We start from the raw sequence: 57,671 nt of genomic DNA on the forward strand, positions 1-57,671 counted from the left end.
CAGCAGCGCCGGCCGTTGTTTGTCGTCGAGCAGCGCGGCGGCCACCGGCACCGAGCGGGACGCGTCCTTGACCCAGACCACCGGACCGCTGCGACGCGGCGAGATCTTCACCGCCGTATGGGCGCGCGAGGTGGTCGCGCCGCCGATCAACAGCGGGATCTCCATGCCTTCGCGTTCCATCTCGACGGCGAAGTTGACCATCTCGTCCAGCGACGGGGTGATCAGGCCGGACAGCCCGATGATGTCGGCGTCGTACTCCTTGGCCGCGGTCAGGATCTTCTCGGCCGGCACCATCACACCGAGGTCGACGACGGTGTAGTTGTTGCACTGCAGCACGACCCCGACGATGTTCTTGCCGATGTCGTGGACATCGCCCTTCACCGTCGCCATCACGATCGTGCCGTTGGTGTTGTCCGCTTCACCGGGCTGCTTCTCGGCCTCGATGTACGGCAACAGGTAGGCCACCGCCTTTTTCATCACCCGGGCCGACTTCACCACCTGGGGCAGGAACATCTTGCCCGCGCCGAAGAGGTCGCCGACGACGTTCATGCCGTCCATCAGCGGGCCCTCGATCACCTCGATCGGCCGACCGCCCGCGGCGGAGATCTCGGCCCGCAGCTCCTCGGTGTCGGCGTCGACGTGGGCGTCGATGCCCTTGACCAGGGCGTGCGTGATCCGCTCGCGGACCGGGAGAGATCGCCACTCGGCTGCTTTCGGGTCCTCGGCCTTCTCCGAGGTGTTGAACCGTTCGGCGATCTCCAGCAACCGCTCGGCGGCATCGGGACGACGGTTCAGCACCACGTCCTCGATGCGGTCCCGCAGTTCGAGATCGATCGAGTCGTAGGGCACCAGCGCTCCGGCGTTGACGATGCCCATGTCCAGGCCGGCCTTGATCGCGTGGAACAGGAACACCGCGTGAATCGCCTCGCGGACCGGGTTGTTGCCCCGGAACGAGAACGACACGTTCGAGATGCCGCCGGAGATGTGCACCCCGGGCAGGTTCTCCTTGATCCAGGCGCAGGCCTCGATGAAGTCGATCCCGTAGGTGGCGTGCTCCTCGATGCCGGTCGCCAAGGCGAAGCAGTTCGGGTCGAAGATGATGTCCTCGGCCGGGAAGCCGACCTCTTCGGTCAGGATTCGGTAGGCGCGCCCGCAGATCTCCTTGCGGCGCTCCAGGTTGTCGGCCTGCCCCTGTTCGTCGAAGGCCATCACTACGACGGCGGCGCCGTATTTGCGGCACAGCCGGGCCTCGCGGACGAACTTCTCCTCGCCCTCCTTCATGGAGATGGAGTTGACGATCGGCTTGCCCTGCACGTTCTTCAGGCCCGCCTCGATGACCTCCCACTTGGACGAGTCGATCATCACCGGGACGCGGCTGATGTCCGGTTCGGTCGCGATCAGTTTGGTGAACCGGTCCATCGCGGCGACGCCGTCGATCATGCCTTCGTCCATGTTGATGTCGATGACCTGCGCACCGACCTCGACCTGCTGCAGCGCGACCGACAGCGCGGTGTCGTAGTCCTCGGCTTTGATCAGGTTGCGGAACCGGGCCGAACCGGTGATGTTGGTGCGCTCACCGATGTTCACGAACAGCGAGTCGTCGGTGATATTGAGCGGTTCCAGGCCGGAGAGCCGGGTGGCGACCTCGATGGTGGGCAGCTCGCGCGGCGGCTTGCCCTCGACGACCCTGGCGATCTCGGCGATGTGCGGCGGCGCCGTCCCGCAGCACCCCCCGACGATGTTGACCAGGCCGGCGTCGGCGAAGTCGGCGATGTAACCGGCCTGACGCTCCGGGGACTCGTCGTACTCGCCAAAGGCGTTGGGCAGTCCCGCGTTCGGGTAGCAGGAGACGTAGGTGTCCGCGATCCGCGCCATCTCGGCGATGTAGGGCCGCATCTCCGGCGCGCCCAGGGCGCAGTTGAGACCCACCGCGATCGGTTTGGCGTGCCGGATGGAATTCCAGAACGCCTCGGTGACCTGACCCGACAAGGTGCGCCCGGACGCATCGGTGATGGTGCCGGAGATGATGACCGGCCAGCGGCGTCCACGCTGCTCGAACAGCGTCTCGACGGCGAACACCGCCGCCTTGGAGTTCAGCGAGTCGAAAATGGTCTCGATCAGCAGGATGTCGGAACCACCGTCGACCAGGCCGCTGGCGGCCTCGAGGTAGGCGGCGACCAGCTGGTCATAGGAGACGTTGCGGGCGCCGGGGTCGTTGACGTCCGGCGAGATCGATGCGGTTCGGGTGGTCGGACCGAGCGCACCGGCCACATAGCGCGGCTTGTCCGGGGTGGCGAACTCATCGGCCGCTTTGCGGGCCAGAGCCGCGCCGGCGTAGTTCAGTTCATAGCTCAGGTCGACCATGTCGTAGTCGGCGAGCGAGACCGCGTTCGCGTTGAACGTATTGGTCTCCAGAATGTCGGCGCCCGCCTCGAGGTACTCGCGGTGGATCCCCTCGATGATCTGCGGTTGCGTCAGGGTGAGCAAGTCGTTGTTGCCCTGCAGCGCGGTCGGCCACTCGGTGAACCGGTCGCCGCGGTAGCCGGCCTCGTCCGGGCGGTCCCGCTGAATCGCCGTGCCCATCGCGCCGTCGATCACCATGATTCGCTGGCTCAGAGCAGCCGTCAGCTCGTCGGTGCAGTCAGGCCGGATATTGGGCACGAAGATTTCGGCCTCGGGGGCGGTCATGCGGGCTCCTTCCGTGACGGAAGGCGTCCTTAACTCTGCCGAGCGTGGCGGTTACCGGCGGGACCGGCGAACCGTTGCAACGCCTCTCGACCGTGAAAAGTCTACGTGGTCGCCCGGCATCGGGACGAATGCCCCAACGAACAAGCCGACTCAGCCGGTCGGAGTGGGGCCGTGATCATTGCGCAGGCCTTACCCTGGCCTTGTGACCCGACCGGAGGACCGCGCTGCCCTTCCCGAACTGCACGACACCATCGTCGTGGCTGCGTTCGAGGGCTGGAATGACGCCGGCGACGCCGCCAGCGACGCGGTGCAGCATCTGAACAACATCTGGGAAGCCAAGTCGATCGTCGAAATCGACGACGAGGCCTACTACGACTACCAGGTGAATCGGCCGGTGATCCGCCAGGTCGACGGCGTCACCCGTGAGCTGGTCTGGCCGTCGATGCGCATTTCGCACTGCCGGCCGCCGGGCAGCGACCGCGACATCGTGCTGATGCACGGAGTCGAGCCGAACATGCGCTGGCGGTCGTTCTGCGCCCAGCTGCTGGCGATCATCGAACAACTCGACGTCGACACCGTGGTGATCCTGGGCGCGCTGCTGGCCGACACCCCGCACACCCGCCCGGTACCGGTGTCGGGGGCGGCCTACTCGGCGGAGTCGGCCACCCGCTTCGGGCTGACCGAGACCCGCTACGAGGGCCCGACCGGGATCACCGGGGTGTTCCAGGACGCCTGTGTGGCGGCTGGAATTCCCGCGGTCACCTTCTGGGCGGCGGTGCCGCACTACGTCTCACAGCCGCCCAACCCCAAGGCCACGGTCGCCCTGCTGCGGCGCGTCGAGGACGCCCTGGACATCGAGGTTCCGCTGGGCGACCTACCGGCCCAAGCCGAGGAGTGGGAGCTGGCGGTCAGCGAGATGGCCAGCGAGGACGACGAGATCGCCGACTACGTGGCCTCCTTGGAGGAACGCGGCGACGCCGAGGTCGACATGACTGAGGCGCTGAACAAGATCGACGGCGACGCGCTGGCCGCCGAGTTCGAGCGGTACCTGCGGCGCCGGCGGCGCTGAACTACTTCTCCTTCTCCCTGGCCTCGTTGTACGCACTGGTCGAGCGGCCCAGCGCGGCGACTTCGGCGTCCATCCGCGGCACGATGGTGGCGGCCCCCTTGATGAACGGACCTTCCACCGGCCGCAACGTCAGCACCGGCTTGAGCCAGCGGAACACCCCCACCCAGCGCGGGCAGTAGACGCGGCGGCGACGGCCCTCGATGCCCGCGACGAACGCGTCGACACATTTGTCGACCGAGGTGGTCTTGTTCAGCGGCCACGGCAGCTTGGCCAGCATCTCGCCGAACGCGCCCAGGTCGGCCTTGGTATCGCGAACCAAGGGGGTGTCGATCCAGGCCATGTGCGCCGATCCGACCTCCACGCCCTGGTAGGCGACCTCCTGGCGCAGCGCGCTGGCGAAGTGCTCGACCCCGGCCTTGGCCACGTCGTAGGAGGCCATCCCGGCCAGCGGACTGAACGCCGCCAGCGAGGACACCACCAGCACATAGCCGCGACGCTCGATGACCGACGGCAGCGCGGCGCGGACGGTGTTGAACACCCCCATCACGTCGACGTCGATCACCCGCTTGAACGTCTCGGGGTCCACGTTCAGCACCGACCCGTAGCTGGCGATGCCGGCGTTGGCGACGACGGTGTCGATGCCGCCGAAACGCTGTGCGGCCTGGGTGACCACCGACTGCATTGCGGCCAGGTCCCGTACGTCGGCGACGGCGGTCAGCACCCGGTCACCCAGATCCTCGGCCAGCGTGTTGAGGGCGGCCTGATCCAGGTCGGTCACCACCAGCGAGGCGCCCTGGGAGTGCAGCCGGCGGGCCAGCTGCTCGCCGATACCGTGCGCGCCACCGGTGATGAACACGACTTGGGAATGAATCGAAGACATGCGCTCAAACTACCCCCGCCGCGGATGGCCTACAGCGCCACTCCCAGCAGCGCATCGACCGCCGTGGCCACCAACTGCGGTGCGGCGGTGTCGTGTCCGCCGTACTCCAGCGCATCGGTTGCCCAGCCATCTACTGCGGCCAGTGCTTTGACGGTGTCCAGATCGTCGGCCAGGTAGCGACGCATCCGGGCGATGACGTCATCGGCAGCCGGTCCCGCCGGCAGCGTCGTGGCGGCCCGCCAGCGCTCCAGCCGCGCCTCGGCCGCCGCCAGGATCGCGTCGTCCCAGAACCGATCGCTGCGGTAGTGCCCGGCCAGCAGACCCAGCCGGATCGCGGCCGGCTCGGTGCCCTGGGCGCGCAGCTTGGAGACCAGCACCAGGTTGCCGCGGCTCTTGGACATCTTGTGCCCGTCCCAGCCGATCATCCCGGCGTGCACGTAGTGCCGGGCGAAACGGCGCTCCCCCGTGAGGGATTCGGCATGCGCGGCGGAGAACTCGTGGTGCGGGAAGACCAGATCGGAGCCGCCGCCCTGGATGTCGATTCCCGAGCCGATACGACTCAACGCGATCGCGGCGCACTCGACATGCCAACCCGGCCGGCCGGCCCCGAACGGCGCGGGCCAACTGGGCTCGCCGGGGCGGGCGGCACGCCACAGCAGGGCGTCGAGCGGATCGGCCTTGCCGGCCCGATCCGGATCGCCGCCGCGTTCGGCGAACAGATCCAGCATGGTGGCGCGGTCGAACCCGGATTCGTAGCCGAACTGCTCGGTGGCGTCGGCGCGGAAGTAGATGTCCGGAAATTCGCCGTCGACGATGTAGGCCGATCCGGCGGCCAACATCTTTTCGACGACCTCGACCACTTCAGCTATGGCCTCGGTGGCCGCCACGTAGTCCCGGGGCGGCAGCACCCGCAACGCGGTCATGTCGGTGCCGAACAACTCGACCTGGCTGGCCGCCAGCTCCTGCCACGGCACGCCGTCACGTTCGGCGCGCTCGAGCAGCGGGTCGTCGACGTCGGTGACGTTCTGCACGTAGTCCACCCGATGGCCGGCGTCGAGCCAGAGCCGGTGAATCAGGTCGAACACCAGATAGGTGGCGGCGTGGCCGAGGTGCGTGGCGTCATAGGGCGTGATGCCGCAGACGTACATGCTGGCCGTCGGGCCCGGTGACACCGGACGCACCTGCCGGTCGGCGGTGTCATAGAGGCGCAGCGCCGGGCCGCGCCCGGGCAGGACCGGAACGGCCGGCGCGGACCACGATTGCATGCCCTCGACTGTAAGGCCCGCCCTCTAAAGGACTGTCCGCCGCATCGCGTCCAACAGGATCGGCGCCACATCGGGCCGGCACATCAGCAGGTCGGGCAGGTAGGGGTCGGGGCGGTTGTAGCGCAACGGCGACCCGTCGATTCGGGAGGCGTGCAGGCCCGCCGCCAGCACGACACCGGCCGGGGCGGCCGAATCCCACTCCCACTGCCCGCCGGCATGCAGATAGGCGTCCACGTCGCCGCGCACCACGGCCATCGCCTTGGCGCCCGCCGAGCCCATCAGCACCGGCTCCACCGGCAGCACCTCGCGGATGAGCCGGACCACCGCGGGCATCCGGGAGGCGCTGACCGCGACCCGAATGGGGTTCGGTGTCGTAATCGGCGTGGCGGGCCGGGCGACCGTGTCGGTGCGGAAGACCACGTTGCTGCGGTTGCCGTAGGCCGGCAGCGACACCGCGGCGTCGGTGATGGCACCAAAACCGTCGGCGCCGCCGCGCTGCCACAGCGCGATATGCACCGCCCAGTCGTCGCGTCCCGGTGTGGTGAATTCGCGGGTGCCGTCGAGCGGGTCGACGATCCAGACCCGGTCGGCCCGCAGCCTGGCCAGGTTGTCCGGCGATTCCTCACTGAGCACCGCGTCTGAGGGGCGCGCGTCACGCAGCATGCGGATGATCAGCTGGTTCGCCCGGCCGTCGCCGGTGTCGCCGAGATGCCACGGTTGGGCGAAGCCGACCTCGTCACGCACCGCCAGCAAGAGCTTTCCGGCCTCGACCGCCAGTTCGGCGGCCAGCGCCGCGTCGGTCAGCGTCACGTTTGGCAGTATCCCCGACGCGGACTAGAACGCCGGCCACGGGATCGGGCGATGCCGGTTCGGACCGGGCATCACTGGGTGCTCCAGCAGGTCCGCGACGCGGCAGCGCAGTGCGGTGATCTCGTCGGCGGTCAGATGCGGTTGCAGGGATACCGCCAGCGGACCGTCCAGCGCCACCAGCAGCCGCGACAGGGCCGGCAACGCCTCATCGTCCAGGTCGGTCACCGACCTGCCCGCCCACCCCCACAGCACGGTGCGCAATTTGTCGTGGGTGTGCAGGCTAACGCCGTGGTCAACGCCGTAGACACAGCCGTCTGTGCCGTACAGAATGTGTCCGCCTTTGCGGTCGGCGTTGTTGATCACCACGTCGAAGATGGCCAGGCGGCGCAACCGGATGTCGTCGGCGTGCACCAGCGTGACCGGGTCACCGTCGTGGCCGTAGGCCTGCAAGACCGGCAGGTAGCCCGCCGGGACCTGGTCGCTCGGAACCACGTCCACCAGGCCGGGCGCCGACGACGCGTCCTGCGCTTCGTCGTCGTCTTCGGGTTGGTCTATCCAGCGCTGCACCATGCCCGGACCCGCCGGGCCGTCCCGAATAATGGTGTAGGGAACCAGATTCCAGCCCAGTTCGGCTGAGATCAGGTGGGCGCCGAGTTCGCGGCCGGCCAGCGTGCCATCCGGGAAATCCCACAGCGGCTGTTCACCGGCGACCGGCTTGTACACGCAGTGGACACGGTGCTCCCCCAGCGTCGCCTGGCACAGGAAGGTGGCGTTGCTCGCCGAACGGATGCGGCCCAGGATCTCCAGTTCCCCGGAGTGCAACGCCTCCCGGTCGTCAGATGTCTGTGTCATCGGGCTCATCGTCGGGCCCGAAAGCGCCCCGCCGATAGCCGTTGGTGCGCACGCACATGTGGCCGGCGGGGTCCAGCGGCTCGTCGCACAGCGGACACGGCGGGCGGCCGGCCGAGATGACCCGGTTGGAGCGGGTGGCGAACTGGCGTGCGGACTCCGGGGTGAGGAACACCCGCACCGCGTCCGGCCCTTCGTCGGTGTCGTCGAGCACCACCGACGCGTCGAATTCGGCGTCACTGACCGCGAGCAGCTCCACCACCACGGTCTGCGCCTCGGAATCCCAGCCCAACCCCATGGTGCCGACCCGGAATTCCGCGTCCACCGGTGTGACCAGCGGGTCCAGGTCGTCGATCTCGGTGGGTTCGGGGGGCACCGGGGTGCCGAATCGGCGGTTGACCTCCAGCAGCAGCGCACCGATCCGTTCGGATAGCACCGCGACCTGCTGCTTTTCCAGCACCACCGAGACCACCCGCTCGTCGTGGACTGCCTGCAGATAGAAGGTGCGGTTGCCGGGCTGGCCGACGGTCCCGGCCACGAATCGGTCGGGGGTGCGGAAGACGTGAATTGCTCGGGACATGGCATCTCCAAAATACCGGCACTGAAGGTGGCCGACGGTATCTGGCTTCGGTGAGGTGGACCTAGGTGGTGGACCCGCCGACTACGGCGTCGCTTTCGGGCGCCGCGCCGGCCGGCGAACTCTGCACCGCGGCGGCCAACGATGCTCCGGTGTGGTTGAGGTGGATCACGAAGGGGCGCAACGGCGTGTAGCGGATCACGCTCGCCGATGCCGGGTCGGCGGTGATCCGCTGAAAGCCGTCCAGATGTACGCCGAGCGCGTCGGCGATGACGGCCTTGATGACGTCGCCGTGGGTACATGCCACCCACAGCACGTCGGCGCCGTGCTGGGAGGCCAGCTGTCGGTCGTGATCGCGGACCGCGGTGACGGCCCGGGCCTGCACCTGCGCCAGGCCTTCGCCCTCGGGGAAGATCGCCGCGCTGGGCTGCGCCTGCACCACTCGCCACAGCGGTTCGGCGGTCAGCTCGCTGATCTTGCGCCCGGGCCAGGTGCCGTAGTCGACCTCGGCCAGCCGCTCGTCGACGAGTGGCTCCAGCCCCAGGGCTGCGGCCAGCGGTTCGACGGTGCGTCGGCAGCGCAGCAGCGGTGAGCGCACCACCGCCTTGATCGGCAGGCCGTCGAGCCGGTCGACGAGCTGTGCGGCCTGCGCACGGCCCAGGTCGTCGAGTTCGACGCCTTCGGTGCGCCCGGCCAGCACCCCGGAGGTGTTCGAGGTGGACCGGCCGTGGCGAAGCAGGATGACGGTCATGGCGAGGCCGCCAACATCCCGGAGGCCAGCAAGACCAGGATCGTCGTCCCGGCGATGAGCCGGTATCCGACGAACCAGTACATGGTGTGGCTGCTGACGAACCGCAACAGCCAGCTGATCGCCGCATAGCCGACGACGAAGGTGATCACCACCGAGACCAGCAGCTGCAGCCCCGTGGCACTCATTCCCTCGGTGACCGGATTGAAGGCGTTGGGCAGTTCGTGCAACCCCGAGGCGAATACCGCCGGGATGCCCAGCAGGAAGCCGAACCGGGCGGCCAGCGCCCGGTCCATTCCCAGGAACAGGCCGGCGCTGATGGTCGCCCCGGAGCGCGAGACACCGGGGATCAGCGCCAGACACTGCGCGGCGCCGACCAGGAAGCCGTCCTTGACGGTTAGCTGTTCGGCATGCCGGTACTGGCGGCCGACGTACTCGGCGGCAGCGATCACCAACGAAAAGCCGACCATCGCGGAGGCGATCACCCAGAGGTTGCGTACGTCGCCGCGGATGAAGTGCTGAAACAGTACCCCGACGATCACGATCGGGACACTGCCGATGATGACGTACCAGCCCATCCGGTAGTCGGTCTCGCGTTCGGCGGGCAACGGTGTCTTGGCCAGTGCCGACGCCACCCCGGACAGCCAGGCCGTGGCGATGCGCGCGATGTCCTTGGCGAAATAGACCAGTACGGCAACCTCGGTGCCCAGTTGGGTCACCGCGGTGAACGAGGCGCCGGCGTCACCGGCGAAGAACAGCCGGGAGGCCAAGGCCAGGTGTCCTGAGGAGGAGACCGGCAGAAACTCGGTGAGGCCCTGGACAATCGCCAGGACGACTACTTGCGGCCAGGACATCACCGTCTCGACTACCGACACGACGATGACCGTACCGGGCTGGTGTCAGCGGGTCAGACCGGATACCACGTCGCGCACCGCGGCGGACAGGCTGCGCTCGTCGGTGACATCGATCTCAAACAGGTGCCGGCTCGCGGTGGCCACCACGTCCTCGTCGTGCGGGACCGGGCCGGCCAGCCGGGGCCGGTAGATGTCCACCACGAGCTTCTGCTGCTCGGTGTGGAACGAGAAACTGCGGCCGTCGCCGACCTCGCCGAAACCGCTGGCGAAGGCCCCGGTCCAGATCTCCTCGATGCGGAACTCCGAACATGCCAGCTGCCAGTCATCGACCACAGTCATGGCCGCGAGGTTACACCTAAGCGAACTTATTGTTCGGCCGGACATACGAGCTTCACCTCGATGCCTTCCTTAGAATCGGTATTTGCACCAACCCGCACCCTGACGAGCTGGAAGAGCTGCCCTGTGCCCAAGCGCTCCACCCGCCGGCCCCGCCGGTCCCTTCACGGCCTGTTGCTGCCGCTACTGCTGCTCACAGCGTGCTCATCCAATCCCATCACCGCGCCACCGCCCACGATCGCGCCGGCCGAGCCGGCCGTTTCGCCGGTCGCCGCGGTGCGCCCGGCCGGCACGGTACGGCCGCTGGCCGGCCACGCCACCGGCGCGGTGTTCGACGCGACCACCGGGCTGCTGGCGGTGCTGTCCCCCGGCCCGGACGCGCAGGCCCACGGTGGCGTTGCCGGGACCGGCGAGCGCATTGGCCGGCGACGGCAGCGGCGCGGTCTACCTGTCCGGACCCGGCGGCTACTACACCGTCGACCTGGCCACCCGCGGCATCAAACGCGTCGACGTCGACGATGCCGCCGGTGTCGACTTCACCGCGATCGGCCGGCGCGCCGACGGCATCGTGGTGTTGGGCAGCGCGGACGGGGCGGTCTACACGCTGGCGGACAACGGCACGCGGGTCGCCGAGCGGGCCAAGATCTTTGCCCGGGTCGACCAGATCGTGACCCAGGGCGATATCGCGGTGGTGTTGGACCGCGGCCAGACTTCGGTGACGACCCTCGGTACCGACGGCAAGCCGCAGTACGCCCTGCGGGCCGGCCAGGGCGCGGCCACCCTGGCCGCTACTGCGCACGGGCCGGTGCTGGCGGCCGACCCCCGCAGCGGACGGCTGCTGGTGTACGGCGTGGATCCGCTGATGCTGCACCAGGACTATCCGGTACCGCACGCCCCCTACGGGCTGGCCGGAGCGGGCGGGTTCGCCTGGGTGTCGCAAACCGGGACGAATACCGTGGTCGGCTACGATTTGACCACCGGAATCCCTGTGGAAAAGGTTCGCTATCCGACCGTGCAGCAACCCAACACCCTGGCCTTAGACGAGAAGTCGGACACCCTGTACGTGGTGTCGGGCTCCGGTGCCGGGGTGCAGGTGATCGAGCACGCGGCGAGGCCGCGTTGACCGCGCTGCGCCCACGCCGACTGCCGGTCGGCTGGGAGACCGAACTGTCCGATGACTACGAATGGATTCCGCTGCGACTGCCCCCGGAGGTCACCCGGATCGGGGCGTCTACCCGATTGTCCATCGAAGCCGAATACCGAGGTTGGGAGCTGACCCGCGTGCGGTTGTACACCGACGGGAGCCGGCGGGTGTTGCTGCGCCGCAAGAAGTCTGCCGCGAATGCGAGCAGCGACGCCCGCTGCGTCGACCAGCCGGGACTGTAAGCCGATGGGTCTGTACGGCGCAGTGCGCCGGGCAATGTTCCTGGTGCCGCCGGAGCGCATCCACACCGTCGTGTTCGCCGGGCTGCGCGGCGCCACCGCGACGCCGCCGGCCCGCCGGGCCCTGCGGCGCCGGCTCGCCCCGCACGATCCGCTGCTGGCCAGCACCGTGTTCGGGGTGCAATTCCCCGGGCCGCTCGGACTGGCCGCCGGGTTCGACAAGGACGGCGCCGGTCTAAATGCTTGGGGCGCCTTGGGTTTCGGCTACGCCGAGGTGGGGACGGTGACCGCAGCGGCACAACCGGGTAACCCCGCGCCGCGGCTGTTCCGGCTGCCCAACGACCGCGCGCTGCTCAACCGGATGGGCTTCAACAACCACGGGGCCGCTGCCCTGGCGGCACAGTTGGCGCGACATCGCTCCGACGTGCCGATCGGCGTGAACATCGGCAAGACCAAGGTCACCCCACCCGAGGACGCGGTCGAGGACTACCGCACCAGCGCCCGGCTGCTGGCCCCGCTGGCCGCCTACCTGGTGGTAAACGTCAGCTCCCCCAACACGCCGGGACTGCGCGATCTGCAGGCCGTCGAGTCGCTGCGGCCCATCTTGGCCGCGGTGCGCGCCGAGACCACCAAGCCGGTGCTGGTGAAAATCGCACCGGATCTGGCCGACACCGACCTGGATGCCATCGCCGACCTCTGCGTGGAGTTGGGCCTGGCCGGCATCGTGGCGACCAACACCACGGTGTCGCGCGACGGCCTGGCCACCCCCGGAGTGGCCGAATTGGGGCCCGGCGGCATCTCCGGCCCACCGGTAGCGCGCCGGGCGCTGGAGGTGCTGCGGCGACTGTACGCCCGGGTCGGCGACCGGCTGGTGCTGATCAGTGTGGGCGGGATCGAGACCGCCGACGACGCCTGGGAGCGCATCGCCGCCGGCGCCGCACTGCTGCAGGGCTACACCGGCTTCATCTACGGCGGCGGCCTGTGGGCCCGCAACATCCATGACGGCCTGGCCCAGCGGCTGCGCGACGGCGGGTTCGCGTCACTGGCCGAGGCGGTCGGCTCCGCCGCCCGTTAGCCCCCGGACCCGACTGGGAATCCCGCGACGCCCACCGGGCGTGTCGCGTCGTGGGATTCCCAGTCGCGGCTGGTTTAGCTACTTCTGCACTATTTCTGTTCAAAGGTGCCCATGATCACCGCGCGCGCGATCGCGTGCATGAACAGGTTGAAACCCAGGTAGGCAGGGCTGGCGTCCTCGGCCAGTTCCAGCTTGTCGACGTCGACGGCGTGCACCGCGACGTAGTACCGGTGTGCGCCGTGACCGGCCGGCGGAGCGGCACCGACGTAGCGGCGCATCCCGGCGTCGTTGACCAGGGTCAGCGCGTCCCCGGGTAGCAGGCTGCCGTCGCCGACGCCTTCGGGCAGCTCGGTGCAGGTGGCCGGCAGGTTGGCCACCGCCCAGTGCCAGAAGCCCGACGCGGTGGGTGCGTCCGGGTCGTAGACGGTGACGGCAAAGCTGCGGGTCTCCTCGGGAAAGCCCGACCAGCTCAGCTGCGGGCTGGCGTCTTCGCCACCGGCGCCCATGATTCCGCTGACCTGAGCCTTGCCCAGGGGCTGGCCGTCCGTCAGCGACGCCGAAGTCAGGGTGAACGTCGGCAGCTTGGGCAGCGCGGCGTACGGGTCGGGGGCTGTGGTCACGATGGTCCTCTCGTCGGGTGTCAACAGTGTGTCAGGAAGTGGTGCAGTACGCGGGTGCCGAACTCCAGCGCATCAACCGGAACCCGCTCGTCGACGCCGTGGAACAGGGCAGAGAAATCGAGGTCGGGCGGCAGCCGCAGCGGAGCGAATCCAAAGCATCGAATACCCAACTTGGCGAACGCTTTTGCGTCCGTTCCGCCGGACAGCATGTAGGGCACGGTCCGGGCGTCGGGGTCACAGGCCAGCAGCGCGGCATTCATCGCCTCGACCAAGTCACCGTCGAAGGTCGTCTCGACCGGCGGCTGGTGGGCGACCCACTCCCGGGTCACGTGGGGGCCGATCAGCGCGTCGACCTCGGCCTCGAAGGCCGCCTGCCGCCCGGGCAGCACCCGGCAGTCCAGTACCGCCTCGGCCGTCGCCGGGATCACGTTGGCCTTGTAGCCGGCCTGCAGCATGGTCGGCGTCGCGGTATCGCGCAGCGTGGCGTTGACGATCCGGGCGATCGGCCCGAGCTTTTCGATCATCCCTTCCAGGTCCGGGGAGTCGACGTCGATGGTGTGGCCGGTCTCCTCGCTGACTGCGGCCAGAAACTCCACCACGGCATCGGAGAGCACCAACGGGAACCGGTGCCGCCCCAGCCGGGCCACCGCCTCGGCCAGGGTGGTGACGGCGTTGTCGTCGTTGATCATCGACCCGTGCCCGGCCCGGCCATGGGCCCGCAGCCGCATCCAGCACAGCCCCTTCTCCGCGGTCTCGATCAGGTACAGCCGGCGCTCCCCGCCGTCGCGCCGCGGCACCGTCAGCGAGAAACCGCCGACCTCCCCGATCGCCTCGGTGACACCGGCGAACAGGTCGGGGCGATTCTCGACGAGCCAGTGCGCGCCGTATTTGCCGCCGGCCTCCTCGTCGGCGACGAACGCGAACACCAGGTCACGCGGCGGGGTGATGTCGGCGCGGGCCAGCTGCCTGGCCACCGCGATCATCATCCCGACCATGTCCTTCATGTCGACCGCGCCGCGGCCCCAGACATACCCGCCCTCGATGGCGCCGGAGAACGGGTGCACACTCCACTCGCTCGCCTCGGCCGGCACTACATCGAGGTGCCCGTGGATCAGCAGCGCCCCGCGGCTTGAGTCGCTGCCTTTGAGCCGGGCGAAGACGTTGCCTCGTCCCGGCGCACCGGATTCGAGGTATTCGGTCTCATAGCCCACTTCCTCGAGCTGGGCCGCCACCCAGCGCGCGCAGTCTGCCTCACCTTTAGTGGTGGCCGGCTCTCCGGTGTTGGAAGTGTCGAAACGGATGAGAGCACTGACGAGTTCGACCACCTCGCCCACTGCGTCTCCGGCAGAATCCGGGAAATCGGTCACAGCTACCTTTACTACCACTTCGTGCCCCTGCGGATGGCGTTGCCAGGGCTGGGTTTGGGTCCGGCGATCGGCATCCGTTAGCCTTAGCTGCCCGGCCGCGCCGGGTTGGTCCGAGTGGCGGAATGGCAGACGCGCTAGCTTGAGGTGCTAGTGCCCTATTAACGGGCGTGGGGGTTCAAGTCCCCCCTCGGACACATCCGGCGACACGACTTAAGTCGGCCGTCGCCTTTACTTGTCGCAGGCGAGGATCGTAATCAAGACGCAGGCCAAGGCTTGCGTACACCTGAGCCCGTTCCGCCCCGGTTGCCTCACCTAGCACCGCTGCCAGTCCGCCCAACTCCTGTACCAATTCGGTGATCTGTGCAGCCGACATGGCGCGGGGTCGCTCGACTCGTTCCAGGAGGGCCTTCAGCTCGTCGCGCTCGGCGCTACGGCGACGCAACGCATCGGTGAGGTCTTCGACGGCCACACCGGACTCCACGGCGGCTACCAAAGCGGCGACCTTGCTGTTCGCTTCGCTGAGTTGGCGCAGCAAGGCGGCGTTGCCGGCTCCCGGGTCCACTTCCTGACCGCGAGCCAGATCTTCTGGATCGGCCAGACTGGCGATCCATTCGTCGAGGCGAGGTGTCACCGCATCCTCACGCAGGTAGACCGTGCGCGGGTGATCAGTCAGGTCCACAGGTACAGAACGCGTTTTACCCAGCTCACACCGGTAGAGGATGCGTGTTGCTTGCTTCCCGCCGCGAGCGGCGCCCTGCATCCGCCGTCCACACACAGCGCAGAACAGGACTCCCCGAAGCGCGTACGGCACCGTCGATTCTCTGCTGCACACCAGACCGGGACCCCGCCGCGCCCGTGTCCGAAGACGAACAGCCTGCGCCAGTTCGTCGGTAATCAGTGCTTCGTGCGTGCGACGGTCCGGTACGACCCAGTTCGCCCGCTCGCGCCGCCGCATCCGCGTCTCATACCCCGCGGCGACATCGTCAGGGTTCACCAGAACCTCGTATTTCTCCTGCTTTCCCCACACGCGTACACCGAGATATGTCGGGTTATCGAGGATGGCGCGGATCGCCGAATGCGACCACCCTCGCGGGTCACGGTGACGATTGCGTGCCGGGTCGTACTGGCTCGGTGACGGCACACCATCGTCGGTGAGCCGTTGCGCGATGTAGCGCAGCCCCGCTCCGTCGGCGTACATGCGGTAGATCCGCTCGACGACCGGCGCCGTCGCGGGGTCAGATTCAAGACGGTGAATCCGCTGCCCAAGACTTGCCTTGGCAGGATTCGGATGCGGGCCGCCATCAACGAGCCGGTAACCGTACGGCGGTCGACCACCGAGATATCTGGTCGTGTCCTGCGCCAGTGCCGACATCGCCGTACGGACGCGCATCTGGATTCGAGCACGCTCACCCTTGCTCATGCCACCGAACAGAGTCATCACCAGGTCATGCGCCTCAGAACCGGGATCGACCGCGCCACCGACCTCCGGCACCCACAGACCGACTCCGTAGTGCGTGAGCACCGGGAAAGTCAGCGCGAACTGCGGACCGTAGAACGCACGGGCCGGCTCCCCGATCACGACGGCATCGAAGCTACGGTCACGAGCGGCAACATCGACAAGCAGCCGTGATGCCTCTGGCCTGCGCTTCCACGGCAGCGAGCGACTCTGTCCCACATCGAAGTAGTCAGTGACAAGGACTCCGCCGTGCGGCGTGATCAGGTCCGTGGCGCGCCGCTTCTGCCAGCTACGGCTCGCCTCCGGGTCTTGAGCGTCTTCCGTGCTCACTCGGCCGTAGAAGGCGAACCTCAGGCTCACGCTGCTCCCCTGTCTGATCCGAGCATCCGGTCCCGCACGGCCATTATGACGCGCACCAGCGCGCGGTTGGCCTCATGCGGGAGGCAAAAGCTCTCTGGTACGACAATTTCAACACCTCCCTCTGACATCGTCGGCGCATCGATGCGACCGTCGTACTCGGAGCGAGGATGTGCCGTTTGGGAGCCGTCAGCCATCGTGCCCTCCTGGCGGATCTCCGTGCTGGTCGCGGACTTGGCGACGGGCTTCCACCAGTCCGACTTGGCGGGTGTGGATGCGTTGGAGGGCCGCGGAGTAGACGAGGGTGCGCTCCCCCGCACTGGCATGTCCGGCGTGGTCGAACTTCCAGAGCACGTCGTCAGCATCGACGTCAGCTGGCACCTCGGTTACCGGTATATTCCGCCAGTCTGGTCGCGTAGTTCCCTGGTGTTCAACGTGTTTGGTGTTCTGTCTTCGTGTCCAGGTTGCACGTGCGGCGCGCAAGGCACCCATGGTGGTCGAGTAGTGCCGGGATTTGGTGGTGATGTGTCCGCGGTATCCCAGCGTGTGCAGCCATCGCCCAATTCCGGCCATCGGCCTAACGCATTCGGCAAGTTGGGTGATGGTGGTCAAGATCGCGCGCACGTGTTCAGTGACGTCGAGCGTTGCGATCGCTTCCGTCGAGAGTCGCCGGGCGGTGATACCAAAGTCCTGCAGGGATTTGGTCACGTATTTGGCGAGGTATGCCGCAACCCGGCGCGGCGACAAGCGAGCCATCAGCCCGGTACCGACCGGTTCTCCCATTGCTTCGCCGCTGAGCGGTTGGGCATCGATCTGGGTGCCGAACCGCAGCTCACGTACGTCGCCATCGAGAGCGAGAACGTCAACACGAACCTGGCGCGCAGCACTCTGAATCAGCGCGGCCAGCTCACCGGCGGTGATCGGCGATACCCAGCCGCTGCTCCCGGTATCCGAAAGGGGCTCCCCACCACCACAGGTGGCGGCGGGGCCGTAATGGTTCTGGTCACTCTGGGTGGTGAGTGCTGACGGCGGGTCGAGGCGGATCAAGGCGTGGATGTGCGGGACCGCACGGGCTTGCAGTTCGACGACCTTGACGAAACTCACCCGTACCAAACCCCGGTCCATCCCCCGTGCTCGCAACTGTGCTGCTACGGCGCGCCGCAATGCGATGGTGAAACGCCGCCACAGCTCGGGCAGATGCCAGGTGAATAGGACATGCCCGAAGTAGTCGTAGCATTGACCGCACAACGGCTGTCCCACTATCGGATCGCCCATGGAATGAGTTGCATTGCACCGCAGTGGCTTCCGATGAATACAACGACTTCCTGGACTCGTCGATGTGGGGTGGCAACGCGCGCCGGTGGCGTTGTGCACCGTGCCGTAGCTGGGCGCGGTCAAGGTGGCGAACACCTGTGGGCGAGCAGCGACCTCGGCCGGCATGTTGTGGTGGCCACCGGCGGCACCGGCGTGCACCAGCTGCCAGGTGTCACGGGCGTACAGATCCGAGCATGACGGGCAGACGGCGGCTCGGCGGTTGTTGCAGCGCGTCCACACCACCTGCCGGCTCCCGACAGAACCAGCGCCGACCAGCTGGATCGGATGGGTGCAGAATCCCACCGATTCCACCCGCCGCCACCACGTCTCGAACCCCAGCGAGGATGCGCGCCGAACCATCTGGGTGATCACCGGCGCGGGGTCGGTAGTGGTGGGCAGGCCCGGCAAGCAGATCCGTTCTGGGGTAGTCATCGCCGCGTACCCGAACCCTTGTGGTTCGTGCTGGGGCGCCGGAAGTGCGTAGCCAGCCAAGCGATGTCGGCGTCGGTGACGTGGAAGGCCCGCACTCGGTTGACGGTGGTTCTGCCTTCGGTGAGCACGTAGCCGACGCCAGGTGTGGCATCGGGGATGTCTTCGCAACGCGCCCCATTTTGGTGGGCCGCGGTCGAGAGGATCATCGCCGTCTGGGTGGCCTCGGTCATACGCAGTCCAACCCGCACCGGGAACAGTTGGCGCAGCGCTATGAATCGCCCTGGAAATCCCGGAGGCTCCTGACCTTGGAAACGAGGATGCAGGTATGCCGAAGGAACAGTCGCCAGGTAGGCCCACGACACGCCGTTACGGCCCGGAGGAGAAGGCCGCCGCGGTGCGGATGGTCCGGACGTTGCGGACTGAGCTGGGCACCGAGCAGGGCACGGTGGCGCGGGTGGCGCGTCAGCTCGGTTACGGGGTCGAGTCGGTCCGGTCCTGGGTGCGCCAGGCCGATATCGACGACGGGCATGTACCGGGGGTGTCCACCGCTGAGATTGCGCGGATCAAGGAACTCGAACAGGAGAATCGAGAACTGAAGCGTGCCAACGAGATTCTGAAACGAGCAGCGAGTTTCTTCGGGGCGGAGCTCGACCGCCAACACCGCAAATAGTCGCGTTCATCGACGCGAATCGCGAGGAGTTCGGGGTCGAGCCCATCTGCACCGTCCTGCGTGAAGCAGGCGTGTCGGTGGCCCCGAGCACCTACTACGACACCAAAACCCGCAAGCCGTCGGCGCGGGCCTGCCGCGACGCGGTGCTGGGTCCGGTACTGCGAGCGCTCTGGGAGGACAACTACCGCGTCTACGGGGCACGCAAGCTCTGGAAAACCGCACGCAGGGCCGGCCACGACGTGGGCCGCGATCAGGTCGCCCGCCTGATGCGGGCAGCCGGGATCTGTGGGGCGCGGCGCGGCAAGCGCGTGCGGACCACCAAAGCAGATCCGGCGGCGACGCGGCATCCCGATCTGGTCAAACGGCAGTTCACCGCTACCGCTCCCAACCAGCTCTGGGTGACCGACCTGACGTTCGTGCCGACCTGGGCCGGGGTGGCCTATGTCTGTTTCCTCATCGACGCGTTCAGCCGGATGATCGTCGGGTGGCGGGTCGCCTCCCATATGCGCACCACGATGGTGCTGGATGCGATCGAGATGGCCCGCTGGTCACGCGGAATCCTGTTGCCGTACTTGGTATGTCATTCCGACGCCGGGTCGCAGTTCACTTCTATCCGCTACGGTGAACGGCTCGCCGAGATCGGCGCGACTCCCTCGATCGGCACCGTCGGGGACAGCTTCGACAACGCCCTGGCCGAAACCGTGAACGGCTACTACAAGGCCGAACTGATCTACGGGCCAGCACGTACCGGGCCGTGGAAGACCGTCGAGGACGTCGAGTTGGCCACCCTGAGCTGGGTGCACTGGCACAACACCAGCCGCCTGCACGGCTACCTCAGCGACGTTCCGCCGACCGAGTTCGAAGCGGCGTTCTACGATGCATCACGGAACGACCAGAACCTGGTCGAAATCCAATAGATCGAGCCTCCGGGAGAACCAGGGCGATTCACCACCACGTCTTTGGAAGGGTCTTGCACGGCGGCGATCACCGACACGCCGACTGCACGCCCCTGGGCCAACCAGCGGCCGAGCAGCGCTTCGATTTCGGCACGCTGTTTGCGGTCGGCGTAAGCGGTCAGCGAGGCCAGTTCATCAACGATTAAAACGATGTGCGGCTCAGCACGGCTGGGCCGATGCGTTCTTGTCGTGCCCCGCAGTCGCTGGGCACGGGCGACCATCGTCTCGGTCGTCTCACGCAGCACCGCCAGGATGGCCTCGGAGTCGTAAGCGAACCGGTCGAACAAGCCAGCTCCAGCACCGAATTCCATGCCGCCCTTGGGATCGAGGCAGCGCACCGCCACCAACCCTGCCTTGATGCCCGGTGCCAGCCCAGCCAAAAGCGACCACAACACACTGCCTTTGCCGGCCCCGGTGGCCCCACCGACAAGGATGTGACTACCGGCAACCGGCAGAGTCCAGGGGGTGCCCGTCTCCGTGATCCCCATCGGCACCCGGGCCAACTGCATGGGCATATCCACTGTTGGTCGTGGCAGCGCGACAGGTGCCGCCAGCGCGTCGTGGTGGCGGACACGGATGATGATGTCGCGGCCCCGACCAAGGTCCACCGGACCGGCGTCGATGCTGACATGGTGGGCACCGAACGCCGCGGCCAACCCCTCGGCTTGGGCCTGCCATGTTTTGACTGATTGACCCACCAGCAGCCGCACCAGCAGGGTATCGACGCCCGCCCCGATGCGCACCTCACGCAACTGCGGCACCAGCGGGGCGGCGTCAAGTTTGCCGCGCTCGGCGATCGTCAGGCCGTGACGTTCGCAGATCATCCGCCAGCGCCGCCAGTACACCAGATGCGCCCGCCGATAATCAGCAACTGGCTTGCCGATGAGCTGCTGATAGGCATCCGGCCAGCCCAGCCGCCACCCCCACAGCATCGCCGCGCAGGCCCCGCCGGTCACACACGCCGGGCGCAGGCCGCCCACCACGGCGATCAGCGCGAAGACGCTCAGCAGTGCCGCGGTGTCCGGCCAGCGCAGCGCGAACCGCCACAGCCCCCTACCCGTCAGGCTGACCAGATCGACCAGCAGCTCACCGAGCCAATCATCGCCGGCGGTGTCCGGTTTCTTGCCGTTGTTGTTCGATGCCATCGCTTCTCAGGTCCTTTCCGGTGCCGGGACCGGCCACGTTGATATCCGGTCCCGGCGCTCGCCGGTGTGTCAGCTGTTGCTGCCCGGTTTGGTTGCGGACGCAGCCGTGGACGTGATTGACGCCGCCCGGTATGCGACGCCGCTGCGATCGCCCTGCTGCCAGGGGATCGCGATCAGATCGGTGACAGCCACCGCTGCGCCGACCGTCACCTTGGGCGGACCGGCAACCGTTACCGCGATGACCTCACCGCCCGTGTCGTCGAGGACCAGCAATTGCACGGAGAACAACGGTTCGCCGGTCTGCCGGTCCGTACGCTGTGCTCCCGTGTCGTGAGTGACACGCGGCTCGGCATTCTTGGTCACGGTGAACTGCATCTGGCGGGTGTCGATGAGGAGTCGCATACCGACTCCCTCCTTCCTTGGCGGGTGGCCGCCGATCGGCCACACCATCAACTCAAGTAGGGTCGACGCACACCGGCCATGAGGTCGCAGTGCAGTCCCAATGCAGTTCGAACGCAGGTGAGCAGCGAGATAATCGGACGCGATGGACCATCCAATCGTCATCGTGAAGTGGACAGGCAGGCATGCCACCGCGCTCAAGCTCGCCCTGCGGATGTCCACTGAGGAGTTTGCCCAGCGGCTTGGCGTCGGCCCCAGGTCCGTCGCGGAATGGAGTCGAGAACCTGACCTGGTTCCAAAGCCGGTGATGCAACAGGCGCTCGACACGCTTCTGAGCCAGTCCGACGATGCCGCACAGACGCGCTTTGAACTGCTGGTGTACGGCCGCAGTTCACACGCTGACGCCACACCGGGGACCACGGCCGCTGACCTCACCACGGCCGGCCTTCTGGACTGGGTAGATCTGCACGCAGGCTGGCAGGCCGGAACAGCCCGGCTCCAGGTTCACGATCTGTTGGCGCAGATGACCCCACTTGTCGTCCGGCGGAAGGCGGCCCAGCGCGGACGAGTAGCTCGCAGCTCCATCGCGGCGGCAATCAGCGCGCTATACCCAGCACCGCGCGGCGGCCACAACCTGTATGCGGGCCGGTGCGGAACAGCCACCGCCGCAACAAGTATCCTCACCTGCCCCGAGTGGACCGAGATGAGCGTGCCGCTGGGAACGGGCCACGATTCGCTGACCCCAACATCAGGTCCGTCAACGCCCATGCTCAACCTCGACGAAACGGCCGCCGCGGCCGCCGTCCAGCGCATCGCCGAGTCGATCAACTTGCAAACCCGGATGTTCGACGCTGAACTGTACTGCCTCACTCACGTCGACATCTCCCAGCACGGCATCAGTGGAAGGCTACGGCTAGCCAACTTCGCCGATTACGCGCTGACGTTCGACCTGCTAGAGAACGAGCTCATCGATGCCCTCCTCAACGCAGGTAGTGATGTGCGGTGGTCGCAGTTGCCGCTTCGCAAGCTGTACCTGGGATCGATCGACCAAGCCATCAGCTTGAACCACCGGCTCTGCGCTGGCGGGCCGCTGGCCCTACTCGCCATCGCACGACCCCCGACCCGCAGCCACGGCCCCGACTATGCGATTGTCGTGCAGCAGCGCTCGGCGCAAGTCCTCAACGGGGTCGGCCGACTCGCCGTCATCCCCAAAGCCTTCCATCAACCACTGTTCGACTTCAGTGACGACGCACAGCTATCGGCGACGCTCGAACGCGAGCTTGAGGAGGAGTTGCTCGGACGTGATGAACTCCAGCCAGCGCGCGGGCCAGCCCAACGCCTCGTCCCGCTGCACCACACCCGACTATCGCAGCCAATGCGCTGGCTTGTTGAGCGGGCAGATTCCGACGCCTGGCGCGCCGAGTGCACCGGCTTCGGCCTCAACCTCGTCAACGGCAACTACGAGTTCGCGTCCCTGATCACGATCGACGACGAGGAATGGTGGAACTCGTTCGGCGGGCAACTCGTCACTAACTGGGAAGCCGAAAGCATCCGAATCTACTCCAGCCTCGACATCGACCGCATCTCCCAACTCACCACTGATGAACACTGGAGCGATGAAGGCCTCTTCGCTTTCCTGCAAGGTATTCGACGCCTCGCCGTGACGGGCGGACAACGGGTCAACCTTCCACCGACCGAACTGGAGCACGGCCCATGACGACGCCATGGTATTTCGGCAACGCCAACGACGACGCGGACACCCACCGCGGTTGGCTGCTTGGCCACTTCATGGGCGATGGAGCCCGCAACACCGATGCCGTCGAAATCAAATGGGGCATACACCCCGCCGGACAACACCGCGACGGATGGACCGTCGGCGAGCAACGAACGACGCTCCTCCTCTTAGTGTCCGGCCGATTCCGCCTTGATCTGCCAGAGCGCAGTATCACCCTTCAGCGGCAAGGTGATTACGCCATCTGGGGCAAGGGCATTGATCACTACTGGCAAGCAGAGGACGACTCCACCGTCATCACCGTTCGCTGGCCATCACAGCCACCAGCCTCTAGCGACACACCCCCGTGACCACCCGGACATCCGAACCCACCAGGACCGCAAACTGCGACGCGCCCACGTAACAGGCGTGCGGCTCCCTACGGTCTCCGCTGCACTCCCTTCGCTTCCGTCCGCTGGCGCTCCCGTCCGCGCCGGTCGCTGCGCTACGCCCGCCATCCACCGCACGCCCAATGACCAGCACCTCTGGCGCGCAAGCCTGTCCGCACAAACGTGCGCAACCAGAGGGCACCGCCGCCGGCGATGCACCGCCGAGCAGTCGCCCACGGGGGGCAGGCCAGCGCCCGACTACGCCGCTGACCAAGCGTGTGAGGACTTTCTTTACTGCGATCAAGAGTGGCGACTTCCCACTACATCTGCTTGCTGGGGTCATCCGAATCTGCTCGTTGGCCAGTCGGCTTGCCGCAGCTCGCAATATCCGCAGCGTTCAGCATCTTGCCCTTCACCCACAGCGGACGCTACCGTTGGTTCATATTACAAACCAACGGTCCACTATACGGACCATGATGAGAAGGTTCAAGTCTGCAGATGCCAGCCTCGTTGCTCACCGCGTTGCATGCCGAACAAGACACTGCTCGTCCGATGATCACGGTGGGCGAGAAGTCGATTCACCAGGAGGAGCTACTGGGTGCTGCAGCAACAGTTGCGCGCCGGATCGCGGGGGCCTCCCGCGTTGCAGTTGACGCCCGAGCTGACCTCCACACGGTGATAGCTGTTGTTGGATGCCTCCTCGCTGGTGTTCCCGCGGTGCCGATTCCGCCGGATTCAGGCTCCATGGAGCTCAACCACCTACTCACTGACTCTGCTGCTGAGTTGTGGATCGGGCCGCCATGCCCAGATGTTTCGCTTCCTGCGTTCGAAGTAAACCCCGATGAAAGATCGTCCCTGGATTCATCCGAGCCTGACCCCCGCACACCCGCGCTGATCATCTACACATCAGGAACGACCGGGCCGCCCAAGGGCGTCGTATTATCGCGACGGGCGATCGCTGCAGGCTTGGACGGACTGGCCGCAGCTTGGCAGTGGAATGCCGACGATCTGCTAGTACACGGTTTGCCCCTCTACCACGTACACGGCCTGGTGCTTGGCGTACTCGGTGCCCTGCGAGTCGGATCACCGCTGGTCCACACAATCCGCCCTAAACCTGCGTCGTACGCGTCGGCGAGAGGCAGCTTGTACTTCGGTGTCCCAACGGTCTGGTCACGAGTTTGCACGGATCCGGACTCGGCCCGAGCACTACGGAAGGCACGGTTGCTGGTGTCAGGAAGCGCACCACTACCTGTTCCGGTATTCGATACGCTCACTGCTCTCACGGGCAACGCCCCAATCGAACGCTACGGTATGACCGAAACGATGATTACCCTGAGCACTCGTTTCGACGGGGAACGCCGACCCGGCTGGGTGGGGCAACCGATCGCGGGTGTCCGCAGTCGACTGCGATCTGAGACTGACGAGCTCATAGCTCCTGACGGAGAAACTTTGGGGCGCTTGGAAGTTACCACTGAGGCACTGTTCGACGGTTATCTGAACAACCCCCCAATGACGGCCGAAGTAATGACATCTGATGGCTGGTGCAAAACGGGTGACGTCGCCGTAATCGACGCGGACGGGTTCCATAAGATCGTTGGTCGCGAATCAGTGGACATGATCAAATCCGGCGGCTATCGAATTGGTGCCGGCGAGGTCGAACTAGCCCTCCTGGCGCATCCCGGTATTCAGGAAGCTGCGGTGATCGGTGTTCCTGATACCGATCTCGGTCAGCGCATCGTCGCTTACGTGGTTGGCGACCCCGGAGACCTTCAGTCCGTCATCGACTTCGTCGCAGGGTCGTTGTCAATGCACAAGCGACCCCGTGAGATCCGCATCGTCGACAGCTTGCCCCGCAATGCCATGGGGAAGGTCCAGAAAAAGATGCTCCTGGCCGAGGCAATGCGATGAGCTCACTCGACAGGGGCGCATCGATCCGCCTCGACTGCGCCGGTCGGATCGCGACAGTGACGATCGATCATTCCGCGAGACGCAATGCCCTCACCGTCTCCATGCTTGTTCAACTAGATGAGATCCTCACCCGCTTGAGGTCCGAGCATGAAGTCCAGGTGGTGGTATTGACCGGAGCGGGAGACGATTTCAGTGCAGGACTCGACATTCGAGATCTCCGGGAGGGCAGAAACCGAGGAATCGAGCTGGAACACCGGATGACAGCTGTTGAGGAGAGGTTGGCCGCCTTCCCGAAACCCACGGTGGCAGCTATCGGCGGTTACTGTATTGGGGGAGGAATGCAGCTCGCAGCTGCCTGCGATCTGAGATTGGCTTCCGATACCGCCCAATTCGGTATCACCCCAGCCAAGTTGGGCATCGTTTACCCATCCCAAACAGTGACGCGCTTGGTGCGCATCCTGGGACCTGCCGCCGCCAAGCGACTCATTTTCACCGCGGAACTAATCGACGCAAAGACCGCAGTGCGCTTGAATCTCGTCAGCGAGGTGACGACCGGCGCAATGCTCGCACACCGGGCAGCCGGCTTGGCGAACCTTATCGCCACCCGGTCGCCCATATCCGTTGTAGCTGCGAAGGAAATGATCGACGCAGCTTGCTCAGGGGGGATTGATGAAGTCCTGGAGCGAAAGTGGTCGCTGGACGTGAATCCCGATGCGGCCGAAGGGCTCGATGCTTTTCTTGATCGCCGTTCGCCGGATTTTTCTGGCTGCTCCCGCGTGCAAACTGACTGACCACAAACGAGCGGCCGCGGGGCCCCATGGCTGAAGAAAGACGCTGAGTTTCGACATCGATATACGCTATCTGCAGTGGCCTAGGGATTTTTCAATGGCAGCGCGGGCTTTTAGCGCGAGTCCGGCGTAGTCGATCAGCCGATCTGCGGTCAGCCGAGACGACGGACCCGAGATACTAAAACATGCGTGCGCCGGTCCACTTGAGCCACGTACCGCGACGGCTACCGCAGAGATCCCTTCGTTGAAGGCGTCGGTGGTAGTTGCATAGCCCCGCTGACGAATAATCTGGATCTCTTCGCGGACTTGTCCGGGATCGGTGATTGTGCTGACCGTCACTTTTGATAGTCGCGTACTAAGATAAGCCTCGATCGCAGCGTCGCCGAGTGTCGCCAGATATGCCTTACCGGTCGCGGCGGCATGAAGGGGCAACCGCGTCCCTAAGGCCAGGAAAGCCCTAAGCTGGTGTGCGCTGTCGAGCCGTTCCACCAGAACGAGTTCGTCCCCGTCAGGAACCGCTAGATGGATGGTCTCGCCAGTCACTGACTGTAGGAAAGCCAATTCCGGCATGATCATGTCACGTAGGTTGTCTTTGGTTGCTACTGCGCTACCCAAGCGGAACGCCAGACTCGTGATTTCCCAGCGGCTGTCCCCAGTCGCCGGTCTGATCCAGCCGGCCTCATGTAGTGTTTTCAGATTGCGCTGCACAGTCGCCTTCGGAGTCCCGAGCCGCCGAGCAAGCTCGCTGAGGCCGATTGGCTGAGCAGTTGCGACTTGTTCGAAAACGCGCAGCGCGGTCAACACGCTGTTCATCAGGACCAACACCCCGATCCGATGTTTTCCTGGCGGCAGCGGACGCACAGTCCAGCATTGGTCCGCATCACAGTCCATCGATTCACAATACGAACCATAACCCTGACCGCACCACCGGCACCAGCCTGACCCCTCCGCAAGCTGCACGCGGGAAACAGAGAGCTCGAATGCACGCTCGTCGAAACGCCTCATGCGGCGCCAACATTCGCAGGGGGACGCTACTAGACCACTAGGTCTCGGCTTCGTCATCTGCAGCTACCGGCAGCGAACCGTCCAGTGTGAACATCATGGTGGGATTGACTGTCGCCAGATCTCGGCTGGCAGCCGCGTATAGCCCGGTCAAGACGTGCATCGACCGCACAGCATGTTGCAGCTTCGTGGTGACGTCAGCCAATTCGGTCAGATTCGAGGTCAGTAGCCGTCGCCGCAGGACGGCATAACGGTCGGTGATCTCGCGACCTTTGTCGGTTACCCGGAAGACCGCAGAGGTGCCCGCCTTGATCCGCTCCAACAGCCCCAACGCGACCAGCTTGCGCAAGTTGTACTGGAGGTTCGGCAGATCGCCACGGTTGGTCAATTGAGCGATCGTTGCGGCGTCCTTGGGCCGCTCCTGCATCCGAACGACATGTAACGCGATCACCTCGTTGAAGCCGAGATCCAGGTCGCCGGCGACCTGCATCGCATGCACCGCAAACCGGTGAAACTCACCCTCGGCTTGCAGCAGGGCGAACTCGAAGGCGGTCATCCCCTCCTCGTATCTGTCCTGAACCAGATGCCAGCGGCGCTCGCGGTCAACTGGCGATCGCTCACCTGCGCCGTTGCTGCTGCCGTGCACTTCATCAGTTGTCATGGGACTGCAGTCAACTAGCTGGCTCGGCGGTCCGCAAGATGGACCATTGATTTTCATTGGATTTTCGATTGATTTTCCATTGACTCTTGATACTGTGGACGTAGGCACTTCTCGTGCCGGAAGTGAGCGGAGTCACCCCTCGTCGGCTCACTCCACCGCCAGGCGCCGACCAGGGCGCGAACTTCTCCCATCGAGGCCTCAATGTCTGTAAATCACCACACCGGCTCGTCGGCAGCAGCAACCCGGCACTACGCGCCCTACGTTCAGGCTGACTGGGGGTACGCCAACCACTGGTATCCGGCACTGTTTGCCGACGAGCTTCCGGAAGGCGGATTCAAAGGCGTGACCATCGGCGGCCACGACATCGGATTGCGGCGCTCGGCAGGGAAGGTTTACGGGTTATCGGATCGATGCATTCACCGCGGCGTGAAACTCTCCGCCAAGCCGATGTGCCTGTCCGAAAGCACCGTCACCTGTTGGTATCACGGCTATACCTACGACATCTCCGACGGAAAGCTCACGACGATCGTCGGCAACCCCGATGATCAGCTGATCGGTCGGGCGGGCGTGCGGACCTATCCTGTCGAGGAGGCCAACGGCATCATCTTTGTCTTCGTCGGCGAGCCCGACTACGGAGCCCCGCCGGCCCTAGTGACCGACCTCCCGGCACGAGTCACCAACGACCCAAATGACAGGCCCGTCCCACACTTAACCGACGACGGCATTATCGTCCGCGGTATACATCGCCGACTGGTTGGCAACTGGCGCTTGGCGGCCGAAAACGGACTGGATCCAGGGCATCTGCTGGTGCACTGGGACAACCAAATCCTCGTTGCACTCGACCGCGCTCTGCCCCTTGGCGTAACCGCGCTGTCCAAAGAAGCCACCGAAGAGATCGACATTCCGGATGGTCCCAAGGGCGTCATGAACCGCTACGACAAATCCGACCTCTATCAGCCGGTCTTGGAGAATCCCAAGGTCAACATCAAGGCCCGCGGGTCGGTCCAACACTACTTCCGCACATCACTTTGGGTCCCAGGGATATTGATGGTGGAGCACTGGCCGGTCACCGATGTTGTCCAGTACGAGTTCTACGTGCCGATCGATGATCATCACCACGAGTACTGGGAAGTATTGGCAACGCGAGTCACCAACGACGCCGATCGCCAAGAATTCGATTTCAAGTATGAGAACTTCTACAAGCCGCTCGCGCTCGAGGGATTCAACAACTCTGATGTCTTCGCTCGAGAGGCAACAGAAGAGCACTACACCCGCTTCGACGGGTGGAACAACGAAATGCTCTGCGACATGGACTACTCGATCATTGCCTGGCGCAAGATGGCAGCCCGGCATCTACGAGGCTTCTTTGAATCACCGTATAAGGACGAGGACTGATCATGACCGTCACCTCAGAGGAATTTCGGTCGCCCAGCGATCTACATCATAAGACACACTGCGTGCGCCTGCACTACACCGACACAGTCAAGGCAATACAGGTACCCGAAGGGATTTCGGTAGTCGAAGCAGCCGAAGAAGCTGGTGTCCGTCTGGCACATCAATGTTGCGTAGGCACCTGTGGAACCTGTGTAGGGCGGGTCACGAACGGCGTGCTCGCGATGCCAGAGGGTCGAGTCTATCCGCTCAGCAACATCGAGATCCAGGATGGTCTGCGCCTGCTCTGTCAAGCAACTCCAACAACCGATGCTGATGCCGAATTAGACTATCCCGCTTCAATGCTCGACGATTACCCACGGAGGGAAACTACAGCAAAAGTCACCGGTATCAACGGGCTGGCCGAAACAGTTGTCGAGTTGTCGATTCGACTACCCAAACACGTGCAGTTTATCTTTCGTCCGGGCCAGTACGCTCGGCTCCGCGTCCCTGGGACCGATCAGTGGCGATCCTATTCAATGGCTTCTGGTGAACGTCAGAAGCGACAACTCACCTTCGTGATTCGACTGCTACCCAACGGTGCCATGTCGGACTACCTACGTGACCGCGCAACGCTCGGCGATCAGATCGATCTCGACGGACCACTCGGTTCGTTCGGATTGGCTACCGAGACCGGATCGGTGCTCATGTTGGCCGGCGGCACCGGCATTGCGCCGATGTTATCGATGCTGGACAAACTGCAGGCGGCACGCAGCCAAGACCCGATCCGACTGATCTTCGGTTGCGCCCGCGCCCGCGATCTCTTCCACCTCGATGAGATGGAAGGCCGAAGCAGCTTCATGAGCAACCTCACGGTCCGAGTTGTTGCCGACGAACCACATCAGCTTCCTGGCGTACTTGTTGGCAACCCAGTCAGTGCCCTCACTTCTGAGGATGTTGCTGCCCCAGACACATCAGCCTACCTGTGTGGTCCGCCGGCCATGATCGATGCCGCGTTCGTACGTCTGGAAGAACTCGGGTTGTCGCGCAAGCACATCCACACCGAGCAGTTCCTGCCGAGCTAACACGCGATCGCACAAATAGAGATTGGACCAAGCATGAGCATTGCACGGCTCGGCGCAGTCGCCGTCAACGTCGCTGATATCAATTCCTGGCAGCACCTACTTGTCGACCTACTCGAACTCGATGTTCGCCCACGCTCCTCCGCCGAGGATCCCCTCTTCGTCAGACTTGATGACCGACACCATAGGATCGCGCTCTATCCAGCCGCAAGCGACCAGATTCGCCGGGTCACATGGGAAGTTAATACGCCTGACGAACTACGGCAGCTCGCTGAGCGCGTACGCGATGCGGAGCTGGAAATCAACAGAGTCAGCGCCGACGACCCCGAGCCCCCGCAAGCACTTTCGGCGATTCGCTTCGCTGACCCCGACGGCTTCCCCACGGAGGTAGTAGTCGGTCCGCTCTCCGAACACAGCCCGGTCGCACATGGCGGAGTCATCAGCGGATTTATCACCGGAGAACTCGGTCTAGGGCACGTGGTCTACATGTGCAAGGACTATCAGGCCTCGGTCGACTTCTACACCCGTGTCCTCGGATTCGAACTCACCGATTACATCGTCTGGGACGGCGCCGACGCAACCTTTCTCCACTGCAACCAACGCCACCACAGCTTGGCGCTAATGAATGAATGCTTCGGCTTCCGAGGAGGGGACTTCAATCATTTCATGATCGAAGCTGCCACCCTCGATGATGTTGGCCGCGCCTACGATCGCATCTGCTCTGCTGGCATCGATCTCAAGCTCACCCTCGGTCGGCATACCAACGACGGCGTCACCTCCTTCTATCTCAGCACCCCGTCGGGGTTCGGTATAGAAATCGGTTGGGGCAGCCAGCTTATCGGTAGCGACTGGGAGGTCAAGGTCTACGATTCTCCGGCTCGCTGGGGCCATGAAGTCAAAAAGGTCAGATAACGTGACCGCTGATTGCACACGTATCCAAGTCGGTGGTGAACCTACGAGCGCCAGCGCGGCAGTCGAGCACTATCTGGACCGGATCGCTGAGCGCGACAACACGATTCGTGCATGGGTACACCTTGATCCAGAGCTGGCTCGCGCTCAGGCACGCGCACGCGATTCGGAACCTCCGAGCTCGCCGTTGCATGGCGTCCCGATCGGCGTGAAGGACATCATCGACACTGCCGACCAACCGACGTCCTACGGCAGCGACCTGTGGGCAAACCACCGTCCACAACGCGATGCAGAGGTGGTTGAACGCCTGCGCACCGCCGGCGCGGTGATCCTGGGAAAAACCTCCACCACCGAATTCGCCACTTACCAGTCGTGCGCAACCCGCAACCCACACAACCCCGAACACACACCCGGTGGCTCATCCAGCGGGTCGGCTGCCGCCGTGGCCGATGGCCAGGTGCCCGTGGCACTGGGCACTCAGACCGCCGGGTCGGTGCTACGACCCGGGTCCTACTGCGGAGTATTTACCCTCAAGCCGAGCTATGCGCGCTGGCCGTTCGACGGGGTGTTGCCGGTGGCATTGAGCTTCGACACAGTTGGGGCGTTTGCGCGGCACCCAGTCTGGCTCGGCGCACTCGATCAATCTGTGGCGCGCACAGGCGAGACCATGAAACTGCCGGCCACCCAGCGACTTCGTGTCGGAGTACTGCGGCCACCATGGGCCGATCGCGCGACACCGTCCGCCTCGGCTGCCCTGGAGAGGTTCGTCAAGAACCTCGCCGGCCTGACTGCACAGACCGCCGACATCGAAATTCCTGACGCACTCGGCGCTCTTGAAGACGCTCACAGCCTGATCATGGCCACCGAGGCCGCCGACGCACTTGACGGACACGTCCGACCCGAAAGGTCCGGCACGGTCAGCGATCAGCTCATCCGATTCCTGGCCCGCGGACACGCAGCTACCCCCAATGAGATTCAGCAAGCTCGCGCACTCTTCCGGGAGACGAGCCGGATTGTCAGTCGCGAGTTCGACGTCTTCGACGTCCTGGTCACGCTGGCGTCCACCGGTGAGGCCCCGGCCGGGCTGGGTAGCACCGGTGATCCGGTGTTCAACAAACTCGCCAGTGTCACCGGCCTCCCCGCCGTGGGTCTGCCGATCGGCACCGGTTCGTCAGGCCTGCCACTGGGCATCCAAGTCATCGGGCCACCGCACTCCGATCAGGCCCTGGTCCGACTCGCGACGTACTTGACCGATCGTGCCGGCCTGACCGCGCGCTGTCCGCTACCTGAGGAGCCGCGATGACCGACACTGTTCGCCAATCATCGCTGGACGCTGACCGGCGCGCTCTCTACGAGCAGGTCTGCGCCCGGCTGAATCCGGACAGATTCCGGGAGCTGCTAGTCAATCTGATCAATATCCACAGCCCGACCGGGCTGGAGCGTCAGGCATCGGAATTCATAGCCGACTACCTGCGGGACACCGTAGGAATCCCGGCGAGCTATCAGCCGATGAACGAAACCAGCGGCAACGCGTTCGGCGAGCACCTCGGCGGCGGCGCCGGCAGTCGACTGCTGCTCTACGCGCCCATCGACACCCACATCGACCCGGAGAACGATGTGCCGTGGGTCGGTCCCCGCCTACGGCCCGACATGCTCCCGCATGCCCGAGTAGACGGCGACCTGGTGATCGGGTTGGGCGCGTCCAACCCGAAATGCATGGTCGCCGGACTGACCGAAGTGACCCACGCCGTGGTCGAATCCGGGATACCGCTGACCGGCGACCTCGCGATCGGTTTCGCCGGCGGCGGTATGCCGGTCACCATGAGTAACCGAAACCAGGCCGGCATGAGCAGCGGAGTCTTCCACCTGTTGACCCACGGTGCGATGCCCGATCACGCGATCGTCTTCAAACCATGGTGGGCTGTCTTCCCCGAGGAACCGGGCATGTGCTGGTTCAAAGTATCGGTGCGGGGCACCTATGGCTACGCCGGAATTACCCGGGGCACACCAGGATTTCACTCGTCGATTGTGCCGGCCGCCCGAGTGATTCAGTACATCGAAGAGTGGCTGCCGCAATACACCGCCCACAACACCGCTGGCACCACGATTCCCGAAGGATGGATTTCTGCGATCCGGTCCGGCTCTCCGGACAAACCGGCCTTCCCCTCAGCCACGACCGAGATCTACCTCGACGTACGGGTCAACCCCCGCACCACACCCGCAGCGGTCCGCCATCAGTTCGCCGAACTCATCGCGCAGATCCGCGCAACCGAACCAGCCTTCGACCTGGACTGGGAAATGTATGGGTCACTGCCCGGCGGAATGACCGACCCCGACAACTGGATCATCCATTCCTGCCGCCGGGGTTGGGAAGAAGTCGAGGGCCGCCCCTACGAATCCACCCCCCTGCTGGGTGGACAGACCGACGGGACACTAATCCGCCGCTTGGGTGTGCCCACCGCACGCATCGGCTACCCGTGGCCGCCGGCCAGCGCCCCCGCCGACCTCAATGAGGGTCTGGGCGGAATGGGCGTCGCCTCGGTCAACGACGTCATGACCGCCGTCCGCGCAGTGGCCTACGCCGTCGTCGACACCTTGACCCGCACCCGAGAGGAGATCGACCTGTGACGCCACCCCGAAGGATCCTGAACATCGTTCCGGTTCCCGTAACACAACACGCACTTGACTCATTCGCTGCCCAAATTCCCGCGGAAGCAATATTTCCCGGCTTCGAGAATGTGTTTGTCGCGGTCCGAGCCGGTGGCACGACGTTGGACAGCGCCTACGAGGCCACGCTCGCGGACGTTTTCGTGCTGGAGGCCGGATGCCGCGCCGAAGAACACGGATACGCCGCGGTCTGCGTCAACTCGATGAGCGATTCCGCGCTCGCCGCCCTTCGTTCCCGGCTAAGCATTCCGGTGGTCGCCCCAAACCTAGCCTCGATGTTGGTGGCGTCGTTGCTGGGCAAGAAGTTTTCGGTCGTAACGATGTGGCCGCAATGGCACGAGCTCTATCACAAGGCCGCGCGCGAACACGGGCTCACTGCCCGATTGGCCTCCGTCCGCGATGTCGGCATCCGGCCTGACACCACCGAATTACTGGCCGGAAAAGAAGATTTCATTTTCGAGGCGCTCGAAGCGCAGGCCCGTAAGGCGATTGACGAGGACGGCGCCGACGTGATCATCCTCGGATCCACCACGATGCACCAGTCCCACGCGTACCTGGAGAAAGTGCTGGATGTCCCCGTGATCAACCCCGGTGTGATCGCCTACAAGATGTGCGAACTGCTCGTCCTGAGTGGACTCACCCACAGCAAGCGCGCATACCCCGCACCCGCGTTGATCCAGGACGATCTGCTCAGTTCCGTCACCCCCGCACTGCCAAAGCACCGACCAGACCAGGAGACACACCCGTGACGAACGTCAATCCAGAAATCGGCCGCACCCTAAACACCGGCGGCTACGACACCAACTACCACGACGTCGGCAGCGGTGCACCGGTGCTGTTGCTGCACGGTTCCGGCGCCGGGGTTTCGGCCTGGGCCAACTGGCGCGGCCTCGTCCCCGTGCTCTCGCAAGAATTCCGGGTGATCGCACCCGACCTGGTCGGTTTCGGCTACACAGAAACTCCAGACTCATTGCAGTTCAATATCTTCGACACCTGGATCGACCAGACGCTGGCCCTACTCGACGGCTTGGGCATCGACAAGACCCACATCGTGGGCAACTCGTTCGGCGGCGGGCTGGCGCTGCACCTGGCGACCAAGCACCCCGACCGGCTCGACCGGATCACCCTGATGGGCGCCGGCGGCGTAGAAATGCCAATGAGCGACGAACTCGACCAGCTATGGGGCTACACCCCGTCGGTCGAGAACATGAAGAAAGTCATGGACATCATGGCTTACGACCGGTCGCTGGTCACCGACGAACTCGCCGAGCTGCGCTATCGAGCCACCATCCGGTCCGGCGCCCAGGAGGTGTTCGAGCGGGTCTTCCCACCACCGCGGCAGCGCTGGCTGGACGCTCAGATCGTGTCCGACGAAGCGCTGGCCGGCATCGCACACGAGGTGCTGATCCTGCACGGACGCGAGGACCGTGTCGTTCCCCTGCATGCCTCGCTGCACATGTTCGAACAGATCCCCAAATCCCAGTTGCACGTGTTCGGGCAATGTGGCCATTGGACTCAGATTGAGCATGCCGAACGATTCCATCAGTTGGTATCCCAATTCCTGCGGGAAGCCGACGTCGGCGGAGCGAGCACGTGACCGTCGCCGCCACCACCGACCTGCAATCAGAACTCGCCGACAAGCTGCGGGCGGCCCACACTCATCGGATCCCGATCGACCGGATCACGGCGAAATATCCGCATCTCACCATCGATGACGCTTACGCCATTCAACAGCAACAGATTTCGGCATGGAGCAGCGGCGGCGACCAGGTGCGCGGCCACAAGGTGGGCCTGACATCCAAGGCCATGCAACGCCAGCTCGGCGTCGACTTTCCCGATTACGGACGCCTCACCGCCTCGATGTTTCTGCCCGAGGGAACTGCCATCCCCGCCGATCGGTTCCTACAGCCGCGACTCGAACCGGAGGTCGCCTTCGTCCTGGGCCGCCGCTTGACCGGCCCAGGAGTGACCGTGGCCGACGCAGCCCGCGCGGTCGACGTCGTCCTACCAGCGCTGGAGATCATCGACTCACGGATCCGCGACTGGGACATCGGCCTTGTCGACACGATCGCCGATAACGCCTCCTCCGGCGGTGTCCTGCTCGGCGGCACCGCCCGCCGCCTCGACGAGCTGGACCTGCGGCTGATGGGTGTACTCGTGCACCGCAACGGCGAGCTCGTTGCCACCGGTGCCGGCGCGGCGGTGCTGGGCTCTCCGCTCAACGCTCTGGCGTGGCTGGCCAACACGCTTGGCCCCCGCGGCATCGCCGTCGAAGAAGGCGAGATCGTCATCCCCGGATCTATGACGTCGGCGATCCCGGTGCAGGCCGGCGACAGCTTCCACATCGAATTCACCGCACTCGGCAGCGTCACAGCCCATTTCGCTGCCGAGTAATCCCACCAGAACACCCCTAGGAGAGACCCTTGTCCATCGTTACTGCGGCCATTGTTGGGCCGGGCAATATTGGGACTGACTTGTTGGCGAAGTTGTCGCGCAGTGAGCGGATTGCAGTGCACTCGATGGTGGGTGTGGATCCGGATTCCGAGGGATTAGCGCGTGCGGCCCGGTTAGGGGTGGCGACCTCGGCTGGTGGGGTGGATTGGTTGCTGTCCCAACATGAGTTGCCCGACATCGTGTTCGAGGCCACCTCGGCCAAGGCCCATGCCGCGAATGCACCGCGCTACGCCGAGGCCGGGATCCGGGCGGTGGATCTGACCCCGGCAGCAATTGGGCCGTTCGTATGCCCGCCGGTCAATCTCGACATCAACACGACCGCGCCAAATATCAACATGATCACCTGTGGTGGGCAGGCCACCATCCCGATCGTGGCCGCGGTCAACCGGGTCACCGCGGTCAGCTACGCCGAGATCGTGGCGTCGATCTCGTCGCGTTCGGCCGGGCCGGGCACGCGGGCCAATATCGATGAGTTCACCGAAACGACGGGGCGAGCGATCGAGGACGTCGGCGGAGCAACCCGAGGCCGGGCGATCATCATCATCAATCCGGTCGATCCACCAATGATCATGCGCGACACAGTGTTCTGCGCTATTGACCCCGATGCCGACCGTAACCAGATCAGGGCATCCATTCATGCCATGGTCGACACCGTCGCCACCTACGTGCCCGGCTACACCCTCAAAGCCGACCCGCAATTCGACGATCCCCGCCCGGACTGGAACGGCAAAGCACGGGTGACCACCCTGCTGGAGGTCCGCGGCGCCGGCGACTACCTGCCCGACTACGCCGGCAACCTCGACATCATGACCGCCGTAGCCGCCGAGGCCGGCGAACGCATCGCCGCTTCCCTACTGACACAACACGATCAGGTGGTAACACAATGACCAACTGGGACACCCACAGCCGCGACGTGCGCCTGGTGGACACCACACTGCGGGACGGCAGCCACGCCATGGCGCACCGCTTCACCGTCGCCGAGGTCCACGACACCGTCATCGCACTGGATGCCGCCGGGATCTCGCTAATCGAAGTCGCCCACGGCGACGGACTGGGCGGGTCCACCTTCAACTACGGCTTCTCCGCGGTCCCCGAAACCGAACTCATCGCTACCGCCGTGGCCGCGGCCCGCCACGCCAAGATCGCCGTGCTGCTGCTACCGGGCCTGGGTACGGTCACCGACCTCAAAACCGCCCACGACCTCGGCGCCGGTGCAGTTCGTATCGCCACCCACTGCACCGAAGCCGACATCTCCTTGCAACACTTCGGCGCGGCACGCGCCCTGGGCATGGAAACCGTCGGCTTCCTGATGCTCTCCCACATGTCCAGCCCCGAACGGCTGGCCCGGCAAGCCCGCGTCATGGCCGACGCCGGCTGCCAATGTGTCTACGTCGTCGACTCCGCCGGCGCGCTGATTCTCGACGAAGTCAGCGACCGCGTCGCAGCTCTGGTTGCCGAACTCGGTGATGACGCCCAAGTGGGCTATCACGGGCACCAAAACCTCAGCCTCGGCGTGGCCAATTCGGTGCTGGCCTACCGCGCCGGCGCCCGCCAAATCGACGGCTCGCTAGTTGCTCTCGGTGCGGGAGCGGGCAACTCTCCCACCGAAGTCTTGGCTACGGTTTTCGAACGGCTCGCCATCACCACCGGCATCGACAAAGACCAGGTGCTGGCAGCTGCCGAAGAAACCGTCAAGCCCTACATCACCCGCCTGCCCGTGATGGACCGCGCCTCAATCGTCCAGGGCTTCGCCGGGGTCTACTCCAGCTTTCTACTTCACGCTGAACGCGCAGCGCATCGCTACAACGTGCCCGCACACGAAATCCTTTACCGCGTAGGACAAAAGCGATACGTCGGCGGTCAGGAAGACATGATCATCGACATCGCGATTCAGCTGCAGCACGAACAGACATCCGCCGATCTCCCACCCGCCGAACTCAGCACCGCCTAGCAACTAGAAGAGTACAGAAGGGACCTCCATGAACGTCGCAATCATAGGTGCGGGTATCGCCGGACTGTGTTCAGCGAAGATACTCACCGAATTCGGTTTTGATGTCACTGTTTTCGACAAGACACCCGACGTGGGCGGGGTGTGGAGCCGCACCCGCCGCTATCCGGGCGTCACGACGCAAAACAACAAGGGTACATACGCCTTCTCCGATTTTCCGATGCCGAAGGACTATCCGGAATGGCCAGCCGGGGCACAGGTGCAGCAGTACCTCGCCGAGTACGCGCGTCATTTCAACCTCGACCACCGCATCCGATTGCAAACTGAAGTGCTGTCTGCCGACCTCGACGAGCAGGCAGGGCGATGGACCCTCACCACCCGAAAGGGTGATGAAGGATTGACGGAAGAGATCGAATTTGATCAGCTGATCGTGGCTAACGGCATCTTCTGCGATCCGTTCGTTCCCGACTACCCCGGTACGTCGGACTTCCTCCGGACCGGTGGACAGCTTTGCGCCGCATCAGAATTCAACGACTTGCGAGACGCTGCCGGAAAAGACATCGTCGTGGTCGGCTATGGCAAATCCGCTTGCGACATCGCCGAGTCCCTCAGCGACGTGGCATCGTCGACGACCGTGGTCGCTCGTGAAGTCACCTGGAAGATGCCACGCAAGGTTGCAGGTTTGCTCAATATGAAATATTTATTGCTAACTCGACTGACCGAGGCGCTATTCCAACATCTTGACCAACAAAGGTTTGTGCGCTTCCGTCGGTTTGCCCGGAACGCGCTGCTGGGTTCGGTTGGATCGGTCGCCCGGCGCCAACTGTTATTTGACGAACTCGGTCTGGTGCCAAGGGGTCCATTTGAAAACATCGTCCGTCATGCGGTAGGCCTCGCCACCGAAAACTTCTATGAGAAGATCCGCGATGGCATCATCGATATACATCGCGAACTGACCATCGCCCAACTATGCGAAAAGGATGGCCGTCCGACTGTCGTCTTCTCGGACGGCAGTATACTAGCCGCCGATACTGTTATTTGTGCGACCGGCTTTGTGCAGCATGCTCCGTTTCTGACAGACTCCCTCCACCGACGTCTCACTGACGCAGACGGCAACTTTATGCTGTACCGCCAGATTTTACCGCTGGACGTGCCGCGGCTGTTCTTCGTGGGCTATGGATCCTCTTTGCTCAGCACCCTCAGTGCCGAAGCGGCAGCCATGTGGGTGGTTCACTATCTCGCCGGAATCGCCGAGATACCGAACGCCACGGAGCGCCGAGCATTTACGGAGCGCCGATTGAACTGGATGATCGAACGTACTCAAGGCAAGCAGGCATGCGGTACCAACATTATTCCGTTCCAGCTGCGGTTGATTGATGAGATTCTGGATGAAATCGGAGTGAATATCGGCCGCTGGGCAAAGCTACGCCAGTGGCTACTGCCGATCAGACCGCAATCTTATAAGGCGGCTACCCGGAAACTTCACCGTTTGGTCGACAGAAAGCGTCGGACACCCGCATTATTTGCCGCCGTATTCACGATCATCGGTCTTGTACTCGCAGGCCTCGTGAACCCACATATTTCGCGCGCGGACGAGGACCAGGACAGTCATAAGAGTTGGTACATCGAAGGAGCCGAGTTCGAGCCGAGTCGGACCGACCAAAACGGGGTCCTAGACGACATATCGTTCTATACGCCGCCAGATCCACTGCCGCCAGGTCAACCCGGTGACCTGATCCGCACCGAGCCGTCGCGCGTAGTCTTCGAGCCCTCCGGCCGGGTATGGTTTCGCGGTACGGGAACTCGGATCATGTACCGCAGCACCGAAGCACAGGGCCACCCGGTCGCAGTGACCGGCACCTATATCGAGCCGGACAACCCTTGGCCGGGCAACGGTCCGCGCCCGTTAATCGCCTATGCGGCGCTTCCGACCGGGATGGGTGAGCAGTGCGCGCCATCAAAGCTGATTAACCAGGGTATCCACGCCTCCACATCGTCAGGTTTTGACGTCATGATCAACCTCGACCAGGGCTTCATCGGGACGTTGGTGGCGCGGGGATTCGCTGTCGTGATTACCGACGGCGTCGGTATGGGCGTCCATGGTCAGAACTCGCCGCAGTTTGTGAACAGGGTTGCCGCCGGCACCGCTTTGATCGACGCTGCCCGAGCAGCGATGAAGCTACCCGGCACTTCCCTGGAGCCGCACGGGCCGGTCGCGTTCTGGGGTTGGTTGTCGGGCGGACACGCCGCATTGGCGGCGTCTGAACTGGCGGATACCTATGGACCCGAACTCAATACGGTTGGCGCGTATGCGGCCGCCACGCCCACCGATATATCTGTACTCGTCCCAGTCTTTGACGGTAACTTCCTGGCTGGAACAACCGGCTGGATATTGAGAGGCATGATGTCGGCTTACCCTGAGACTGAACAACCCATTCGGGATTCGTTAACCCCGCGCGGTTTGGAGATGCTGGATAACACCGGGCGTCAGTGCCTCGTGCAAACTGGGATCGATTACGAATTCCGTCACCTCGGAGGTGGGCCAACAGACGCCGAATCGGGTCGATTCTGGTTTAAGCATGATATTTACGAAGGTGCCCAGGTGGACCCTCTTAAGAGTCTGCTCAAGACAATGCGACTAGGTGTCAGCAAACCTAACATGCCAGTGTATTTCGACCACAATCGGTGGGATTCATTCGCACCCTACCAAACCGCCCTTCAGACAGCGCGGGAATACTGCGCCATGGGCACCGATGTTACATTCTGGACCAACGAGCAGCCCCCATTCTTGAACAAATTGGCTATCAACTCCCTTTTGCCAGTGGTAGTCGATGGCGAGAGAAGCATTGCGTGGGTTACCGATCGGTTCAATGGCGTGCCGACTACACCAAATTGTGGTGAACTCTAGTGACATACGTCTTTAGGAATTTTCTGACAGAGGTTAGTCGGCCGAATCACATGAAATACCGAGCTACAGCACCGTCAGCAGACACCTTCGACGTTGGGTACGCGGAAAAGCCGGTTGTGCGTCCAATACTAGCTATCCGCTCCAACAGGAGAGACAGCATTTGCTAGCGATCAATTCGGTACGCCTAGTACTGTTGGTACAGCACCAACGGCTAGATATAACATGAGCGCAACTATCGAGTTCGGTATAGGCCTCGGTGGCACACTCGGACCGGCGGAGTATCCGTCACTCGCCACCCGCATCGAGGAACTCGGATTCGACCTGCTCACGGTATTCGGCGATCTCATGATGCAGCCACCGGCGATGGTGCTGGCCACCATGGCGCAGGCGACGACACGAATCACACTCGGAGTCGGCTGTTATACACCGTGGACGCACCACCCCGTTGAGATCGCCGGACAGTTAGCCTACCTCGATCAGCTCTCCGCTGGCCGTGTTCTGATGGGAATCGCGCGTGGTGCCTGGCTGAATCAACTTGACATCGATACATCGAAATCGATTGCCGCAGTGGCTGATACAGTTGCGATAGTCTCTTTGCTTCTCTCGGATTCTCAGGACGGTTACCAAGGCCAGGTCTACAGCCTTGCAGAGGGCACGCGGCCGTTCTATCCGGTTCGGCGTGACCGCATTCCCTTGATGGTGGGCACGTGGAGCCCCCGGTTGGCGGAGTTTGCCGGTGCCAAAGCCGACCAGATCCACGTTGGCGGCAGCGCCAACCCAGCGATGGTCCCCGTGATCAAAGACTTTGCCGTTCGTGGCGAGAGGATTGCCTGCCGAAGTCCTGGGTCCGTCGCTATCGCGCTTGGCGCCGTTACCGTCATCGACGACGATGGCGATGCCGCCCGCGCCCGTGCACGCGCCGATGTTGCTCTTCCGTTCCATACCATCGCCGCGCTCGATCCCACCCTCGATATCGACCCCGAATTACTCCATAAGATGGACCTACTGCTGCGCACGCAGCAGTTTGAAGCGGCCGGGCGGTTGATACCCGGTGAAGTCCTCGACAAATTCACCTTCGCCGGAACGCCCGACGAGGTCGCAGCACAGGCGGCGGCGGTCTACGACGCTGGCGCCAAGCGCGTTGAGTTCGACTTCCCGCTTGGCCTCACCGTTGCGGGCGGTCTCGACCTACTCGGAACTCGAGTGCTACCGATCCTGCACGACGCCGGATATCGATCTGTCCACGCTCAAGGTAGTTGAGCTCGCGACCGACGCTGCTGTCGAACTTTCCAGCTTTTGGAACTGGCATCGATGCTGGTTCCACAGCGATTTCCAGCAGTGCTGGGGCGATGTAGATGATGAAGTTAGTGCCGGTGATCGGTTGGTGCGCCCCATCTATAACCCCACCGACTGCCGACTCCCTCCGGGCCCAACGCTCCGAGACACCAGGCAGGATTGAACTCATGGTCGCTCACGGTGCACCCTTGACCGACGCCCAGTTCAAGGTGCTGCAGTGGATCAATGATGGTCGCCCCGAAGGTGTCGTTACCGGCTGGGCGCATCGAACGTCCGCCCGTGCACTTGCCAGCCGCGGCCTCGCTCGGGTCCAAGGCCACGGCGCCAACTGGACGGCGGCGATCGAGCCGGCAGGAACGTACTACCTGGAGCACGGCGCGTTTCCGGATCAACCGTCCGTTCGCCGGCGCGCCCGGTCCGCTCCCAAGCGCCGTCACCAGCCACGACCAGAACCAGCGCCCCGTCCGATAACGAACGACGACGCTGCAGGACCGGGCGCACGCTCGGCCCCTAAGGTGCCGAAGGTCGGCGTCGCCGAACAGCTCATTGAAACACTGCGCGAGGCCGGAAAGTCCGGTCTCACAGTGGCGCCTGACGATCTCCTCACCATTCGTCGTCGTCTGGCGCGCGCGGAACGCGATGACCGGATTCCGGCCGAGCACCGGGTCGCGTGCCAGCCCGCAAGGATCAACGAGCAGCACGGCGCGATCTTGCGGCTCCAGCCCATCCCCCGCTGGCACGTGGCAACGCTGCGGCCCTCGTCATCACGGTGCCGCTTGAAGAACCCGACCTCGTGTGGGGCATCGGAGGATGAAGGTTCCACCCGCAGTTTGCTACGACTCAAAAGTTCATCTCATCACGGCGCACTGACGGTCGGGATGAGCCCCGGCAGGTCGGCGACCCGCCCGCAAGTTCCTGGGTTCCGACTGTGGGCGGTCGTACGATCTCTGTCTAGGAGACACCGGATCGGGGCCACTCCCCGCGCTGCCGTCAGGTTCGGCCTCGTTGCCAACCTATCGGACTATTGGAGGACCCTGTGTGGGCTGATAACGAAGCGGACATCGACCTTCTAGGCTTCGAGTTCCTCGTCGACGGCCTCGTCGTCGCCCTGACGGAGCCGCGCCTGCTCCCATTGACAATTGGTGTCCTGGGTGACTGGGGTTCGGGCAAGAGCAGTCTGATGCAGATCGCGGCCCGCGAACTCGATGATGTCCGGGATGAACATGCCGGCCACGTGCCCGAAGAGGATCAGCTCTCTCCCTATCTAACAGTGCATTTCAGTCCGTGGCAGTACGAGGACCACGACGACGTGAAGATTGCCTTGATGACAGCGGTACTGGACGCGATCGTTAAACGCGCACCAGGCACCAGTGACCAAGTCGGACGGCTCCGGAAGATTGTCACCGGCCTGCGCCGTTGGGGTCGAAAGCTCGGCAGAACAGGAGCCGCCGCTGCGCCAGCGCTGCTCCCAGTCATTCTGCAGCGCGCAGGCGTCGATCTCGACCCCTCCACACTCGATGCGGCGATGGCTCTCACGGGCGCCGTAGCGAAGCAGACCGAGGCAGCTTTGGAGGAGCCCGACGAAGAATCGACGCCCCCTGCCGCGGACGCTGCGTCGCCTCTCGGTGACGTCGATGCGTTCCGTCGCGAGTTCTCCAAGCTCGTTGCCGACATTCCCGACTGCAAGGCGGTCGTGGTCTTCATCGACGACCTGGACCGGTGCCTCCCGGACACCGTCGTCGACACCTTCGAAGCGATCCGGCTGTTCCTGAACACGCCGAATACCGCATACGTTCTTGCGTTGAACCAGAACGTAGTTGAGGCTGCGATCGACTCGCGCTACCCGGAACTGAAGAAGTCTGACGGGGCCGGCATCGGACGGGACTACCTGGAGAAGATGCTCCAGCTCAAGGTCGCAATTCCCCCGCTATCCGCACCAGAAGCCGAGACGTACATCAATCTGCTCTTCGCAGAGCTACACCTGCCCCGCGAGGCGTTCAATGCGGTGCTCGACAACGCCGCCAAGATTCGACGTGAGAACGGCCTGGCGGTCGCGTTCAACACAGGGATCGCGGGTTCAGTTCTCCAGGAGATCCCCGCCCAGCTTGCCGCGGACCTGAAGTGGGCGGCAGAGATTTCACCGATCCTGGGGTCATCGCTGCGTGGCAACCCGCGGCAGCTGAAAAGGTTCCTCAACAATCTGCTGCTCAAGCACCGAAGCGCCAAACGGCGCGGTGCGAAGATCGAGTTGCCCATCCTCGCGAAGCTGATGGTGCTGGAGGACCAGTACAACCCAGACTTTCAGAAGCTCTTCGACTGGGAGATGGCGGCAGGCGGTGCGTGCAGCGAGCTCGCCACCGCGGAGGCCCATGCTCGGGGAGTCGGCGATAACCCTGAACCGGCCGACGACGATGAGTCCGGTGACGGAAAAGTAGCCGGATCGGCATCGAAGGGAAAGCTCGCTCCTGCCTCCCCGGTAGCGCCTCCAGTTGCCCAGTCCGACGCAGAAGCCTGGGCCGTGAAGACGTATATCGCGGACTGGCTTCGGGCTGACCCGTCGTTCGCGGGCACGGACCTGCGTCCCTACTTCATGTATTCACGCGACAGGTTGTCGTTCGGAGTCTCAGCGTCAAGGCTTGCGCCGCATCTGCAACGACTGATCACAGACGTCCAGTCCGATATCGAAGCGAACCGACGCAGCCACTACCAGGCGGTCAAGGATCTCGACCCGAGTGAGCGGATGCAGTTCATAGACGCCCTGCTCGAACGGGTTCAGCGCAACCCTGCTGGCACGGCGTTGACAGCCGCGCTGGAACTCGCGGAGAAGAACTCCGATATCGTCGGCGCGGTCTGTGCGGCGCTCCTTCCGCTGCCGCCCTCATCCATCCCACCTACTGCTGGGACCGCAGCTGTCCGCCGTCTACCACTCGACGACGCCGCTGTGGCCCAACTCCTGCAGCGCTGGGAAGACGGCGACAACACCCAGCTGCGGACCTTGGTGAAGGGCGCACGCGCAGCCGCCGCCAGAAAGAAGTAGTCGAGTGGGGACATCAGCCGATAGAGCAGCGGGAACCGGCGGCGACTGGACACCCCTCAAACACGCGACGAGTGCCTACGTCCGGGGTCTCGGAAGATCCAACTCCAACGAACGGGCCAACCGTGTCCTAGCGCGCCACGTCCCACTTCTCGGGGGAACAGGCGAGGCTGCCGCCGGAGCTCGCGCAGGTCGATCTGGAATCACAAGGCTCGGCGGACTGCTCACCGGCTTGGGGACGGGCACCGCTGCACAGGCACTGACGGCGATCGGTCTGGCCCATCTGGTCGGCCAGGATCGATTCACCGTTCTCGACGAACTCGTCAGCTATATCGCCGGCGCAGGAAACGACCTCGACTCCGGTGCGGCTCGCGACGCCGCGTGCGATGTTCTCGACGAGGTGTTCGGCGATGCAGACTCGTGGGAAGAGTTGAATGAGATCAGCGTCGACCGCGAACAGCTCGGGCAAATCCTCGAACGTTTCTTGGCGCTGTACGTCTACAACAGGGTTCCAGTGGTCGCTGAGCGCTTGAGTCGGTTGACCGACCCTGTCGCGATGCGCCAAGCAGATCAGCAGATGCGCCAGATCATCGCTGACCTAGTGGTGATCGAGCTGCCAGGGGATCCGCTTTCCGTCGATTGGAGTGGCCAGCAGGGCAGGGACATCGCGGCGCAGGCAATCACAACTGCCTACAAACTGCTATCCGCTCTCGAAGGCGATGGTCACGCATGACCGACTACCGAGTTCGTATCCGTCCAGCCGCAACAGCTCCGACCGGGCCGGAGGAACTTCGACTGCTTGATTGGTCGCCGGGGAGCACGGCATCGACGATCCAACTCGGGAACCGAGCCGGGTCTCGATTCCTGGCGGGATGGCGGGCACCGCGAGCCGCCCTGGACTTGTTCCTCCTGGGAGCCGGCGTGTACTGCGTCGACAAGGCCACTCCCCGCGCCGCCGCGGCCGATGTATGGACCCGCGACCTTTCGGTGGAACTTCCTGTCGCAGATCCGGAAGCATGGACAGCTGCGCCGTGGAAGGAGGCTCTCGACTTCCTCACAGGCGACAATTGGGCTCTAACGCCCTATCGCGACGATGCCTCTCCGCTGGACGGCGTCGGGCGAGTGCCCGAAGACATCACACCCGTGGCCGCGGTCGACGCCGTCAGTCTCTTCTCCGGTGGTCTGGACTCCTTGACCGGAGTGATTGACCTTCTCGAAGAAGACCCGAACCGACGCTTGTGCCTCATCTCGCACAACGAGGGTGACCAAGCGTCTACGGCGCAGAAGAAGCTTACCGATGCGTTGTGCGAGCACTATGGGGAAGACCGTCTGGAGCTGCGGAGCATCTTCCTTCGCCCAGCACCCGCCGCGGCAGGGCAAGCTCGGCCACTTCCGAGAGACAGGGAGACCACGACCCGCGCGCGGTCGTTGCTGTTTCTCACAGCGGGGCTCGCCCTCGCTGCGTCGGTAGGTCCTGATGTTCCCGTCTATATACCGGAAAACGGATTCATCGGCATCAACGTTCCGCTCACCCGTGCACGGTCGGGTAGCTACAGCACACGTACGACCCACCCACAGTTCATGCATCTGCTACGCGCGGCCGTTGACGCTGTCGGCGTACGCAACCCGATCCTCAACCCGTTCCGCCTAAAGACCAAGGGTGAGATCCTCGCGGATTCTCGAAACCCTGAACTTCTTCGGGCCCTCGCGCCGCACAGCATCTCCTGCTCCCACCCAGAGGCGGCCCGCTACGCCGAACGAGAGCAGGGCAACTGCGGGTACTGCTTTCCCTGCCTCATCCGACGGTCCTCGATGGCCACTGTCGGCTGGGACACGTCGCAGGGCTATGCATGGGACGCACTCACCGGTGAGGGCCTGCTCGACCGTGAGACGCAGCGAGCCGCGGATCTTCGAGCCGTCATCAACTCGGTGTACTCCGACAGGCCGGACCGCGACATACTCCGCAACGGACCGATCCCGAATGGCGAACATCGTGAGTTCCTGCGAGTGTGGCGCACGGGAACAGAAGAACTCCGGTCCTGGTTCAACGGCGCTTCGGGCGCCACCGCCGAAATCGTCGAGAGGTTGAAGTGAGTGCTGCCCGCCTGCTCGACACACATTGTCACGTGTCCGCCTATGCGGACCCGGTGGCGATCCTGCGCGAAGCTGATGAAGCGGGAGTCGGGATCGTCGCGGTCACAGAGGACCCGGACGAGTATCGACGGCTCCGCACCCGTCTAGGCAAGCGCGAGCACGTCGAGGTAGCTCTCGGGTTGCACCCGCTGCGGGCCGCAGCGTTCGGCCCGAACGAACTCGCTCGGTTCTTTCGGCTTGTGCCGCAGACGAATTGGATCGGCGAAGTGGGCCTCGACTACTCCCGTGCGGGAGCTGCTACCGCCAGGGCGCAGCAACGTGTTTTCGATGTCGTCCTGACAGAGGCCCAGCCTGGCAGACATCCCCTGACCGTTCACAGCCGGGGCGCAGAGAAGGACGTCGTTCGTCGTCTCGCTGACGCCGGACTACCAGCTGTCCTGCACTGGTACAGCGGCCCCTTGAATCTCATCGGCGAGGCACTCCAAGCCGGCCTGTACTTCTCGATCAACGTCGCGATGACACGCTCCCGAAAGTTCCCCTCACTGATGCGGGAGATACCCCGAGATCGGATCCTGCTCGAGACGGACGGCCCGTACGCCAGGGATAACGGGCGACCAGCTCGTCCAAGCGGGTTGGACGACGTAGCGGCCGCGATCGGCCTGTCCTGGGGAACAGACCTCGCTGCCACGACGAAGATTGTGCACGCCAACCAGTCAAGGTTCCTGAACCGCTCATAGCGGATACGGCGACACCGCTGCTCGGTAGCACCGTGCTGTTCGCGGAACTGCTACACAGTGCCGTGCGCTCGGGGAGAACTTCACGGTCCCACGAATACCGCCGCCGCTAGTAAGGTAAAGACGCCAGCCACAATCATCGTGCTGAATCCATAGATCGCCTTCGTACATGCATCAAACTTTCGTTTCGCTATCGCAGCCAGGTCAACAACCTGCTGCCAGGCATCCGCATCGATGTGACTCTGTTCGGCGTGCGTTGCGAGTTGGTCAGCAGTTGCACCCACCAACGATGGCCAAGCGAAACGGTTCAACTTGTTGTAAGGGAGCGCATTTCGAGGCGTAATCGCGAGAACCACCCACACTAGTGTCCACAGGAACGACACCACGGTCAGCCCAGCCAGTGCGCCGACAACCAGTTTGGCTGGACATGTCGCACTGACCGCCTTCACAACCATGGTCAAGCTGTTGGTGAGCAGTGAGACCACTACACCAAGGCCCGCGGCCAGGATGGTCGCCTTGGTATCAGCAAAGCGCACCCAGTTGGCCATCTGCTCAACGGAAGCGAGGCTCCCGTTCGACGCCGGAGCCGTCGGTGCCTCGGCGGCTCCGACCTCTGAATAGCGCTTAGGCCACAACGCGCTGAACTCCTTCGACTGGCCACCGCCGAGCGATCCTCCACTCGGTGTAAGCAGCCAACCAGTGTGCCGCCCAAGCGGTTACGGTGGCCGCAGTATGGTGGCTGCGATCCGAATCACTCTCATCGGCAACGCACAAACTGCCGCTCGTGAACAGATGCGGTGGGCGCTGCCACTGGCGGCCTGCGTTCACGCCAATCTGGTGGTTAAACACGTGCACGCGCGGCAGTCCCTGATCGTGACGGGTCATTACAAGTACCTCGAATTTGCCACGCCCAGTGTCGATGATCCCTCCCCAACATGGGGGAACCTCACCGTCTGCGGGAAGGTAGGTGAAGCCAGGGAACGATTTGTTCATCTCATCGATGTGGCGGTTGACCAGAACTGCGTCATCCCACCATCCGGTAGGCGACGGTGACAGTTCATCTGCGGCCTCGTCACCACCATGGAAGGTGTGTGGAGCAACTGAAGTCACTGGGCCGTAAGCACTATGCACCGGGCCTGTCGAGGTCACCGTCACGTCGTCGAAGACGATCTGGCCGGCGACAGTGACGTATCGCGGTGCTCGTATGCCGTGGTGTCGGAGCAGTGCGGGGATAGTCAATTTGAACTCCAACTCATCTGATGGCGATCCGGTTGGTCGGGTGGCCGCCAATCTGTTCCAGGGTCCCGGGGATGTACTGAAGCGTTGTGCGCCAGCGGTAGTCGTAGAAGTGGTAGTAACGCACCTGGTAATCACGCTGATACTTCTTCGGTGACTTCTCATGTTCAACCAGCGGTGCGTCGGGTAGTAGTTGCTGCACGCCCTCACCGACAACTATCTCCCACGAGTGAGCCTGCTTCTCACACTTGGCGGCGAAGTTAGCGGCGAAGCCAATCACATTGACTTCGTTATGTTCTCGGCTTCCAGTCCGAACAAACGTCAGCCGCCCGTAGTCGACACCGGCCCGCGCTTGGACCCGTCGAATACCTGCAGCGGCCAACCTCGGGTTCAGTCCTTCATCCACAGCATTCAAAGCATGAGCGCACGCAGTGAGCGCCATCACCGCATCCACTCGTGAATCACCCGGACCAAACCCCGCGAAGAGCCCGTCGCCGCGAAGGCCGAGGGGATATCCGCCGTAGCTCGTGACTACCTGGATAAACCCGGTAAGTACTGCATGGGCCAGGTCAACGACCTCGTCTTCATCGTCCCAGAAGCTGCGACCCGTGAAATCGGTCAAGTCGAGGAATACCGCGACGAGCGATGCAAGCCGCCGACCACCTACCTCCAGTTCTTCAAATTCGGGATGGCCCAGGGCCTTGGTCTCCAGGGACGGGGATGCCGATGCTCGGATCGACCGATCGCCCGCCTGACGACGCCGAAAATCGCGCATGACGACGTCACCGAACTGATCCGCCGTCAAGCCGCTCATCTGCTAGCCCACCGATCTTCCAACAGGTCAACCCACTAGGATTCGGCATCCCACTGGTGACGCGGGGTCCACGTTGGCCCCAGTTGGAAGTCGTACATCCAGTATTACTGACGCCACCGACAGCTACGGCGGACCGGCGCGTGTGTCTCGAACACTCAGCTCTGGTATTCGCCGCGCTGCCGGTCCTACTCGGGGAACCAGTCTCCGTAGGCGCCACGGCGTCCACCGGTGAGGATCGTCCAGACCTCCCCGTCTACCGCCTTGGCCTGGCACAATGAATCCATGACCACCCGCGAGCGGCTGCACCTGCTTGTCGACGCTATGGACGACGAGCAGGCCGAGCGTGCGCTACGCGCAGTCGAGCCGATTGCGCAGTCCTGTTCCACAGCTGCTGGCTGGCCGGAGCAGACTGACCAGTTGGCCCTTCCGATCACTGTTCTGGCCGAGGCGTGCTACCTCATCGACCGATTCGGCGGTCCGATCGCCGAGGCACAGTTCCTCGATTCCGTCGGCAGCGAGCCCACACGCCAATTCCGCCCGGTCGACCTTACTGACGCCGACCTGCGGCGGATGTCCGAACTCGTCCTCCAATACGCCGACCGACGGCTCGGCGGCACCGACGCCTCGCTGGTAGCCGTAGCCGAACGCCTCGGTATTACCACGATTGCCACCGTGAACCGCAGGGACTTCGACAATGTCCGGCCTCGCCATGTGCCCGCGTTCACCATCGTCCCCACCTGACCCCACGGGATATCCGTCCCCGCCGCTCAACCAAGCTGGTCACGGGCCAACCGCGAACTCCGTTATCCGTGTCGCAGGTGGCCAAGTCCCCCCTCGGACACAATGTGATGAGTCGGGTCATGGGTTACACATGAGTCGCGTCATCGGTGACAGATTGCCCCGGCTTTTGCCGGGGTTTTTCTGTTTGTTGGGCCAGTAGTTGTGGTCGGGGTCGATGTGGTGGCTGGCGATGACGTGGTGGCCGGTTTTGCTGATGACGGTGACGGTGGTGGCGGTAACCAGGATCAGCACGGGGGTGCTGGCGTGGGCGCGGCCGATGCCGAGGTGGTGTAGGCGGCTGCCGTGACGCAGCGTGAGTTTGCCGTAGTGGTCGACGACGTCGGTGCGTAGCCGGATGGAATTCGAGGCTGGTGGCGGTGAAGCTGGCGACGACATCGGGGCCGCTGACGCGGCGGTGGGCGGTGCAGGCCAGCAGGTAGCGGGAGTGGTCGTCGAGCCGGTTGAGGATCTCGGTGTCGGTGCCATCGGCCAGGGTCCAGTGGGTGAAGTCGGATTGCCAGCACTGGTTGGGTTGTTCGGCGGCGAAGCGGTGATAGGAGTTGCGGGGGCGTTTGCGGGGTTGGGGGGTGATCAGGCCGTGGTGGTGCAGGACGCGCCGGATGGTGGAGGTCGACGGTACTGGCAGGCCTTGGCGGGCTAGGTGGTGTTGGATCGTGATGGGGCCGGCGTCGAGGCCGTCGGCGGTGAGTTTTTCGCGGAGCAGCACGATGGCGGCGATGATTTCATCGGAGGTGGCGCGGGGGTTGCTGGCGGGTCTTCGGGAGCGGGGTTCGAGCGCATCGAGGCCGCCGGCACGATAGCGCGCCAGCAGGCGGTAGAGGTGTTGGCGAGACAGCCCGTAGGTGCGGGCTGCAGCAGTCACCGACAGGTGCCCGCTGACGACTTCCAGGACGACCACACGCGCTTTGGACATGACCCATGACTGTCACCTATGACGCGACTCATCGACCATCACCGCAGCTGTCACCCATGTCCCGACTCATCTGTCACCTATGTCGTGAACTCACACACCCCCTCGGACACAATTTAGGTTAGCTAAGCAATTCGCATCGCTACCAGCGATGCAAGCCGCCGATCCCGTACCTGCAGTCCTTCAAATTCGGGATGCCCGAGCGCCGTGGTCTCCAGAGACGGGGATGCCGATGCTTGGATCGACCGGTCGCCCGCCCGGCGACGCCGAAAATCGCGCATGACCACGTCACCGAACTGGCCCGCCGTCAAGCTGCTCATCTGCTAGCCCGCCGATCTCCCAACAGGTCAACCACCTAGTACTCGGCATCCCACTCTGGTGACGCGGGGTGCACGTTGGCCCCAGTCGGAAGTCGTACATCCAGTATTACTGGACACCACCGACAGCTATGGCGGACCGGCCTGTATGACGCGAACGCACTCGGCTCCGGTATTCGCCGCGGCCGGTGCTGCTCGGGGCTGCAGTCACCGTAGGACCGCGACGCGCGGCGGTGAGGATTGCCGAGACTCCCCACCTATCCCCTAGTCCCGGCACAATGAATCCATGACCACCCGCGAGCGGCTACATCGGCTTGTCGACGCTATGGACGACGAGCAGGCTGAGCGTGCGCTACGCGCAATCGAGCCGATTGCGCAGGCCTACTCCTCAGCTGCCGACGCCGCTCGCCGACCGCTGCCTGAGTTCGTCGGGAGCTTCGCCAGTGGGAGCCACGATCTATCGCAACGGGTAGACGAGCTGCTTGCCGACGGCTTCGGCCGCTGACCGGCCGTCGTGATCCTGGTTGACACCAACGTCATCGTGGCGCTGGCCAGATCGGTCCGACACGGCACACGACCTCTGTCGCCTCTGGTTGGCCGAGCAGACTGACCAGTTGATCCTTCCGATCACTGTTCTGGCCGAGGCGTGCTACCTCATCGACCGGTTCGGCGGTCCGATCGCCGAGGCACAGTTCCTCGATTCGGTCCGCAGCGAGCCCACACGCCAATTCCGCCCGGTGGACCTTACGGACGCCGACCTGCGGCGGATGTCCGAACTCGTCCGGCAATACGCCGATCGGCGCCTCGGCGGTACGGATGCCTCGCTGGTAGCCGTCGCCGAACGCCTCGGGATTACCACGATTGCCACCGTGAACCGCAGAGACTTCGACAATGTCCGGCCTCGCCATGTGCCGGCATTCACCATCGTCCCCAGCTGATCCGCGGGACATCTGTTCGGGCCGCTCACCCGAGCTGGTCACGGGCCGACCGGTGTCCCAGGTGGGATGCCTATGTGGATGTCGGCGGCCATACGTAGTGAGCTCGTCGTCGCCGGTCACCATGAGTGCCGCCCTGCATCAATCCCTTGGCGTCGAGCTGAACGAGCTCACCGATGTCCGCGACGATCCCCGGCGCTACATCGCTTACCTGACCATGCGGCACGCCGGTGGGCGGCGCAACTGCCGCCACGCAAATGGAGTGGATTATTTTTAACCACAACGGAATTGCCGTCCCGGAGAGTTATCCGGAGGCCCTGCCGAACAGCAGCTCGAGCCCTCGGACACTGAACGGCCGAGTTTGATGCATCAAACCTCGGGCGGTTGACACTCGATTTCCGGTCACCTGTCACCTATGTGTCAGGTCGCGTCATGCCGGCGCGACAGGTCCAGCCAATCGCTGTTCACACGGGCAACAGCGCGGCGGTGGGTCGGGCGACGCGTCAGCGGCCGAATATGCCCTGGCATCGGCGCAGCATCTCGTAGGCCTCGCCGTAGGTCGTCGGGGTCGGCTCGCCGGGCTTCCCGTACCTTGCCGCCAGCATGCCCATCAGTAACACTCCCGGCGCCGTCAGCGGGGCACGGGTCTGTTCCAAAGTGAAGGGGCCGCCGGCCTCCGGGTTGGGCGGCACGTACTGCGCAGTGGTATGCGGCCAGTCCGCGGTGGGGCGCGGCTCGGCGAGGTTGAGCGCATTGGTCAGGTCGTTGGCGCCCAGATCCCGCTTCGTCAGCGGTGGGAGCCCATGCTTGCGGCATAGCGTGGCGATCACCGCACCGTGGTGCATCTCGTCGTGAATGATGGTGCCGGACTTCGTCCAAGCCGAGATGGCGATCGCCGGGACCCGCACTCCGAGGCGGTCGAAACCGAAACCCATCTCCGGCTCAGCGGCCGGCGCCGACCCGTCCGGGCCCACCGGATCCGGCGGCACCGCGGCCGGCGGCGGCACGTGGTCGTAACAGCCCCCGTGTTCGTCGAAGGTGACCAGCAACATGGTGTTCTGGTTGTTCGAGCCGTCGGGCGTTGCGCTGGCGCGGATCGCCGAGTACACCTCGTGCAGCAGCTTCTCCCCGGCGCGGACATCGTTGACGACCCCGACTGCTTCCTTGGAGCCGTCGGGCATGGTGACGTAGAGCGACTCGTATAGCGGATGCATGTCGTTCTGGTTGAAGACGATGCGCGGCTCGATGAAGGAATACGCCGGCAGTGTTCCGTTGGCGACATCCGAGTAGAACCGGTCCATGCCGAAGAAGCGTGTCTGCCAATAGGGTTCCAGCGATGGGGCGTGGAAGACCCCGGTGAGCGAGGCGACCTGGGTCTCGTCGTAGTAGACCGCCCACGGGATGCCCGCGTCCTCCAGCCGGTTGAAGATCGTCGGCGCGGAGTTGCGCTTCCACTTCTTGTAGCCCTCGCCGCACTTGTTGGTGACGAAGCCCGAAGACGTGGAGGCGTGGAAGAACGACCGGTTACAGACAGTCTGCGAGGGCACCGCGCAGAACCACCGGTCATAGACGGCGAACTCGCGAGCCAGTGTGCTCATCACCGGCAGCATGTCCGCGCTGAACCCCCCCATGATCACCGAGTATTCCTCCGGCGTCGGCTGACGACCCTCGGTCACGAAGAAGTTGTTCCGGTAATCGGCGACGAAGCCGTCCATCGTCGGCGTCAATCCGGCGGGTGGATTGTTCCAGGGCGCCAGCATCTTCTCGGCGTCGAGTTCGGCGTTGGCCGGCGGGTCGACGATGCCGAACAGTTGGGTGTTGACGTGCTGGTACTCCTCGCCCGGATCCGGGGTCGGGCTGCGGAAGATCTGGTCGGTCGGGCCCTGGTAGATGTGGGCTGCGATCGGGCCCGCCGGCGAGGGGTTGCTGTACTGCCCGTTGGCCACACCGTCGAAATGCTGCCCCTCGGGCAGACTGCCGGGTGGGTAGAGGTGGCCCAGCAGGTTGTCGAAGGAGCGGTTCTCGAACATCAGCACCACCAGGTGGTCGACGTTCGGGTGGCTGGCCGGGGCGGTCATCGCTGTGCTCCGAACACGGTGGTCCAGTCGTCGCGCATGCTGGTCACCGTCCAGCCCGCTGTCGCCGCTGCGGCGAGGGCCTGATCGGCGCCGTCGGTGTAATCGAATTCACGATCGGCGTCGTCGTGGCGGACCAGCAGGCCCATCGACGGGTGCGGACTCGCGCAGGTGTACTGCAGCATGGCTATGTCGCCGTTGGAATTGCCCGCGGCGAAGATGGGCCGTCGGCCGACCCTGTCCCAGATCTGGACCGGCTTGACCGGGCCGTCGTCGAGGATGTCCAGCGCCGCGGTGAGGCGCAGCTGGCCGTCAGCAAAATCCAGTCCGGTGGCGCTGCCGATCACCCGTTCCGGCGGCACGCCGTACATCGCGGTGGTGACCGGGCGCATGAAATCCCGCCCGCCGCCGGAGACTACGTAGTTGGTGAAGCGGTTGGCTTCCAGGTAGCTCAGCAGCTCGACCATCGGCTGGTAGCGGCACGCTGTGTACGGCCGGCCGAGGGTGGGGTGGGTGGNGTGAAGCGGTTGGCTTCCAGGTAGCTCAGCAGCTCGACCATCGGCTGGTAGCGGCACGCTGTGTACGGCCGGCCGAGGGTGGGGTGGGTGGCGTGGGCGAAGAACTCGGTGATGCGCGCCTGGTGCTCGTCGACCGTCGATCCCAGGTAGGCCGAAAAGATCGCGCCGGCAACAGATTTGATCGCCGAATCGTCGCCGTTGTAGTGCTTGGTGACCGCATCGCCGAACCAGGCCAGGTCACCGGCGGCGGCGGCCTGGTACGGCTGGTCGGCGGCCAGCCCGGGATCAGCGGCGGCCTGCTCGGCGAGCCGGCGCACCAGAAAGTCCAGCTGCACGTAGGCCGGCCGCTCCACCCACAGGGTGCCGTCGTTGTCGAAAACCGCGACCCGTTCCTCGGGCGGCACCTCGGCGCCGGCCTTCTTCACGAAGTCCAGGATCGCAGTCTTCGTCGGCCCGTCGTTCCACGACTCGAGCATCTGCTCCTCCGCTTCCCACGTATCAATTCGGCCAGGGCATCCTGCCACGGTGTCGACGATTCGGCCATCGCCCAATTCGGGCGATGCCGCAGACTGCGGGGTTCTGGCTATGGTCCGGTCTACTGCCACGCGACTGCGTATCGGCGACACCCGTGAGCGGGAGGTGCGGAGTTGCGATTCAGAGTGGGATGGACAGTCGTATCGGCCGGCGCCCTGGCATTGTCGGCTTGCGGCGCTGAAGACCATGACTCGAAACCCTCGGATTCACCGTCGGCAGAAGCGGGGTCATCTGCGCGAAGCGGCCCGGACTGGTCTGGTGAGTTGCCGGCACGGTCCGGGGCGAAACCCACACCTTCCCCGAAAGGTCTGCTGATGTCCCCCACCGAAGTGTCCAAACTGTCCCGACGCCGCACGCTGCAGGCCACCGGCCTGCTGGCACGGGGCGGCGCGGCGGCGGCCTGCTCCATGGCGGCGGCGACTGTCACCCGATGACGCGACTCATCGCAATCAACAAAGTGTAGTTATTATCTGCCATAAACTGTAGCGATAAAATCTCACAAACTGTAGCCTATCGGTATGGAGTACCGTCCCCGCGTCACTGACCAGCTCCTGATCGAACGTCTGACTTCCGCCGGCGCTGTTGTACTGGAAGGCCCGAAGGCGTGCGGGAAAACCTGGACCGCGCGCCAATTCGCCGCCAGCGAAGTCCTGCTCGATGTCGACTCGAATGCCCGCGACGCGCTCGACGCGGACCCCGCCCTGATCCTCGACGGAGCACCACCTCGCCTCGTCGACGAATGGCAGATCGGCGGGACCCCGCTGTGGAATCACGTGCGGCGCGCTATCGATGACCGGCAATCAGCCGGACAGTTCATCCTCACCGGCTCATCGACTCCGGCAGACGACATCACACGACATAGCGGGGCCGGACGGTTCGCCAGGATCGCAATGCGCCCGATGTCACTGTACGAGGTCGGCGATTCCACCGGCGAAATCTCTCTGGCCGGCCTCCTGGCTGGAAAGCACACATTCTGTCCAGATCCCGGACTGGGAGTACGAGACATCATCGATCGCATCGCAGTCGGCGGCTGGCCCTCCAACCTGGGCAGCGCGAGAGACAGCGCGCTACAGCGCAACATCGACTACCTGGATCACGCACGCGAAGTCGATATTCCATCGATTTCTGGGCCGCGACGCGACCCCGAACGCCTGCGACGATTACTGATGTCACTGGCGCGGAATACCGCGACCGAGGTGAAGATCTCTGCGCTGGCGCGGCAAACGTTGGGCGACAACGAAACAGCACTCGCTCGAAGCACTATCTACGATTACCTGGCCGCGCTCGAACGGCTCATGCTCATTGAGGACGTGCCAGCCTGGTCG

At 64.3% G+C, this 57,671-nt stretch carries 52 protein-coding genes, 1 tRNA gene, 3 pseudogenes and 1 other annotated feature (2 of these 57 cut by a window edge); of the genes and pseudogenes, 33 read left to right on the forward strand and 23 right to left on the reverse strand.

The window, feature by feature from the left end; translation table 11 throughout:
- On the reverse strand, positions 1-2,688 hold the 5' portion of the coding sequence (metH, locus tag BN4346_RS38105) for a methionine synthase (protein WP_067973784.1). The gene continues 1,059 nt to the left of window position 1, outside the view; only the first 2,688 of its 3,747 coding nucleotides appear in the window; it begins with the start codon at positions 2,686-2,688; the stop codon falls past the left edge of the window.
- A gap of 202 nt (positions 2,689-2,890) precedes the next feature.
- Here metH and BN4346_RS38110 point away from each other — a divergent pair, with 202 nt between their 5' ends.
- Entirely contained in the window at positions 2,891-3,757 is an 867-nt protein-coding gene (locus BN4346_RS38110) for a PAC2 family protein (protein WP_067973787.1), read from the forward strand.
- A 1-nt stretch (position 3,758) separates the two neighbouring features.
- On the opposite strand, the gene BN4346_RS38115 is transcribed toward BN4346_RS38110, so the two are convergent.
- The 8 genes from BN4346_RS38115 to BN4346_RS38150 form a co-directional block, all read right to left on the reverse strand.
- Entirely contained in the window at positions 3,759-4,637 is an 879-nt protein-coding gene (locus tag BN4346_RS38115; protein WP_067973790.1) for an SDR family oxidoreductase, read from the reverse strand.
- A gap of 29 nt (positions 4,638-4,666) precedes the next feature.
- Positions 4,667-5,902 (reverse strand): cysteine--1-D-myo-inosityl 2-amino-2-deoxy-alpha-D-glucopyranoside ligase, encoded by a 1,236-nt coding sequence (gene mshC / locus BN4346_RS38120; RefSeq protein WP_067973793.1) that lies wholly within the window; start codon positions 5,900-5,902, stop codon positions 4,667-4,669.
- A 24-nt stretch (positions 5,903-5,926) separates the two neighbouring features.
- Positions 5,927-6,712: a 3'(2'),5'-bisphosphate nucleotidase CysQ gene (locus tag BN4346_RS38125; RefSeq protein WP_078058698.1), complete on the reverse strand. Its 786-nt coding sequence runs from the start codon at positions 6,710-6,712 to the stop codon at positions 5,927-5,929.
- Positions 6,713-6,736: 24 nt separating this feature from the next.
- The gene (locus tag BN4346_RS38130; RefSeq protein WP_067973798.1) at positions 6,737-7,564 is read right to left on the reverse strand and encodes an SCO1664 family protein; all 828 of its coding nucleotides are present in this window, start codon (positions 7,562-7,564) and stop codon (positions 6,737-6,739) included.
- Positions 7,548-8,141, reverse strand: coding sequence for a DUF3090 domain-containing protein (locus BN4346_RS38135; protein WP_046301619.1), 594 nt, complete (start codon positions 8,139-8,141; stop codon positions 7,548-7,550). The genes BN4346_RS38130 and BN4346_RS38135 overlap by 17 nt, the downstream gene beginning before the upstream one ends.
- Before the next feature lie 61 nt (positions 8,142-8,202).
- Positions 8,203-8,889, reverse strand: coding sequence for a histidine phosphatase family protein (locus BN4346_RS38140; RefSeq protein WP_067973801.1), 687 nt, complete (start codon positions 8,887-8,889; stop codon positions 8,203-8,205).
- The gene (locus tag BN4346_RS38145; protein WP_067974401.1) at positions 8,886-9,740 is read right to left on the reverse strand and encodes an undecaprenyl-diphosphate phosphatase; all 855 of its coding nucleotides are present in this window, start codon (positions 9,738-9,740) and stop codon (positions 8,886-8,888) included. Before BN4346_RS38145 ends, BN4346_RS38140 begins: the two co-directional genes overlap by 4 nt.
- Before the next feature lie 45 nt (positions 9,741-9,785).
- Positions 9,786-10,079 carry a hypothetical protein gene (locus tag BN4346_RS38150; RefSeq protein ID WP_067973804.1) on the reverse strand — a complete coding sequence of 98 codons (294 nt, stop codon included), beginning with the start codon at positions 10,077-10,079 and terminating at the stop codon, positions 9,786-9,788.
- Between the two features lie 123 nt (positions 10,080-10,202).
- Between BN4346_RS38150 and BN4346_RS38155 the strand changes: the two are divergent.
- The 3 genes and pseudogenes from BN4346_RS38155 (at position 10,203) to BN4346_RS38165 (ending at position 12,534) form a co-directional block, all read left to right on the forward strand.
- Positions 10,203-11,199, forward strand: a pseudogene (locus BN4346_RS38155) (YncE family protein).
- A complete protein-coding gene (locus tag BN4346_RS38160) occupies positions 11,196-11,462 on the forward strand; it encodes a DUF5703 family protein (protein WP_067973807.1) in 267 nt (88 codons plus the stop codon). Before BN4346_RS38155 ends, BN4346_RS38160 begins: the two are co-directional and overlap by 4 nt.
- A gap of 10 nt (positions 11,463-11,472) precedes the next feature.
- Positions 11,473-12,534 (forward strand): quinone-dependent dihydroorotate dehydrogenase, encoded by a 1,062-nt coding sequence (locus BN4346_RS38165; RefSeq protein ID WP_208863290.1) that lies wholly within the window; start codon positions 11,473-11,475, stop codon positions 12,532-12,534.
- 89 nt (positions 12,535-12,623) lie between these two features.
- On the opposite strand, the gene BN4346_RS38170 is transcribed toward BN4346_RS38165, so the two are convergent.
- Positions 12,624-13,154, reverse strand: coding sequence for a YbhB/YbcL family Raf kinase inhibitor-like protein (locus BN4346_RS38170; RefSeq protein ID WP_067973812.1), 531 nt, complete (start codon positions 13,152-13,154; stop codon positions 12,624-12,626).
- A gap of 20 nt (positions 13,155-13,174) precedes the next feature.
- Positions 13,175-14,521: a M20/M25/M40 family metallo-hydrolase gene (locus BN4346_RS38175; protein ID WP_096867543.1), complete on the reverse strand. Its 1,347-nt coding sequence runs from the start codon at positions 14,519-14,521 to the stop codon at positions 13,175-13,177.
- 108 nt (positions 14,522-14,629) lie between these two features.
- Between BN4346_RS38175 and BN4346_RS38180 the strand changes: the two genes are divergently transcribed.
- Positions 14,630-14,715, forward strand: a tRNA-Leu gene (locus BN4346_RS38180).
- Here the strand turns inward: BN4346_RS38180 and BN4346_RS38185 are convergent.
- The 3 genes and pseudogenes from BN4346_RS38185 to BN4346_RS38195 all read right to left on the reverse strand — a co-directional run.
- On the reverse strand, positions 14,697-16,337 hold the full coding sequence (locus BN4346_RS38185; protein WP_078058699.1) for a recombinase family protein: 1,641 nt from the start codon (positions 16,335-16,337) through the stop codon (positions 14,697-14,699). The two genes, BN4346_RS38180 and BN4346_RS38185, sit on opposite strands and share 19 nt — an antisense overlap.
- 186 nt (positions 16,338-16,523) lie before the next feature.
- Positions 16,524-18,080, reverse strand: coding sequence for a replication initiator (locus BN4346_RS38190; protein WP_078058726.1), 1,557 nt, complete (start codon positions 18,078-18,080; stop codon positions 16,524-16,526).
- Positions 18,077-18,352: pseudogene (locus tag BN4346_RS38195) on the reverse strand (FtsK/SpoIIIE domain-containing protein); the annotation flags it as partial. The pseudogene BN4346_RS38195 and the gene BN4346_RS38190, both read right to left, overlap by 4 nt.
- A gap of 53 nt (positions 18,353-18,405) precedes the next feature.
- On the opposite strand from BN4346_RS38195, the gene BN4346_RS38200 reads away from it, so the two are divergent.
- Positions 18,406-19,667, forward strand: a protein-coding gene (locus tag BN4346_RS38200) for an IS3 family transposase (RefSeq protein ID WP_096867509.1) whose coding sequence is annotated in 2 segments (ribosomal slippage) — positions 18,406-18,709 and positions 18,709-19,667 — 1,263 coding nt in all. Because the reading frame shifts where the segments join, the coding sequence is not laid out codon by codon here.
- Positions 18,705-18,836 (forward strand) — a sequence feature (AL1L pseudoknot). It overlaps the preceding gene by 132 nt.
- On the opposite strand, the gene BN4346_RS38205 is transcribed toward BN4346_RS38200, so the two are convergent.
- A complete protein-coding gene (locus tag BN4346_RS38205; RefSeq protein WP_067973824.1) occupies positions 19,622-20,851 on the reverse strand; it encodes an FtsK/SpoIIIE domain-containing protein in 1,230 nt (409 codons plus the stop codon). The two genes, BN4346_RS38200 and BN4346_RS38205, sit on opposite strands and share 46 nt — an antisense overlap.
- Positions 20,852-20,920: 69 nt before the next feature.
- The gene (locus BN4346_RS38210; RefSeq protein WP_067973826.1) at positions 20,921-21,253 is read right to left on the reverse strand and encodes an SCO3933 family regulatory protein; all 333 of its coding nucleotides are present in this window, start codon (positions 21,251-21,253) and stop codon (positions 20,921-20,923) included.
- A gap of 142 nt (positions 21,254-21,395) precedes the next feature.
- Here BN4346_RS38210 and BN4346_RS38215 point away from each other — a divergent pair, with 142 nt between their 5' ends.
- The 4 genes from BN4346_RS38215 to BN4346_RS38230 all read left to right on the forward strand — a co-directional run bounded on the left by BN4346_RS38215 (position 21,396) and on the right by BN4346_RS38230 (position 26,049).
- Positions 21,396-22,967 carry a hypothetical protein gene (locus BN4346_RS38215; protein ID WP_067973829.1) on the forward strand — a complete coding sequence of 524 codons (1,572 nt, stop codon included), beginning with the start codon at positions 21,396-21,398 and terminating at the stop codon, positions 22,965-22,967.
- A complete protein-coding gene (locus tag BN4346_RS38220; protein ID WP_067973832.1) occupies positions 22,964-23,332 on the forward strand; it encodes a signal peptidase I in 369 nt (122 codons plus the stop codon). The genes BN4346_RS38215 and BN4346_RS38220 overlap by 4 nt, the downstream gene beginning before the upstream one ends.
- Before the next feature lie 516 nt (positions 23,333-23,848).
- Entirely contained in the window at positions 23,849-25,258 is a 1,410-nt protein-coding gene (locus tag BN4346_RS38225; RefSeq protein WP_067973835.1) for an acyl-CoA synthetase, read from the forward strand.
- A complete protein-coding gene (locus BN4346_RS38230; protein ID WP_067973838.1) occupies positions 25,255-26,049 on the forward strand; it encodes an enoyl-CoA hydratase/isomerase family protein in 795 nt (264 codons plus the stop codon). Before BN4346_RS38225 ends, BN4346_RS38230 begins: the two co-directional genes overlap by 4 nt.
- 66 nt (positions 26,050-26,115) lie before the next feature.
- Here BN4346_RS38230 and BN4346_RS38235 read toward each other — a convergent pair whose 3' ends face one another.
- Together BN4346_RS38235 and BN4346_RS38240 are read right to left on the reverse strand one after the other, a co-directional pair.
- Positions 26,116-27,051 (reverse strand): IclR family transcriptional regulator, encoded by a 936-nt coding sequence (locus BN4346_RS38235; protein WP_235653652.1) that lies wholly within the window; start codon positions 27,049-27,051, stop codon positions 26,116-26,118.
- Between the two features lie 37 nt (positions 27,052-27,088).
- Complete coding sequence (locus BN4346_RS38240; protein ID WP_078058700.1) at positions 27,089-27,709, reverse strand: winged helix DNA-binding protein; 621 nt, start codon at positions 27,707-27,709, stop codon at positions 27,089-27,091.
- Positions 27,710-27,910: 201 nt separating this feature from the next.
- Here BN4346_RS38240 and BN4346_RS38245 point away from each other — a divergent pair, with 201 nt between their 5' ends.
- The 17 genes and pseudogenes from BN4346_RS38245 to BN4346_RS38325 all read left to right on the forward strand — a co-directional run bounded on the left by BN4346_RS38245 (position 27,911) and on the right by BN4346_RS38325 (position 48,209).
- Complete coding sequence (locus tag BN4346_RS38245; protein ID WP_067973840.1) at positions 27,911-29,104, forward strand: Rieske 2Fe-2S domain-containing protein; 1,194 nt, start codon at positions 27,911-27,913, stop codon at positions 29,102-29,104.
- A 2-nt stretch (positions 29,105-29,106) separates the two neighbouring features.
- Positions 29,107-30,165 carry an FAD-binding oxidoreductase gene (locus BN4346_RS38250; protein WP_067973844.1) on the forward strand — a complete coding sequence of 353 codons (1,059 nt, stop codon included), beginning with the start codon at positions 29,107-29,109 and terminating at the stop codon, positions 30,163-30,165.
- A gap of 33 nt (positions 30,166-30,198) precedes the next feature.
- Positions 30,199-31,074, forward strand: a complete 876-nt coding sequence (locus tag BN4346_RS38255; RefSeq protein ID WP_067973848.1) for a VOC family protein — start codon at positions 30,199-30,201, stop codon at positions 31,072-31,074.
- 1 nt (position 31,075) lies between these two features.
- The gene (locus BN4346_RS38260; RefSeq protein ID WP_235653653.1) at positions 31,076-32,374 is read left to right on the forward strand and encodes an amidase; all 1,299 of its coding nucleotides are present in this window, start codon (positions 31,076-31,078) and stop codon (positions 32,372-32,374) included.
- Positions 32,371-33,699 carry a M20 family metallopeptidase gene (locus tag BN4346_RS38265; RefSeq protein WP_067973849.1) on the forward strand — a complete coding sequence of 443 codons (1,329 nt, stop codon included), beginning with the start codon at positions 32,371-32,373 and terminating at the stop codon, positions 33,697-33,699. The genes BN4346_RS38260 and BN4346_RS38265 overlap by 4 nt, the downstream gene beginning before the upstream one ends.
- Positions 33,696-34,487, forward strand: coding sequence for an aspartate/glutamate racemase family protein (locus tag BN4346_RS38270; RefSeq protein ID WP_067973852.1), 792 nt, complete (start codon positions 33,696-33,698; stop codon positions 34,485-34,487). Before BN4346_RS38265 ends, BN4346_RS38270 begins: the two co-directional genes overlap by 4 nt.
- Positions 34,484-35,335 (forward strand): alpha/beta fold hydrolase, encoded by an 852-nt coding sequence (locus BN4346_RS38275; RefSeq protein WP_067973856.1) that lies wholly within the window; start codon positions 34,484-34,486, stop codon positions 35,333-35,335. The genes BN4346_RS38270 and BN4346_RS38275 overlap by 4 nt, the downstream gene beginning before the upstream one ends.
- Positions 35,332-36,132, forward strand: coding sequence for a 2-keto-4-pentenoate hydratase (locus BN4346_RS38280; RefSeq protein ID WP_407695090.1), 801 nt, complete (start codon positions 35,332-35,334; stop codon positions 36,130-36,132). The genes BN4346_RS38275 and BN4346_RS38280 overlap by 4 nt, the downstream gene beginning before the upstream one ends.
- Before the next feature lie 29 nt (positions 36,133-36,161).
- Complete coding sequence (locus tag BN4346_RS38285) at positions 36,162-37,079, forward strand: acetaldehyde dehydrogenase (acetylating) (protein WP_067973859.1); 918 nt, start codon at positions 36,162-36,164, stop codon at positions 37,077-37,079.
- A complete protein-coding gene (gene dmpG / locus BN4346_RS38290; RefSeq protein ID WP_067973862.1) occupies positions 37,076-38,143 on the forward strand; it encodes a 4-hydroxy-2-oxovalerate aldolase in 1,068 nt (355 codons plus the stop codon). Before BN4346_RS38285 ends, dmpG begins: the two co-directional genes overlap by 4 nt.
- 28 nt (positions 38,144-38,171) lie before the next feature.
- Positions 38,172-39,530, forward strand: a pseudogene (locus tag BN4346_RS49755) (flavin-containing monooxygenase); the annotation flags it as partial.
- Between the two features lie 99 nt (positions 39,531-39,629).
- Entirely contained in the window at positions 39,630-41,048 is a 1,419-nt protein-coding gene (locus BN4346_RS49760) for a lipase family protein (RefSeq protein ID WP_407695143.1), read from the forward strand.
- Positions 41,049-41,270: 222 nt separating this feature from the next.
- The gene (locus BN4346_RS38305; RefSeq protein WP_067973865.1) at positions 41,271-42,308 is read left to right on the forward strand and encodes an LLM class flavin-dependent oxidoreductase; all 1,038 of its coding nucleotides are present in this window, start codon (positions 41,271-41,273) and stop codon (positions 42,306-42,308) included.
- 1,072 nt (positions 42,309-43,380) lie between these two features.
- Complete coding sequence (locus BN4346_RS38310; RefSeq protein WP_067973868.1) at positions 43,381-45,381, forward strand: KAP family P-loop NTPase fold protein; 2,001 nt, start codon at positions 43,381-43,383, stop codon at positions 45,379-45,381.
- A gap of 229 nt (positions 45,382-45,610) precedes the next feature.
- Complete coding sequence (locus tag BN4346_RS38315; protein WP_235653655.1) at positions 45,611-46,111, forward strand: hypothetical protein; 501 nt, start codon at positions 45,611-45,613, stop codon at positions 46,109-46,111.
- Positions 46,108-47,472, forward strand: coding sequence for a Qat anti-phage system QueC-like protein QatC (qatC, locus tag BN4346_RS38320; RefSeq protein ID WP_067973873.1), 1,365 nt, complete (start codon positions 46,108-46,110; stop codon positions 47,470-47,472). Before BN4346_RS38315 ends, qatC begins: the two co-directional genes overlap by 4 nt.
- Positions 47,469-48,209, forward strand: a complete 741-nt coding sequence (locus BN4346_RS38325) for a TatD family hydrolase (RefSeq protein WP_067973876.1) — start codon at positions 47,469-47,471, stop codon at positions 48,207-48,209. The genes qatC and BN4346_RS38325 overlap by 4 nt, the downstream gene beginning before the upstream one ends.
- An 80-nt stretch (positions 48,210-48,289) precedes the next feature.
- Here the strand turns inward: BN4346_RS38325 and BN4346_RS38330 are convergent, their stop codons facing one another.
- Positions 48,290-48,754: a hypothetical protein gene (locus BN4346_RS38330; protein ID WP_067973879.1), complete on the reverse strand. Its 465-nt coding sequence runs from the start codon at positions 48,752-48,754 to the stop codon at positions 48,290-48,292.
- Positions 48,755-48,938: 184 nt separating this feature from the next.
- Between BN4346_RS38330 and BN4346_RS47740 the strand changes: the two genes are divergently transcribed.
- Positions 48,939-49,259 carry a hypothetical protein gene (locus BN4346_RS47740; RefSeq protein ID WP_154677606.1) on the forward strand — a complete coding sequence of 107 codons (321 nt, stop codon included), beginning with the start codon at positions 48,939-48,941 and terminating at the stop codon, positions 49,257-49,259.
- Between the two features lie 199 nt (positions 49,260-49,458).
- On the opposite strand, the gene BN4346_RS38340 is transcribed toward BN4346_RS47740, so the two are convergent.
- Positions 49,459-50,256, reverse strand: coding sequence for an adenylate/guanylate cyclase domain-containing protein (locus BN4346_RS38340; RefSeq protein ID WP_067973882.1), 798 nt, complete (start codon positions 50,254-50,256; stop codon positions 49,459-49,461).
- Between the two features lie 282 nt (positions 50,257-50,538).
- Here BN4346_RS38340 and BN4346_RS38345 point away from each other — a divergent pair, with 282 nt between their 5' ends.
- Positions 50,539-50,997 carry a type II toxin-antitoxin system VapC family toxin gene (locus BN4346_RS38345; protein ID WP_208863249.1) on the forward strand — a complete coding sequence of 153 codons (459 nt, stop codon included), beginning with the start codon at positions 50,539-50,541 and terminating at the stop codon, positions 50,995-50,997.
- 124 nt (positions 50,998-51,121) lie between these two features.
- Here the strand turns inward: BN4346_RS38345 and BN4346_RS38350 are convergent, their stop codons facing one another.
- Positions 51,122-51,970: a helix-turn-helix domain-containing protein gene (locus tag BN4346_RS38350; protein WP_407695092.1), complete on the reverse strand. Its 849-nt coding sequence runs from the start codon at positions 51,968-51,970 to the stop codon at positions 51,122-51,124.
- 600 nt (positions 51,971-52,570) lie between these two features.
- Here BN4346_RS38350 and BN4346_RS38360 point away from each other — a divergent pair.
- The 3 genes from BN4346_RS38360 to BN4346_RS47745 all read left to right on the forward strand — a co-directional run bounded on the left by BN4346_RS38360 (position 52,571) and on the right by BN4346_RS47745 (position 53,496).
- Positions 52,571-52,789: a hypothetical protein gene (locus BN4346_RS38360; RefSeq protein ID WP_154677607.1), complete on the forward strand. Its 219-nt coding sequence runs from the start codon at positions 52,571-52,573 to the stop codon at positions 52,787-52,789.
- A gap of 109 nt (positions 52,790-52,898) precedes the next feature.
- The gene (locus BN4346_RS38365) at positions 52,899-53,222 is read left to right on the forward strand and encodes a type II toxin-antitoxin system VapC family toxin (protein WP_235653658.1); all 324 of its coding nucleotides are present in this window, start codon (positions 52,899-52,901) and stop codon (positions 53,220-53,222) included.
- 121 nt (positions 53,223-53,343) lie between these two features.
- On the forward strand, positions 53,344-53,496 hold the full coding sequence (locus tag BN4346_RS47745) for a hypothetical protein (protein WP_208863250.1): 153 nt from the start codon (positions 53,344-53,346) through the stop codon (positions 53,494-53,496).
- 226 nt (positions 53,497-53,722) lie between these two features.
- Here BN4346_RS47745 and BN4346_RS38370 read toward each other — a convergent pair whose 3' ends face one another.
- Both BN4346_RS38370 and BN4346_RS49960 read right to left on the reverse strand, forming a co-directional pair.
- A complete protein-coding gene (locus BN4346_RS38370; RefSeq protein ID WP_067973894.1) occupies positions 53,723-55,297 on the reverse strand; it encodes an alkaline phosphatase family protein in 1,575 nt (524 codons plus the stop codon).
- A complete protein-coding gene (locus tag BN4346_RS49960) occupies positions 55,294-55,761 on the reverse strand; it encodes an HAD family hydrolase (RefSeq protein ID WP_407695093.1) in 468 nt (155 codons plus the stop codon). Before BN4346_RS49960 ends, BN4346_RS38370 begins: the two co-directional genes overlap by 4 nt.
- A 1,103-nt stretch (positions 55,762-56,864) precedes the next feature.
- Between BN4346_RS49960 and BN4346_RS38380 the strand changes: the two genes are divergently transcribed.
- Positions 56,865-57,671, forward strand: the 5' portion of a protein-coding gene (locus tag BN4346_RS38380; protein ID WP_067973896.1) for an ATP-binding protein. The gene runs 450 nt beyond the window's last position; only the first 807 of its 1,257 coding nucleotides appear in the window; its start codon is at positions 56,865-56,867; its stop codon lies beyond the right edge, outside the window.

Origin of the sequence: Mycolicibacter icosiumassiliensis (assembly GCF_900078685.2) — a bacterium.
Classification (GTDB): domain Bacteria; phylum Actinomycetota; class Actinomycetes; order Mycobacteriales; family Mycobacteriaceae; genus Mycobacterium; species Mycobacterium icosiumassiliensis.

Coding starts and splice junctions, on each gene's coding strand:
- BN4346_RS38115 (WP_067973790.1), bottom strand. CDS start 4,637: ATGTCTTCGATTCATTCCCAAGTCGTGTTCATCACCGGTGGCGCGCAC.
- mshC (WP_067973793.1), bottom strand. CDS start 5,902: ATGCAATCGTGGTCCGCGCCGGCCGTTCCGGTCCTGCCCGGGCGCGGC.
- BN4346_RS38130 (WP_067973798.1), bottom strand. CDS start 7,564: ATGACACAGACATCTGACGACCGGGAGGCGTTGCACTCCGGGGAACTG.
- BN4346_RS38135 (WP_046301619.1), bottom strand. CDS start 8,141: ATGTCCCGAGCAATTCACGTCTTCCGCACCCCCGACCGATTCGTGGCC.
- BN4346_RS38140 (WP_067973801.1), bottom strand. CDS start 8,889: ATGACCGTCATCCTGCTTCGCCACGGCCGGTCCACCTCGAACACCTCC.
- BN4346_RS38145 (WP_067974401.1), bottom strand. CDS start 9,740: ATGTCCTGGCCGCAAGTAGTCGTCCTGGCGATTGTCCAGGGCCTCACC.
- BN4346_RS38150 (WP_067973804.1), bottom strand. CDS start 10,079: ATGACTGTGGTCGATGACTGGCAGCTGGCATGTTCGGAGTTCCGCATC.
- BN4346_RS38190 (WP_078058726.1), bottom strand. CDS start 18,080: ATGACTACCCCAGAACGGATCTGCTTGCCGGGCCTGCCCACCACTACC.
- BN4346_RS38205 (WP_067973824.1), bottom strand. CDS start 20,851: ATGGCATCGAACAACAACGGCAAGAAACCGGACACCGCCGGCGATGAT.
- BN4346_RS38210 (WP_067973826.1), bottom strand. CDS start 21,253: ATGCGACTCCTCATCGACACCCGCCAGATGCAGTTCACCGTGACCAAG.
- BN4346_RS38215 (WP_067973829.1), top strand. CDS start 21,396: ATGGACCATCCAATCGTCATCGTGAAGTGGACAGGCAGGCATGCCACC.
- BN4346_RS38220 (WP_067973832.1), top strand. CDS start 22,964: ATGACGACGCCATGGTATTTCGGCAACGCCAACGACGACGCGGACACC.
- BN4346_RS38225 (WP_067973835.1), top strand. CDS start 23,849: ATGCCAGCCTCGTTGCTCACCGCGTTGCATGCCGAACAAGACACTGCT.
- BN4346_RS38230 (WP_067973838.1), top strand. CDS start 25,255: ATGAGCTCACTCGACAGGGGCGCATCGATCCGCCTCGACTGCGCCGGT.
- BN4346_RS38235 (WP_235653652.1), bottom strand. CDS start 27,051: ATGAGGCGTTTCGACGAGCGTGCATTCGAGCTCTCTGTTTCCCGCGTG.
- BN4346_RS38240 (WP_078058700.1), bottom strand. CDS start 27,709: ATGACAACTGATGAAGTGCACGGCAGCAGCAACGGCGCAGGTGAGCGA.
- BN4346_RS38245 (WP_067973840.1), top strand. CDS start 27,911: ATGTCTGTAAATCACCACACCGGCTCGTCGGCAGCAGCAACCCGGCAC.
- BN4346_RS38250 (WP_067973844.1), top strand. CDS start 29,107: ATGACCGTCACCTCAGAGGAATTTCGGTCGCCCAGCGATCTACATCAT.
- BN4346_RS38255 (WP_067973848.1), top strand. CDS start 30,199: ATGAGCATTGCACGGCTCGGCGCAGTCGCCGTCAACGTCGCTGATATC.
- BN4346_RS38265 (WP_067973849.1), top strand. CDS start 32,371: ATGACCGACACTGTTCGCCAATCATCGCTGGACGCTGACCGGCGCGCT.
- dmpG (WP_067973862.1), top strand. CDS start 37,076: ATGACCAACTGGGACACCCACAGCCGCGACGTGCGCCTGGTGGACACC.
- BN4346_RS38305 (WP_067973865.1), top strand. CDS start 41,271: ATGAGCGCAACTATCGAGTTCGGTATAGGCCTCGGTGGCACACTCGGA.
- qatC (WP_067973873.1), top strand. CDS start 46,108: ATGACCGACTACCGAGTTCGTATCCGTCCAGCCGCAACAGCTCCGACC.
- BN4346_RS38330 (WP_067973879.1), bottom strand. CDS start 48,754: ATGGCCAACTGGGTGCGCTTTGCTGATACCAAGGCGACCATCCTGGCC.
- BN4346_RS47740 (WP_154677606.1), top strand. CDS start 48,939: ATGGTGGCTGCGATCCGAATCACTCTCATCGGCAACGCACAAACTGCC.
- BN4346_RS38340 (WP_067973882.1), bottom strand. CDS start 50,256: ATGAGCGGCTTGACGGCGGATCAGTTCGGTGACGTCGTCATGCGCGAT.
- BN4346_RS38345 (WP_208863249.1), top strand. CDS start 50,539: ATGACCACCCGCGAGCGGCTGCACCTGCTTGTCGACGCTATGGACGAC.
- BN4346_RS38350 (WP_407695092.1), bottom strand. CDS start 51,970: ATGTCCAAAGCGCGTGTGGTCGTCCTGGAAGTCGTCAGCGGGCACCTG.
- BN4346_RS38360 (WP_154677607.1), top strand. CDS start 52,571: ATGACCACCCGCGAGCGGCTACATCGGCTTGTCGACGCTATGGACGAC.
- BN4346_RS47745 (WP_208863250.1), top strand. CDS start 53,344: ATGAGTGCCGCCCTGCATCAATCCCTTGGCGTCGAGCTGAACGAGCTC.
- BN4346_RS38370 (WP_067973894.1), bottom strand. CDS start 55,297: ATGACCGCCCCGGCCAGCCACCCGAACGTCGACCACCTGGTGGTGCTG.
- BN4346_RS49960 (WP_407695093.1), bottom strand. CDS start 55,761: ATGGTCGAGCTGCTGAGCTACCTGGAAGCCAACCGCTTCACCAACTAC.